Below are 57671 nucleotides of genomic sequence, written 5' to 3'. Positions count from 1 at the left end.
ATATCCTCTATGATTTTTACCGTAAGATTGCACGGGACGAACGCCTACAAAACGAAATACGACAGTTTGTAGTACAAGACCACAATCCTACGGACGAGGCTTTATTTTTAAAAGAAACACAAAACATCCTGAATCAAGCCATAGACAATCTATCTGAACAGCAACGACAGATTTATACCCTCTGTAAACTTGACGGAAAATCCTATAAAGAAGTATCCTTATTGTTGGGCATCTCAGTACACACCATCAGTACCCACATGACCAGAGCTTCCAAAAAGATTCAGGATTTTATGACCAAGCACCAGCACCTTATCCTCATCACAGGAATATGTTCAACGATTTTAAAATAATTTTTCACCCGATGTAGTGATTCTTCTTTTTCAAAACGTAATAGCATTATAGACCCTAAATTTTATAAAAGCTAACATTGGAAAAGAACCACCATATCCGAGCCCTATTCAATAGGTATATGCGCCGAAGGGCATCCGAAAAAGAGACGGATGAACTATTCGACTATTTTGGCAATGCCTCTGAAAACGACTTACGTCAGCTGATCGATGACACTCTAAGCGATTCGGGAGAAGATACTTCCGAAGCATCGACCATAGAGCAAGATATTTTAACCCGCATCGACACTCGTATCCACGGTCACCTGGCACCGGTTACCATCGAGGAAGATACTACGCCCCTATTCCGTAAGCGCCTATCAATTGTACGTTGGGCCGCAGCAGCGGCTGTGTTTATCGTCGCCAGTTGGGGCCTGTCCCAATATTGGCTATCAGCTCCCGAACGTGATAGAAATGTCAACGAAACTTCACTGCTTAAGGCTGATCAAGAACCAGGGCGCTCACGCGCAGTATTGACATTGGCCGATGGGCAGCTCATTGAACTGAAAGAAAGTGAGGAAGGGATCACCATCACTGGCAATGAGGTAAAATACAAGGACGGTCCCAGTGTAGCTGAGGTCACTTCCAACACCCGCCTAAATACCATCAGCATTCCTCGTGGCGGTCAATACCGCATCACATTGGCTGATGGCACCAAAGTATGGCTCAATGCCGCCTCTACGTTACGCTATCCAACTGCTTTCCCCAATAAAGAACGAATTGTAGAATTAGATGGTGAAGGATATTTTGAAGTGGCAAAAAATCCGGACAAACCCTTTAAGGTTATCAGCAAAGAGCAGGTAGTACAGGTATTGGGCACACATTTTAATATCAATACCTATGCAGACGAGTCCAATATCAAGACGACACTCCTCGAAGGATCAGTACAAGTCACATCGCTTCATAGTCAACAATCCGTCAAGCTTTCACCGGGTACACAGTCCGTGCTGACCCCCCAGGGCGTACAGATCCGTGAAATAGATACCGATGCTGTAATGGCCTGGAAAAACAATGACTTTATTTTTAGAGGGCAGAGCCTCAAGACCACGATGCGCCAACTGGCCCGCTGGTATGACGTAGAGATTGAATACGCCGACAATGCCCCTATACACCTAAAAATCGGAGGAAATATCTCTAGAAAAAACAACCTATCCAGCGTACTTAAAGCTATGGAATCGACCCATAGCGTCAAATTTGAGTTTGATGGAAAAACTATACTAGTCAAATAAACACCTAATGATGAAAAAACAGAGAAGCCCATAACCTAGACACGTTTTCCAAAAAAAACCGGAAGTGCTCGTAACACCTCCGGGGCTAAACAGGAATACAGAAAAAAATTGAAGACACAATTTACTAACTAATTATCCCATTCAAATGTATAAATTTTTTATCACAAAATACGGGGGAAGGGACTCCCATGCCTCTATTAGGAGAGCTATCCGAATTATGAAACTATCCACAATTCTCTTGCTTATAGGCACTTTCCAGCTCCATGCTGTCACACTCGCACAACGGGTGTCCTTGCGTGCCGACCGTATTTCGCTCGAGCGTACTTTTGGAGAGATCAAAAAGCAAACAGGTTATGATTTCGTCTATGACGAATCTTTGATCAAAAGTGTAGGCCCCTTAAATCTAAATATCCAGAACAAAAGCTTAGAAGAAACGCTCGATCATCTATTGAGCTCCCACCAACTGTCTTACAGCATTACGGACAAGATCGTCACCGTGCGAGGCAAAGAAAGCCGAAAAGCAACTTTAACCGATGGTCGTCAGCAAGGTATTGTCATCGGTACCGTCAGGGATGAAAAAGGCAATCCACTAGTGGGCGTGACCATCGTCATCGAGGGACAAAACAAAGGAACACAAACCGACAACAAAGGGGGATTTCGTATAGAAGCGGCTATTGGCGATCGGCTCAACTGCAGGCTATTAGGCTACTATCATGAAATCAAATCCATTGAAAAATATGGCCCTGGTATTATCGTCGTACTGAAAAACAGAATTGAGAGCCTTGATGCTGTGGCTGTCGTCAATACTGGTTATCAAAAAATATCCAAAGAACGCAGTGCAGGGTCGTATGCCAAGCCCGATATGAAAGTGTTAATGGAAAGATCCGGTACAATAGATATCATCCAGCGTCTAGACGGGCTCATTCCAGGCTTAGTTATCAATAACTCCTCTAGTCCTACTAACGGGCCTGTTGGTAGCAGCAGCAGCGGCAACTCGATTATGATACGTGGCCTCAACACCTTAAACTCGAGCCGCGAGCCACTAATCGTGCTAAACGGAGTACCCTCTAGCGATATAAGCGCCATCAATCCAAATGATGTAGAAGACATCACCGTCCTAAAAGATGCAACAGCAGCCTCAATCTGGGGCAGTAAAGCCGCCAATGGTGTCATCGTAATCACTACAAAAAAAGGAAAGAACAAGGAGGCCATCCAAGTAAATTACAACGGTTTTATCAATTTTCAGGGAAAACCCCAAATCGAAAAACTCAATACACTCGATAGCAGAGCATTTATACAAGCGGCCAAAGACGTGTTCGATCCAGTGCTCAACAATTACGCCTCTATATCCAGGCCTCAAAGCGGAGGATTGGCCCCTATCATGCCTCATGAAACAATCCTATACAACCTTGAGAATCTATCCCAGGAACAAGTAGATGCCAAACTCGAGGCACTTGCCAATCAGAACGGTATAGCACAAGCGAAAGACCTTTTTTACCGCAATGCAGTGTTGATGAATCACAATATTTCACTTTCTGGAGGTACAGAGCGTTACAACTATTATGGTTCAGGAGCCTACATTGATAATAAGAGTAGCAAAATTGGCGACAAGAATAAAAACTACAGTATCAATCTAAATCAGAGCTATACCTTTAATAAGTGGCTTCAATTGCACTTGATTACTGATATCAGCAACAAAGACATTGTACTGAGCAATGCAATACAGCCCACAGCTGCGTTTTTGCCCTATGTTTTATATAAAAATGCAGACGGTAGCAGTGCTGATCTTTCTTGGCTCTACCGAGATGAAAAAAACCGAAAAAACTACGAACAACTCAGCGGTACCAGTCTGGGATATGCGCCACTCGACGAAATAAATACAGGAAACACCTCCAACAACATCTGGACAGCTAAAATAAATAGTGGAGTAACCGTCAACCTACTGAAGGGGCTGAGATATGAAGGTGTATTCAGTCTGAGCAAAATGCAGTCAAAGACTATCAATGATCTAACCCAGGACAACTATGATGTACGCTCTGAATTAGTATCCTTTACGCCACTGGATGGTTCAGCCCCTTATATTTCTAATAAGGGAGGAAGACATACCAACTCTTTTGGAAGTCAAAAGAATTGGACCGTCAGAAACCAGTTTGTCTATGACAACACCTGGCTTGAAGGCAAGCACAGTCTTATCCTATTGGCCGGTCAAGAGGCTCAAGAACAGCTCTACAATACCAACCGTTCCGTAGTAAGGGGGTATAACAATCAATTGATGACCGTAGATTACTTAGACTACAAGTTGTTATCTACCGGTGTCAACAATGTAGTGATGCCCACAAGCTCCGATGGTACAAGCAGATTGACTCCCGATTTTTATACAGAGGGGGAAAGCCTCGTACGAATTACATCCTACTACGCCAATTCAGGCTATACTTTCGACAATAGGTATACCATTAACCTCGCGTCTAGAATTGACCAGTCTAATTTATTCGGGAAGGATAAATCAGCACAAAACAAACCATTATGGAGTGTCGGTCTAGGGTGGCAGATCGGAAAAGAGCGATTTATGGAACAGTTTAATTGGCTAAACCAGTTGGGACTGCGAACCAGCTTTGGATTAACTGGTAATTCTCCAAATCCAGGAGAAGCAGCATCACAAGACATCCTAGCAACACTTTATGCCGGCAACGCTGTAGTTTATCCAGAGGGAGTCGGATTGGAACTGGCAATGCCTGCCAATAAAAAACTCACCTGGGAGACGACTAAGACCTTCAACTTTGGAATTGATTTTTCTCTATTGAACAATCGGATAAGTGGAAGCGTGGATGTCTATGACAAACATACCCAAAATCTAATCGCCCCTATGTTTGTAAATCCACTGACCGGATTCTCTACTATTACAGGTAATGCGGGCAACCTGACCAACAAAGGTTTAGACATTAACCTCACAACAGTCAACATCTCCCATAAAGACTTCAGTTGGAGCACTTTGCTGAATTTAGGCTATAATAGCAACAAGCTTACCAAGATTAATCGGGAACGCCCGATCACAAGAGGAGATCAATTGATATCAAATCCTTATGTCGAAGGATATCCAGCATTTGCGGTATTTTCTTATCATTATGCAGGCCTAGATCAAGTTGGAGATCCACAGATCTATTTGCAGGACGGTTCCATCACCAAACAACGTAGCGTCACAACAGTAGATGACATGCGGTACATGGGTACATTCCAACCAGTATGGTCCGGGGGATTGACCAACCGTTTTACCTATCGCAATCTGTCCCTAGCGGCCAACATTGTTTACAACCTCGGTCATGTTATGAGACGAGATGTAAACACCCTTTTCGGCGGACGTGGCCTCGTTGCCAATCAAGGTTACTTTGCAATGTTCACTGGAAACGTCAATGCAGAATTTTCTGACAGATGGAAAAAACCAGGGGATGAATTGATAACGGATATCCCTGCATACACAACCTCTTCTACCTCATTGGCTCGTGGTAATATGAGTTACTACACCAATGCCGATCGAAATGTACTGAACGCATCCTATATCAAACTGCGTGACATCACTTTAGGATATAAACTACCGACACCAATCACAGACAAATTACGGACGCAAGCAGTTACTTTACGTTTGCAGGTATCCAACATTATGCTCTGGAAAGCAAACTCGGTAGGTATTGATCCCGAATTTTTAGATGCCTATGGAGGTTGGGATGGTTCTGCCACAATTTTAGGAATATACCAAGGTGGATACCGCAAAACCCCAATCAATCAAGGCACAGTAACTCTTGGAGCAAGTATTTCTTTTTAGCCTAATCTTTACGAAAATGAAAAATATCAATATAAAAGCATGTTTATTAGCAATCGTAGCCTCAGTTATTCTGCTAAATGTCGCCTGTAAAAAGAGCTTCTTGGAGGTCGATCCCAGAGGAAAACTCATTGCTAAAAATACAGACGATTACAATCTACTACTCAATAATGCGTCCTATTTCATCAATTTTGACTACCCTCAAATTGTATTAGGAGACGAAATCGTTTCTGTAGAACCCTATTATTCTAACATTTGGTCTCCAGAGGCTAAGTTACTCTTTCAATATGCTGACAACATATACCTATCCACGGCCAATCCCGCTGAATCGGCAGAGTTTCTTAAAATGCTATATTCTTACAATAAGATCATCAACGAAGTCATGGATTCCGAGGGAGGAACGGAGCAACAGAAACTCTCCCTTCATGCCGAAGCACTCACCAATCGGGCTTGGATATACCTTTATCTGATCAACTACTACGGTCAGCCTTATAATGCCAATACCGCAGATAAGGACTTGGGATATTTTATTATCACAGAGTCGGATGTTACAGTCGATCACTTTGAGCGTTCGTCCGTTCAAAAGGTATATGACTTCATCATTAATGATCTGACTACAGCCATTATGCATCTTCCCGAATCCAAGGGAAGCCGCATGCGTGTTTCAAAAAGTGCTGCGGAGGCCCTATTGGGAAAAACATACTGGTTTATGGGCAAATATGATCTAGCCCTGGTTCAGTTTGAAAATGCTTTCGAACATATGCCCAAGAATTATACATTAGCACTGTTCGATTACAAATCCATGTTAGCAGAAAATGGCGAATGGGGCTATGATTCACAGCTCAGTCCTATGCAAGATATAGTCGGTCCAGATAATGAGCCCCGCAATCAAGAAGTACTTTTTTACAAATCGATATTAAGCTCCTACAGCTACTTTGACAACAGCTTTGTTTTATCAAAAGAAACGCTGGATTTATTCAAAACCCCTAACAATTCAGATGAGCGGTTAAAGCTTTATAGCGATCTGATGTCTGGAGGAGATCCTATCGGAACACCTGGCGTAAAGCGAAAAATAGGTTTCCCCTACATTCATATCGGTATTACGCTTCCTGATCTTTTTCTGATGCGGGCAGAATGTCGCGCTCGAACTGGAGATGTAAATGGAGCAACAGAAGACTTGGAGACACTCCGCAAAAGCCGTATGAAAGAAGATGACGCTATGGTCCATATAACCGATCAAGTGGCGTTAACAAAGTATATCATAGAAGAGCGCATTCGAGAGTTTGCACTACAGGGATACAGATGGTTCGATATGCGTCGTCTTTCTGTAGATCCTCTATTCTCCGATCAAAAACACGTCCATCAGGTATTATCCGAGTCTGGAGATTTGGTTCACACCTTCCCACTTAGGCCAGAGAGGCTTACATTGCGCATCCCCGATATTGTCATGGATGCTAATCCCGGTACCGTCAATAATCCTTAAAAAATAGATACGATGAATAACACCTTAAAATACATAACCCTGTGCTTCGGATTGATATCCGCAGCACAGGCGCAGCAATTTAAGATTCAAGGCAAGTTAAGTCCTGCAACAGATCAAAAAATAATACTGCTCAGCTATACGCAAGATGGGCAGGACATTTTGGATTCGGCTGTTGTCAAAAAAGGACTTTTCTCCCTACAGGGCACCGTCACACAACCGGTCAAAGCAGGCCTTAGGCTAAAAGAAGTCGGAGAAAAGATCCAACCTTCTACCATGGACGAGATGGCAGCAATAGACAATCAGGAGTTCTATTTAGAAGGGGGAAAGGTCTCAGTTAAAGGAGTCGATAAGATGAAAACGGCCCAGATTACTGGTGGAGCTACCCAAAGCGATTATCTAGCGCTTCAACAGCAGCTCAAACCATTTCAGGAACAGATGGCTCCCCTCAGCGCCAAGATGCGCGAACTGTTCGAGACAAATGATGAAAAGGGACAAAATGAACTCTTCCCACAACTTCGGGCTATTCGCGTAGAGATGAATAAAGTCGATGATAAGTTTATCAAGTCGCACCCCGACTCTTATGTAAGCTTCGATATGGTCATGTCCCATTTGGGCATGATCAATCCTAAGACCTTTGAGCCCCTGTTCAACGGTTTGAGCGAAAGACTGCGCAATACCGATCAAGCTAAAGTGGCGGCCGAACAACTCAAGCTGGCCAAATTACTGGATATCGGACAACCAGCGATAGACTTTAGTCAGGAGACAGCTGATGGCCATAAAATAACGCTGTCTTCATTAAAAGGCAAATATGTTCTCGTTGATTTTTGGGCTTCCTGGTGCGGACCGTGCCGTGGCGAGAATCCCCATCTAGTCAAGGCCTATGACGAGTTTAAAAACAAAAACTTCGAGATACTGGGCGTCTCTTTAGATAGCAAAAAAGACGCGTGGCTCAAAGCCATCCATGATGATGGCCTTCCCTGGCTTCATGTCAGTGATCTGAAAGGATGGAAAAATGAAGTCGCTACAACCTATGGTGTACATGCCGTTCCACAGAATTATTTACTGGACGCTAACGGTATCATCATTGCAAAAAACCTTCGTGGAGAAGAATTAATAGAACGTTTATCCGAACTTTTAAACAAGTAATACTATGCGATACCTACTCACAATAATTACAATCTTAGGAGGATTTTTATCCGTCCAAGCACAGGATTCCTATACGGTAAAAGTCAAAATAGACAATCCTAAGAAATACACCATGTATTTGGCTTTTCCTTCCGGAGATGACTATACCATCGACACGAGCTATGTCATCGAAAATGGCTGGGCCGTATTCAAAGGAAAAGTAGAGGAGCCTGTACTGGCCAGCCTGGGCTACCGCGGTAATCCGGCTTCAATAATACAGTCCGATATGGGATTTATCCCTGGCCCTTCTCTCAGTTTTTTCCTTTCCAATACCACTATTGAGGTTACCGGAACGGTCGACCAGGTACATATGGCTAAGGTAAAAGGAGGAAAAGAGAACAAGGAATGGGCTTCCATCAAGGAACAACAGAATCTGATCGAGGATCAGAATTGGTCCGGTCTGAAGAAAGCCTATGAAACATTTGCGGTATCCAAGGACTCATCCGTTTTCAAAGAAGCAACGAGCATCAGCCAAGCGAATTCCGAGAAAAACCTAGCCCTTCAAAAAAACTTTATAAAAGCCCACCCGCACTCCCTGGTGAGCATGTACTTTTTATCGACCCTGATCAATGACCTTTCACTCGATGATCTGAAGACACAATTTAACGCATTAGACCAGCAACACAAAAACAGCAACTATGCACTGGCTATCCAGAGCAAGATAGCCAGTATGGAGGCCACAGCTATCGGCAGACAGGCCATAGCTCTACAGAAGGTAGATGTCAACGGCCAACCCGTCAATCTGGAGACGCTAAAAGGCAAATATGTGCTATTAGATTTTTGGGGAAGCTGGTGCGGACCATGCCGTGATTCACATCCCCATCTGCGTGAGTTATATAGCAAGTACCAGAGCCACGGACTAGAAATCGTAGGCATAGCACACGAACAACGTAGCAGTCTCGAAGACAACAAACGCATCTGGAAAAAAGCCATCGCCGACGATCAGATGACTTGGATACAGGTACTCAACAATGAAGGCATAGCACAGTTTGATGCTGTCAAAGCTTATGGCATTACGGCCTTCCCGACCAAGATCCTTTTAGATCAGGAAGGTAAGATCATCGCTCGTTATGTAGGTGAGTCTGCACAATTTGACGAAAAAATTAAAGAAATATTTGGCTTTTAAAAAAAATAGATGAAGAGATTAACATTAACCCTGACCATGGCCGTGATAGCATTCGCAGCGTGTGCACAGCAGGGTATACAATTTGTAGAAGGAACCTGGAACGAGATCTTGACCAAAGCAAAAACAGCGGACAAATTGATATTCATCGATGTATACACCAGCTGGTGCGGTCCCTGTAAACTGATGGCCGCCGAAACATTTCCCCTAGAAAGTGTCGGCAATCTGTTCAACACTTCCTTTGTCAACTACAAGATTGACGCCGAAAAGGGAGAAGGCATCGACATCGCCAAGCAATATGGTGTACGCTCCTATCCCACTTATTTATTTATAGATGGGGATGGAAAGCTGGTATACCGTACATCAGGCTATATGCCTGCCGTTCCCTTTCTGAAGGAAGCAAATATAGCACTGCAGGAAAAAAACGATCCCAAGCCATTGGTCGTATGGCAGGAAGAATATGAAAAAGGCAACAGAGATACCGAGTTTCTGATCGGCTATATGAAAAAGCGCGCCCTATCAAAACTAGCCTCGCCCGAGATTATTGAAGAACTCGTACCCAAGCTGTCTCCGACACAACTTATGGACAAGGAAATACTTGGGGCGATCTATTTCGCAGACCCTACCGTCCAGATTGTTCCAGGCGGACATGGGTTCAACTATCTCTATGACAACCGGGAGAAATTGGATTCTTTGGATCTTGTAAAATACGCTCTGGGTATATTGGAGACCGGAATCAACAACTACTTCCAGAAAAATATCATCGTACAGGAAAGAGAAGACCAGCTGCCCGTCATGATCACATCTTACCGTAAGCTACTAAAAGCATCGGATGTCAATGATGCCGAACAGACAGCTACTGCCAAAGGAGTCGTCATGAAATACTACAACGGCACAAATCAGGTGGAAAAGCTCGCTACAGCAGCGATTGACTACGTGGACAACGGATTGATGAAAACCGATGTCCCCAAAAAAATAGAGTCGGATAAAAAGGCTTTTGAGGAATTTATGAAGCCTTACGTGGAAGGAAAAGCAGATTCCCTGACCGACCCCAATTATACCATGATGAAAAGGCTAATGCGGAATCAAGAGATGGGAAATCTATCGTATAGTCTTCGTGATGCTGCCGAATATATCTACCATCAATCGGAGGATCCAAAAATGTTAAAACGGGCTACAGAATGGGCCAGGCAAGCCAACTCCTATTTCCCTCACTTTTCATCGGCCGCAGTATACGCGGGCTTGTTGTTGAAGAACGGGAACCAGACCGAAGCCGTTAAACAAATGGAAATAGCATGCCAGGACAGCTTTCTAGCCGGAGCAGAAGAGGTAAAAAATCGCCTCGAGGCATCCCTATCATCGATACGCAAAGGCGAAGCTCCCCGCAGTCTTTGGAAGTAAACTTATAAAGGACAACCCCACCGATAGTTATGGTCGGTGGGGTTTTATAAAGCCAAAAATCACCCATACGATAGCGAGCACAGCGGCCACTATAACAAATCCCCAATTCTCCTTAATCTTTCGTGACCAATAACTGCTATACCGCATATTTTCTTCTTGCTCCATCTCCCTTACGATGCTATCTCTTTCCATAGTCACACTCGATTGTTGCCTTTGAGCATGACTTCCCTGCAATATGCCACCCTGTGTCCATAATCCCCATTGTGGGTGATAATAAAGTAGAGAATCTGTCTGCAGCATCCAATAGGACTCACTGCTGTCCTGTTGCTGCCATACCAACCTATCAGACAACTGACGAACTTCTTCCTGTGTCTTGGCATGTACTGCCAGTTGTTCTTGCTTCTGCTTACTGATTCGACAAGAGAAGGTGACAAGGGTGATAAGGATCGTACTGAGGTAAATTCGAGATATCGTAATATTTCCTTCCATAATAGTAATGTTTTATTGTCTTCTATGCCAGACAGGCATGACTCTTTACTTGTTAACTCGATAACTTCATAACTCGTTAACCTGATCAACCCAACCCGCCAATGCATATACCGTCCGCAGATGTCTACGTCGAGATTCCACCCGGTTATTACTATTGCCCTCGATCGTGATCAGGTAATCGTTTGTACGTTCTTTGACCATCCCCACATGATTGATACGTTTCACTCCAGCTCCATATATACCGAACACATCCGCTTTTACCCTCTCACTATCTAATCTTTCAACCTTCTCACCACTTCTCCAATACACCCGAGCCTTTGGAAACAAGGCCGGAGACCATGGGTTACGTGGAACGTCAAATCCAGCTTGCCCATAAACCCAAGACACAAACGCCGCACACCACTCGTAGCCTTTACCAAGATTGGTGTAGCGAAGATATTCTTCGACACGAGGACCATCATTATTGCCCGTGGCTTCACGGACGCCAAGTTCTTTTGAAGCTATCGTTATTATTGATTGACGAATACTAGCAAAAAGAATCTTATCATCTTTAATCTTCATGTCTTCGTCGCCAGACGGGCTCCTTCTTTTTACCAAAAAGAAGCAAAAATCGTCGCTCGAACCTTTTGACCGTACTGTAGTGCCTCCCCCTACTAATGTCAAAAGCTTCACAGGCGACATTAATTTTGGTTGTAAGGGACTACTAGCACTACCTGAATAAAATGGCCTAGGTTGTGAGACTGTTTGAGTTCTTGATGTTTCGTCGTCCAACGACCTAGGGTGATGACTAATAGAAGCAAATCCCTTACATTTCCTCTGTCTATCGCCTACAAACCGAGCTTGCGAGCTCACCGAAGGCGTTTCGTCATCCAACGACCTAGGGTGATACAGCGTTAAGAATATTTTTTGCAGGTCGTTAAAAACATATCGATGAAGTGAAGCGAAGTGCAACGGCTCCGAGATGTTTAGACCTGTCAAGAAATATTTAGCGTCGTATTGCCCAAGTCTTGATTTTTTTTGCTTCGTTTTTTTTATCAAGGAAAAAAATGAAGTCCTCGTCATGGAAAATGACGGATCGGTGTTGGGTGGGACAAATAAAGTAGTATAACCGAACTTTAAAACACTACTACCATCACCATTATCACTGCATAAAGCAGTAAAAAGAAAACCGAAAAATAGATAATACATTGTTGCCATGATGATAGTTGATTAAAATGATGCCCAAACTGTTTACGAAAAGATTTAAACGGATGCCACAGCATCTCCTGCAGCCAGGTACTGATATAGATAGCGAGCCATCCTACGAGCAGCCCAAAGACCGCAACGGTCAGTGTACCAAAGTCCAGCACACCAATAGCCGGGTCGATAAGTTGCAGTACCACCGATAGGCCTACCCAAGCGATGATCAGTAGTAAGAAGCCGAGCTTTAATTTCTGTATAGTTTGTAGACCCCTCCACTGCGGTACCCGAACAATCGGGACACGGCGGGATGACGATATAGTGCCCTGGGTCAGCCATGAAGAGTTGTTTGTTAGTGTTTGCATATTATTAAGATTAAATGTAGAAAACTATGGCCTAGGAAATTGTAGCGTTAATAAAGACCATCATGATCCATAAAAAAAGAATTTAACAGCGAAGCGTCTCAAATACTTTTAGGATCATGATGATCTTTTAGCGTAACGGTTTCCAAGCCTTGATTTCTTTGCATACTTTCTTGATCAAGCAAGATAAGTATGAGCCTTCCCGGCTTGAGGGATTACCTATCTTGTCTTCAGCGAGACCACCTCAGACCAGTCACCTATCCCCTTTTTGTTACGCGCACGGATCCTTAGGTAATACATACAGTTGGGTTTTGCCACCGCATAGATATTTCCTTGGCTTGTACCCGTCTGAAAGTTTTCCTTCCAATCCGGCTGTCCGTCGGCGCCCAACGAATCTGCAATCTCATACTCATAGATCAGCGCCCCTTTTTGTGGTTTGAATTTGACCTGCAGTTGCCCTATCTGCTTACCGTCCGAGAGTTCGCCACCAGTCATCCTATCAGGCACCTCATTAGGTCTCTGATCAGCCTCTAGAATCAATCCCGAACTCAACAAGAGAGACCGCGAGCCCTTACTCAGCTTATTGACATAAAAGGCAATGTCTTTCAAGCTCAATGCGATCAGCTCTTTGGCGTCATTCTTTTCAGCAATCTCCAATAAGCTACCACCACGGCTGGCTTTCTGCCACTTGTTCCTAAAGTCCTTGACCTGGGCTTCTAGGTCAGCCAACTCTACCGGTGGATCGGTAAATGTCAGGTGTGCATTTAGACAGTCGAGCACCTTGCCCGCCAGTGTATTCAGCTCGTCATCTTTCAGACCTGAATAATCCAATACTACTTTTTTCTTTCTCATAGCGTTATTCTTGTGGGACTATTCCCATTATACAATTTGTTTACCGCACGGCACTCCGGATTGCCATGCTCGACAAACATATTGCAATACCCACCCCAAGTTCAATACTCGGACAAAGTCGGACTACTACGGACAGTATGCCCTGCAAACTCGGACAGACTCTCTATAAAACCCCCATAAAAAGTGATTGGTCTTTCGCTTTCAGTGACCACATTATCAGGATCACCGATCACTATAAATGAACAAGTACCCACCTGTCAGGGAAAAGGGGGCACTACATACCAGCCAGTGATCACTATCCAGCGAAAAGTGATCACATTTTATAAAAATGTAATCACCTGCTGTCAATCGATGACCACCCCTTGCCTACAACTGGCCACATTTTGCAAACAAGAAGCCCCTTGCTACTAAAAGGTGATTGCCCCACAGCATCCAGTGACCACTGGAGAACGAAAGGTGATCGCTTCAGCGCATACCGCAACCACTCGACAGCAAGAAGTGAACAGTCGGTTACACCTTGTGGTCAGTGGATCACACCTTGTGGACACTCCGCCCAAAAGAGCGACCACTGCTTCAGAAACAGCAAACACTAAATCGAGACAAGTGACCACGGCACCTCAACTAGCGATCACATCTTAGGAAAGGGCAGCCACGGATCGCCAGACAGGAATCACTCCGCAGCGAATAGGGATCACCCTATAGCAATAAGCAATCACCGGATGCCGACATGCAGTCACTCATCTCGAAGAAGCAATCACTTTTTCCGAGCTTTTTCTACCCGTTCCTTGTTCAGTTTGGAGTAGGTCCATTCCCCCTTTTCACGCCTTACCATCAGTGCCTGCACCTCGCTCTTGAGATAATACTGTCTGTTTCCGATCGTTTCTACAGGAAACAACAATTTTTTGAACACCTGTTTATAGAACGTACTCTTAACAAGATCCAGATAAGCAATGACCCATTGCGTACTTACATGTTCGGGAGGTGCCGATATTTCGGCTTTAGATTTCGATAGTACTGCTGGATCTATTCCAGGATAGACGCGGCACATCAGTTGCTCCATCAAGGAGCATTCTTCTTCATCCAACGATGAATGTTCAACAATCAGATTCAGCAGCAGACGGAGCTGTCTAGACAGACTACTCCCCGGTTGCAGATGGTACTGGATGAGGTCAACAGTAAGGCCAGCAGCATCAAGGATACTTTTCAATTGGTCGATAGTCAACATGCATACACATATTAGACAGGACACGGCGCAGCCCTATGGCCAATAGGCCATGTCATGCCCCGCAAGGTTTATAAATGCAGACAGTTTACAGACAGATCAAAATTATTCCTCTTCTCTCTCCTTCATTATCTTCTTGTACATAGTCGGAGATAGATACAACAAGCCATGTTTAGACTTTATAGCCTGCTGAATACTCTGGAGCTCCGGATATTTCTGTACCATTTTACGCAACACTTCCAACTTGTCCGCAGCTAAGTACACTTTGTTCTCTTGTGCATCCAGCTTTACGACATATTTGCGATGGAGATTGATACCCTTGGATATCTCGAAATAATAAACATCTAACATCGCTTTGATATCTTTTGCCTTTCTGGCATCCTTTACAAGCATGCCATTATTCTTAAGCCTTAGTCCCCTATCCCCTTGCCGTATCAGCATAAAAGTCGCCTCAACATCCTCCCACTGGTCAAGTCTCACGATCTCCATCTGCTGCAATTTATTCCGTTGAGAGGCTATAAGCAACTGCCGTTCTTTCCGCATATAGCTCCTAAAAGCATGATAGAAAACCAGAAATGTCACAGACGCAAACAGCCAACTGCAGACTACCCCCAATTCAATATCCACACACCCCGGTCTCCAATATTCGGCACTGTGTTCATGGGGCATCAGTGCGAAAAGTTGCACCAATAGGAACGGATAGACCAGTTGCAACATAATGAAAAAGAGAAGAGATTTGGAAAGAAACAACGCGACAGCAGAGATACCTGTACGCCTAAGGTAGAAAAAATAGCGCACCGCATATACACAACACAGCTGGCTGATCCACAGCAGAAAAAACCAAAAGACCAACCAGCCCACATAGAATTTATCCCACACAATAGTCACTTCATGCCCTGGTTTTCTATAGATCGTAAGAAAATGAGCACCAAGAAGTGCCGGCACTCCCCATAGGCCCCACTCGTACCGGAGCAAAAAACGTATTGTTTTAAACGGAAGTTCTAAGAATTTCAACGGAATATTTTTCATAAAAAGGAAATCTGGTATCACGCTATAAAACCGTTGAACAACTAGCACTAGACCGATTAAAACCACTTATTTCCTATCTCGCAAATCCAAATTACACCGCAACAACGACCTGTTTCATCGATAATACATTGTCCACCGGGCACACTGACCTACAAAAGGCATTAACTTTACTGTTAAAAGTAAAACCTGAAATTAGTAAAAATTAATAGTAAAGAAAAATAGTACCCATAAGATTAATTGAAACAAAAAATAATGCGTAATTCAACAGGCAGTAAAACACAGAAACCAACACCGGTTATATACCCAGCAGCCCGTTATATAACCCTATCTGATAAACTTTAAAAACACCACTCGATTATGATAATATCCGTTCACACTTTTTTTTTGAGCAGCAGCTCCAAAAGCCATTCGACTTTGCAGAAACATATTATAAAATCCTGAAACAGTAAAGGGGAGTTATGGAAAAATTCAGAAGCCAAGTCGTAAAGCTACTGCAATGCGAAGCATCCAGCAATGCATTACTTAGTATGACGAAAGTACAGCACTTTGATAAAAATAAAATCTATTGTCGCGACAGAGACCGCTGCCAGCAATGGTGCTACGTACTGGATGGATTAGTCGGTGCATTGTATTACTACGAGAACCATCCTCCTTATATGCACTGGATGACATTACCGGGGCAATCATTTACGGGAACCAAACACGAATACAGCGACAGCAGTCATGATCTTGACATATATATCTTAAAAGATACTCGACTGGCAGTGATACACCTTGCCGAGCTGCGCAGACTAATGGAAATTCATGCGCCCATCATGCGATTGATCAATATCCTACGACAGCGACGGTCTACCATAGGTGATCTCAAGCTACGGGTAATGAGCCATCCTCCTACCGAGCGTTACCGAGAGACACTGAAACATCTACCCGCCATCCCTGCAACCCTCAATAACAAGCAGCTGGCACAATACCTAAACATCGATCCAAAGACGCTGTACCGAAGCAGAAGACAAGAACTGGGGCGCTAGATATTATACTACCGTCCCGCCCGATTTATCCCCGATGCACCATCCTACCTTAGCTTCATCAAAACGCAAGTACAACTGACTGAGGATGCAAGGTAATCTGAAGAAAGGGCGCACCAGCCAAAAGGGTACACCGCACAGGCTGTGCCCAGGTGTATAAATAAAAGGCAGCAGCGACAATTATTTTTAATAATCTAAATAAATTGCGATGAGAGCAACAAAAAACAATTGGCTACATGCCATCTTATTTTCGATACTGGGTCTAACACTATCTTTCGGCGTCAAAGCTATTTCTAACAGTAATGACATTTTATCTGTTTCAAAAACAGCAAATACGGAGTTCCGCTATAAGGGTAGCGATACAAGTATTAATAGCATCACTAACCCCTCAAACTGGGAAACCAGTGATGGGACAGAAGAATGTGATTTTGGAGAACTCCCTTGTGTAGTGGCACCGAACATGCCTTCGATAACTAACGAGACACAGCTGACAAATTATCTAAACACACTTTCGCCAAGTGCAGCTGTAGCCTTTGTAGAAGACAATGCAACCAAGCACAGAGATTAAATCTGTGCTTGGCGCAACATTAACGGGGATTCTGTTTCATCCCCGTTAATGCTATAACATCATTTGGAATTGGCAATGCAAATCGTACATCATTCGGAGTTATCGAATATTCTTTGCCCTTGACAGTTCTTTTTAATGTTATATCAGCCCCCTTTTTATTCAGCCTTTTAATATCCATCCAACGAAGCCCGCGCATTAAAAGTTCTTTTCTACGTTCCAATAAAACAAGCTCTACAGTCTTTTCTTTTGTATCAGCAACGTATGGAACAAATAATTTTGCGTTATCCCATCTGTGTACCATTAAATGATTTAGATCTTTCATCGCCTCCGATATCTGACCGCTCCGTGCTGCACATTCGGCACGGATCAAGAACATCTCATCCGTCGCTATACCATCAAAAAGAGAACCAGCTCCTTCATACCCCCCTTTAAACCCATAAGTTCCATTGTTGTTACTTTTAAAAAAAATACTACTGCGAAGATCATGGGCGTGATAAGACTGAATTAACAAAGGATCTATTTTAGCTTTCGTATTTCCCATAGACGAAGGAGTTAACATTCTGGTCGAAAGTATTACCTCCTCATTGAATTGATTTACGGGATATGCTAGGGCTTTATTCAGTAAATTATAATCCAACAGCTTATCATATAGCTGTAAACAAGAGTCAGCATAAATTCCCGCCTCATCATACTTCCCCATAAACAGATACGTTCGGGCTAGTAATCCATATGCTGCCGCCTTATTGGTCCTAAGCACATGAAGCTGTGATACAGGCAACAAGGGGATAGATGCTTTCAAGTCAGAAATAATCTGCATGTAGGTTTCCCGCAATGTAGATCGAGTAGAAATCGTATTAAAATCTGAATTCAACCGGATGGGAATACCCAAATCTGTATCTGCTGTTTTCTCATCATAAGCCTGTGCCCACACACCTGCTACCTTTAGGAAGCTCCTTGCCCTTAAGGCTAGAGCTTGCCCCTTAAGATTATCGAATGCTTCTTGTTCTCCAGTAGACAGCTTAATCTTGTCTAGGTTATCAAGCACTGTATTTGCCCGAAATACATTATCATAACAATAAGACCACTCGCCTGTACCAGCCTCAAACAGATTATCTTTTTCCCATACGTACATCCTTCGATACACTTCTCTAGCTAAACCATCCCAGTCGGCATCCGTGAGATAATAGTTATCTGCGCTGACTTCGGCAGCACTGGGTTCGTATTGATTGACTCTAAGGTAAGAATCCAATATACCCTGAAGATCCTGAATAGTGGAAGGCACCACTAGTTTTTGATCAGGTTTAGTATCCAAAAAACGCTCACAGCTCACCAGCATACCGAACAATGCAAGTGATACTGATATAACAATACATCTATATGTTTTCATAAACTCTTTTTTTAAACAATTAAAAACCAATATTAACACCTAATGAAAAAGTTCTTGAAGGCTGTATGTCTGTTTCCGGATAATCCGGGTCAATCCCATCCGTGTTTTTTCGCCAAAGCAAGCCCAAATTTGATGCTGTGCAAAAAAAGCGAACAAGAGAACAGCCCATACGGGCAACGGTTTTTTCCGGTAATACATAGTCTAAACTAATGTATTGCAGACGTATGTTGTCTGCTCTTGCAGTCAGCACTTCTGCATACTTATAGAACATGTCTCTATTATTATTCAAGGGATAGATCCATGATGGAATATTAGTGTGTTCCTCATCTCCTTTTTTCTGCCATCGGAAACCGAAGTCCGAATGTCCTACTCCACTGGAAACCAAACCCGAATAATCGATAGACTGTTTGCGGAAATAGTGTCCAAAAGCGAAGCTAACCCGGGCTGTAAGTGACAATCCCTTCCAACGCACCGTGTTACCTACAGATCCGTACTCCAATGGGATCAAGGAGCCTTTGTACACTAAATCGGATAGCTGCGTACTATCGCCTGTGATTGCCATATAACTTTCACTTTGGTGGCCGTTTATAAACCCGATAGGATTTCCATTTTCAGGATTCAGACCGTGCCATTGATATGCAAAAAGTGAATACAGAGGCTTTCCCTCTACAGCAAACATCCCTCCTCCTACAAAGTTATTCCCCACATATGTAGGGGTATAATGTTTCATTACCTTATCACTGTACCATGAGAAATTAAGCTGTGTTTCCCATTTAACCGCCCCTTTTAGATTCTCACTACTCACTTCTACATCCACTCCATTTCCAGCCAACACAGCGACATTCTTGGTAATCGTTGCTGTCCGGAGACCAACTGTCATATCCAGTGAAACAGGGCCATATAAATCCGTGGCTTTCTTCTGAAAATATTCTAAACTTCCAGACACCCTGTTTCCTGCGAGCTTAAAATCAAGACCGATATTGGTCATCCGTACCTTTTCCCAACGGAGACTGGGGTTATAGAAACGCTCTACATCCGTAATCGGACTTAGAGTATAGGGTGAGGTTGAACTATATTTTATTGTCGTCATAGCAGTCCGCGAAGGATCTACATTACCGCTAAAACCGTAAGTACCTCTCAATTTTAAATAAGAAACAAAGCTAAGACTATAAAATCGCTCAGCAGCTATATCCCAGCCCAATCCTGCCGACCACAACGGTGTCCACTTATCATTGGTAGCAATACCGAAGGTATTCGAAGCATCCCGTCTAGCACTACCTGAAATCGTATATCTGGACTTATACGTGTATGAAAAATTACCGAACATAGAAAGATAGCGCGTGTTCGTACCTTCAAAGTTTGCAGTATTCGGTATAAAAGAATTAAAACCAGTCAGATACTGTGGGTAAGTATTTGCATAATCAACAGGAACAATTGTAAGGATATCTTTATTCAGTCCATATGTACGGTGGGTAGCGCTATTATCTTTTTTTTCACGCATCTCTGACCCTGCTAGAGCAAAAAAATTATGGTCACCGAAATGTTTGCTGTAATTTAACTGACCTCGGAAATTATAGGCCTGCATATCGACATCAGTCAGGTCCATGATATCTCCCAGGGGCACTTTGTAAACTACTGCACCAGTTGCTGTATTAATCTGCGTGAAATTATTAATCAAGTCACGTGTATAATAGCTTTGTTCACCTTGCCAAACCTCTCTTTTCAGATTTTGCCATTCGTGCTGATATTTTAGCTCCATGACGAGTCCTTGTCCTATTTTATATTGAAATCCAAAATTGGCAAGCAAGTTTCTAACATTTGCTGTAACTGTGCTGTACTGATAATCTTCTAGAGGATAATATTTCCAGTCCAACAGCTTCCCATCTCCGGCTGTGTCTACGTATTCCTGCCTTCGTTTATAAATCGGCAACTGTTCTCCGTTGTTCCCTACCATTCGGGTATAAGGTGGAAGAACTAGGGTTCCGTTTGTTATAGAATTGTAAGTAGGCCTACCCGACAAATTGGTCGTTTGTGTATAGAAAGCACCAATGGAAATATCCATACGTTCATTTATATAGTATGTATTATTGCTCCGTAACGTCATACGTTTATAACCTTCATCCGATAATCCAGCATTCTTATCGTGTCCTGCAGACAAAAGCCATGCGACACTGTTTGTTCCCCCATTGGCATTGATCGCATACTGTCTATTAAATCCGGTTCTGTATAGATACCGAAGATAATCGTCTCTTACATCCAGACCACGAAGGGCATCCATCTGCCTACTCGCATCTCCCTCGGAAATCATCTGTTTTTTTTCTTTGAATAGAATTTCATATAAAGGTGTAAACGATGGCCTCCCCATATTAGCCGTATCCGAAAACCGATGCTTATTATTAAATAGATCTTTCTCCATATCAATGTAATCAGCGGAGGATATCATTCTTATTTTGAAAAGGTCTGGCTTTTCCAATATCGATATATTTGAACTAAGCGTGATATTGGTCGGCATGCTACGCTTGCCCTTTTTGGTTGTAATTACGATTACCCCATTCCCAGCTCTTGTACCCCATATTGATGCCGCGGCCGCGTCTTTAAGAAATGTTATGTTTTCCACATCATTGGGATTGAAATTATCGATATCACCCTCATATGGAAAATTATCGACCACGATAAGTGGGTTTCTTGGCCCTGTAAGTGTACTGAATCCCCGAATTGATGTATATCCGTTAGGATTGGTTCTTGCAGAGGTCACTCCATATGAATTTGCAATCGCCGGCAACCTGTCCAGCACATGGCTACCTACTTGTTCGTTAAACCGAGCTTTGTCAATTTGAGAAAACGAGCCCGTCATACGTTCACGCGGTAAAGACTGATAGCCCGTATTAATCTTTACTTCTTCAAGTAAGTTGTTTTTTTCCTGAAGAACTACCTTCAGGAAAACTCCTGCGTCTTTAGGCATTTTGATTTCCCTGTTTTCATAGCCTATATGACTGAACAAGATAGAATGGCTATTCGCTGGCAAAGTAATTTCAAAATACCCTTTGTTATCACTACGGGTAGAACTTCCTGTTCCGGAACGAACCGCTACGCCCTGTAAAAGGTCACTATTTATACTATTTGACACGGTTCCTTTTATAGTAACCGTTTGTGCCATTGCAATACTGCAAGAGAGTATAGCATATGTAATTAGTAAGATATTTACTTTCATTTTTTTGTAGAAAAAAGGCTATTAGTCGATTGAAATGATGTTTTTCTTCGCTCCTTCATCGTTATAACAAAGACTGGGAGATCAATTATAGACTTCTCTAGATCGAAACCTTGAGCTGTCAATTCTGTTTTCAAAGCATCCGTATCAGTTATCTTCTCGCTGATCGCAATGTCGATTTTATCTAAACCTGTATCATCTACAATAATCTGTTTAATTTGCGGAAAGCCATCCAAATAAGCAGTGAAAGTTCGAGGTGATATCTGGTTAAAATACTTAATCCCGTTCTTGCACTCTTGGCTGAGCAAAGATCTTGAAGGCGTTTCATTGCTTTTTATTAGTTTTAGACAAGTCATGCTTCTCTGCACTATGCTACCTTGATACGATGAAAACCTATTGAGGTCTTCCAACATAAGACTATATAAATCATCTTTCCTATCGCTTTTTAAAAGTATCTCATAACTGTACAAATTATGGGCGTACCAGTCCATTTTGTTGACGTGGGTGTCTACATTATATACCAGACCCGAGCTGTCAATAACATCCAGTACGAATCTTTTATCATTAAATTCTGGGTATAACTTTCTATACGCTTTTTTATAGAGTTTAAGAAGAGATAGATTTGTAAAAGTCACACCCTCCAAACTTTCTGCTTGTCGCTGCTCTATAGCAGCAGGATACCCCTCCAATAAGCCTTCAAAGAACATTGAACTGTATTGGACACGATCATAAGGTGCATCTGATGTTAATAATAATGGACGACTGTTGTCTCTATCATTTTTTATACTAATTGACAATACCGCCCCTTTAAGTAACTGACTTATATTATCAACTGTAAGCTGGTCAGTCGAGGTTACAGCGACAACAATACCATTACCATTTATAATTACGTAATGCGGAAGAAAAAGATGTTTAAACCATTCACTTAAATATCGGTCATTAACCACCGTTAAGAAGTCGGAATCATGCTGATCATAAAATTTTAAAACTTTTTTATCTTCCTCTTTGGTAATTGGCACTATCTGTATTTCGTTTTTGAAGTCTTCTTGAAGTTTACCTAGTTTCGGTATGGAGGCGATACAGCTACCACACCAAGTTGCCCAAAAGTCAAGAATGATCAGCTTTTTGTCCCGATAATCATTCAGTTTAATATAATCTTTCCCTTCGGGATGATTGACGACTTTGAGTGGGAGATCCCATAACTCGTCTGGTATCTTATCACCTACTTTTAAAGGTTGAATTTCAACTAGGTCTTTGGCCCCCTGCGCCCAAGCAGGAGATACCAAAAGACCACTAAACAACACACAGAATATGATTATAAAAGCAGATAGCTTATGGTTATTGGCAAATAGCGACCGCCATTTCCCCATAGCGTCACCTCGACCGTAGCGGAGAGGTCTAAAATCATGCAGGACATATCTGCTTACTAAGCTTATGAACGAGATATTGAATGGCTGCCCATAGGACAGTCCTCTTCCACCCCAATTAAAATTTGTCATTTTTTTGGTAAATAGGTGTGACCTACTAGCTATGTGACCGTCACCCTGAGCGAAACGCAGTGGAGTCGAACGGGTCTACAATCATATAACCTTAAGGCAGACCACACGGTTCATAAAATAAAATTGATTGATTTGTTATCGGGCGAGCTCTCTTTTAAGTTTTTAATTGGTGTAATTTTCGGGTTTTATAATTGGAGCGCAAAACCGATTAGACTGGTCTCCCAGAGACCAAATCCTTCCCCAAGCTACTCGGGTGCGGAAATTAGATTTTTTTTGAATTGTTTTTCCATACTCATAAATTTCATTTATAACTTATGAGTCTCTAAATCGGATAGCGACTATAGCAGGCCCTATGTTACCGACGTGCAGGCTTCCGAGGGCCCTAGGACCGATAAACAATAGGGCCCATAACGCTATAGTATGCATCAAAAATACATAAAATATCATTACGGGCATTGAAAACCTACTGCCTCGTCCTTAGCAAAACTCGGAATTTGCACGAGAGACTTTTTGTTCAATGCCAATAACCAAAGTAAACCTTGATTATCAATACTCAAAATTAAAAAATAAAATTCAAAAAAAGAAATTATTTACCGCTTTTGAGTCCTATTTGAAATTGAAGTTTGCTTATGGAGCATCTTAATTTAAATATAATTAGCACTAATATATTCAAGCTACTGGATTATTCAGGTCTTAGTGACCTCACTTTTGCAAATCTATTAGGCTTTTCAGAGAAGCAACTTCGTCTAATAAAAAAGCATAAAGCTCAGTTCAACATAGATAATTTAAACAAAGCATGCGATTTTTTTAATGTAGCGCTTACTAGAATTAATAAAGCTGAGTTTGAGCCTGAAACAGACCTTAGAGAAAGACTTCTTATTAAACATAGAAAAAATACAGAGTACTATACTTTGTTAGAAAAAAGGCCAACAATACGGCACGCTATCAGGTTTATTTTACTTAACCATCTTATTTTTAAAACGGAAGGCCTTGGATCTGGTGATATAAGAGCAGTATTCCTTGAAAAGGATTGGGACTTTACAAGTCGATATATTTCAACAGCTATGTTGAGAAATTCCGATTTAGTTGAGATAGTTGGAGAGACAATTGTGAAAGGGAAAAAAGCTAATATATACGGTCCAAAAAAAGAAAAACCAACGGAATAAAACAGGCCAACCCCGAAAAAACCAATGCCAATAATCAAAGTTACTACACAACCAAAACGGGCAAATAGGTACTTCGCTTGAAATAGGAGGAAGACAGCGAAACAGCATAAATAACAGCCCTAGGAAGAAAATCATAGACAAGCTAACGGCAATTGTACGAATCAATTTAAAGATTTAAGTAACGTTAAGCAGGATTAAATTAAAAAACCTATTCTGTATTTATCAGATTTTTTCGAGCGTCATCGAGGATTATATTACGATAATTTAATGCGTGTCCGGACACACAGCGATATCAAACAGTGGTTGAAGTTTTTTTGGTTGGAATTATAGAAACAGCCAAAAATGGAGTCGCTACATTTGATGCGATATTAAAATTAAAAAAAGAAATAGAAGAGTTACTCCAGAAAAAGAGTATGAGAAGTCATCATATTCACCAATTTTGACGAAACACTTCCTTATATCCCGAAATTGATTATATCTCATAAACTTATTATCTTCAAGTAATATATTTCACCAATTGATTCGTACAAGAACATCAGATGGTGCTTTCTATTTTTAGACCCAATAGGTAAAAGGAAACTTAAGGCCCGACAAAATGCAAGAACTTATATAAACTAAAGTACCAATTGCAAATTATGTCAAAATCTATTCAAGAGGTCATAATCCCTGATGGGATGTTAGATACGAACTAAAAGACCAGAGCTAGACCTGACGAATGTATCGTTCATAAATACTCCGGAGAGAACGAAGAAAAACAGTTAAATTATTATCATAGACACTATATACAAAAACAGGCATGAAAAGACTACTATTAATACTCCTAACGACGACGATTGGCTTTACCGCTTTGGCGCAAGAACAGAAAGCAACTAGCTCTAAAACATCGACTACATATGCTTATGTGACTGTGAGCAATAAAACCCTATCAAAAAAGCTAAAGGTAAATGTTGACCTCGGCGATACGCCCGAGCAGCAGGAAGAGGGCAACCGTCTCTCTGACGAGCTATACAACAAAGAATCGCACGCAGCGATACTCAACTATATGGCAGAAAAGAACTTCGAACTGGTAGAGACCATAGCAAAACAACACCCGCACTCCACCAGTGCAGGCGCATTGGACGGTATTGTATTCATCATGCGAAAAAGCCAACAACATGTCCCACAGGAGGAGATTTGAAACGGTAGTAGTTTAAAAAAGAAATACCGAGTGCTACTTAGAGATCAATTAATCGCGCAGTACGGCTTCAAGAATTCTTCACGGCAAGATAGTCGGACAAAAAAAACTTGCCAAGGCTTAAACTCTGACTCTGACAGACCGGACGCGCTTTATGCCGGTTCCGTAGCGTTCGATATCCCCATATCCTTAAATATCTTGGCGATCTGTAAATTTACAGGAAACGAAATATAATCATCCGATAGATACAAAAATTGCCCCTACATCTGCTGTAGGGGCAATTAAACAATCCAAAAGATCAACAGTCCTGTTCTACTGTACAGCTGTCGCTTCTTTCATCAGCTTTTCTGCGGGTAGTGCACCAGCCACCTTGTGCAGGATAGTACCTTCTCCATTGATAAAAAGCATCGTTGGAAAAGAAGTCACCCCAAACTTCTTAAATAACGCTATGCCTTCTCCCTTCTCCATATCGATTTTTAAGTTAATAAAGTTAGCGTCAAAGTATTTGACAATGCCAGGATCTCTAAACGTATTTTCGTCCAACCATTTACAGGGTCCGCACCAATCGGTAAAGCAGTCGATAAAAACTAACTTACCTTCACTTTTAGCTTTGCTCAGAGCTTCTTGGTAACTAAGCTGCTGAAAATTGATTGATGGACCTTTTTCTTCCAGTTCAAACAGTATACGTCTCAACATGTCTACCGAATTGCCTTCAGACTCTGATATATAAGCTGTAATCAGTGCCTTCGCTCGGTCTGCCAGCACTCGATCATCTTTAAAAGCGCCCATCCGGAGCATCATCAGAAAGCGATCGCTCTTGGTAATCTTAGGAAATTCAGAGACATAGGCATCCATTATTACCGATGGCTGAGCTGTGACCTGAGCATCTGCTATCTTTAACAGCGCACCTATTCCTAGGCTATCGGGCAGTGCGACTTCGGCAAGCGTTTTCTTTAACGATAGATAGGTCGCCTCATCGTATTTATTCTCTTTCACGTAATACCCGTTGGCATAGGGAATAAGAGCCGAACGAACAAAACGATACACCAATGCATTGGCCTGCTCTGCTCCGATCCGCTTGGCAAACGCCTCTTTATGGGCTATCAAATACTTCGTTTTGACATCATTGATATCCAAAGCATAACGTTGGTATAAAAACAGATTGGCCGGATCCGTTTTTTCATCGGCACTCAATTTTCCGAAATAATCATTAACGATTTCGAAGCCCTTTTTCTCGTCACCGCTCCTCATAATTTCAAGCACATAATCATTGATCAGTGCAGGTGTGCGCTCTCCCTTTTCATAACGCTGCGCCAGCGCAGCAGGCTGACGGGTAGGATCCAAGTTCTTCGCTAAGGTTTCTAAAAATTCTTTTGCCGGCTGGGCACCGGAGAATCGGAATTTTTCAACTTCCTGCCCATCCAAGACGACAAAAGTCGGATAAGCTCTTACTTTGTACTGCTTTGCCAGCGCTATGCCCTCTCCTTTCTCGGCATCGATTTTGACTGTCAAAAAATTTTCATTCATATAAGTGCTGACCGCACCATCAGTAAATACCTCCTTGTCCATCGTCTTGCAGGGACCGCACCAGGTTGTATAAAAATCGATAAAGATCAATTTGTTGTTCTTCCTAGCCGCTGTCAGCGCTTCCTGATAAGAAGTAAGAACCTGAAGCGGTTGCTGCTGCGCAACCGTCAATAGGGGGCAACAGATAATATATATCCAAAATAGTAGTTTGTTCATTGTTTTTAGTTTATTGGGTTGAATTCCTCCAACTCATGCTTTTTACTTTAAGTAAGCCTGTCCAAAATACAGACTCGTCCTGTGTCATGACCAGATTGTTAAGGTCGTCTCCTGAAGAATACTTACGGATTGTTCCTTTATTCGCCGTAGAGTACGTACCCACGTACAGTTGGCTACCATTTGAAGTTTGGATATCACTATTCAGCATGGTAATTTCTTCTCCAAAATCCTTGATTAGGTAATTTTTCTCAAAACTGGGATTGTAATCATAGCCATACAATTTTGATCCGACCGCATAATAAAGAATCTTTCTCACGGAGGAGAAGGCATAAATGTTTGATTTTTCAAAGTCAACTGCTATAGGCTTAATTTTAAAATACGCAAGTTTTAACGGACCGAACGAGCCGTTTGCATAAAACTTATAGACGTGAAATTCGCCTGCAGCATCTTTCATAAGAGCAAAAGAATTACCTGCTGTACCACCATCTTCATAATTTCTTGTATTCTCAGCGTATACCAGTTTTCGTCCGGTATCGCCTTGATTCCACGGGAACGGCCCGCCAGTATCCCAAAATACAGTCAACATCGCTGACGGAACAGAATTACCTGTCGCATGCAAAAACCTATTGTTTATATCATCATAAACGATATACCTATTCCATGTGGCTGGCGAATGCATAATATATGGTGATAGCTTCAATAATTCTAAAGGATTGGAGGAAACTCTATTTATCGGATTTGAATAAAAATCACCTCCCATTAGAGATGCCGAAAACAAATCTCCAGTATTCGTAATGACGACCCTACCATAGGTACCTGGAGACATTCCTCCTATCGATGATACCAAAGGAGCAAATGCAACAGGATAGATGTCTAACGGTAGTTCGAATGTTGTGTATAGCATATTCTTGAATGTATTGCCCGGTTTGACTTCCATCGTAGCGGTATTCATAAAATACGCCCCTTCTTTGGTCATAAACCATTGCTTGACCTTACTGGAATCTGAGGTCGTCCCCGTATGAAATAATTTGATTGGCTCTTTATACCTCGGCATACCATTGTCACTCATTATTCTTTTTACAATAATGGTATCTTTATTCAACGGCATAGCAATCATATCTGCATCAGCATAGCCCTCTTCATCGTCTCCTGCGAGATGAAATCCTCGAGATACAGCAGTCGAAACAGTTAAGCTAGCTGTAGATGTCCAGGTCACCTCAGTAACTTTATCATATACATTAAAGTATAAAGTATAAGCCTTTGGAAGCAAATTGACTGGAAAATTCAGGTTTCTCTCAGTGCTGATTGTAGGGCGTGTGGCTCCTTCATTCTGGAACCCCACCCGCCACTCATATTGATACCTATCGGGATCATCTGTATCCAAAGTAAACTGAATATCAGGCTCTATCCTTAAAGTATCTACCTTATACAGCAAGTTATAAGGACCTCCGAGTCCACCAACTGTAATCTCATTTATATCCTGATAATTATAATTTCCGAGATCTTTAAAACAAGAAGAGAGTAAAAGAACAAGTCCTACAACTAGTCCCATCGAATAATATCTTTTCATTATCAATATTCTTTAGTCTACATTAAAAACCTTTCCATGGCACACCTACTCTTGATGTCCAGGTCACTCCCATAAACCACATCAACCTTCCGTCTTCTTCGAGAATCGGTGTCTTTTTATTATAAAGGTCCTGTAACAACCTCGCCATATGCTCACGAATCACCGTACGTTTTGCATCTGGCATAGCTGTGGTGCTCATAAAGTCACTATATACTAGCCCAAACTGTTCGCATATCAACCGATATTTCTTCTGCGTAAAATCGCCCCATAGACCTGCTTCCAAACCATCATTCGCCAATCCGATCCATCGAATAGGCTTGGATACAAAATCTGTGATAACCACTTTATGACAGTCCGCTGGAAAATCACCCTTTATGACTCCATCCCATTGATTGGGTAACTTTTTCCAAACTGGGATACCAATTTTGAAATCCTCACTAGGGATCAGTCTGATCAGCATACTTTTGGCTTCATCTTGAATGTTTTCCGTTCGATTTAAAACAACAGGGATATAGGTAAAATAATCGCCAGCTTTGACCGTGTATCTACTACTTAGCCTTTCATAATTCTCGCCTTCAATAGCTGTTGTAGAATCCATGACTATCTCTACCTGAAAATGACGATCATAATCTTTGGTGCGCCCAGTCGTCATTACCTTTAATTGTAATGTGTCTGTATTTCCTGCAATATTGATAAACTCAACGTTCGACAATTGTTGATTGGCCCATACACGTTCATTACCCCACTCCGGACCATATTGTACGTTAAAATAAATCCCTTCTTCACCGTCATATAATTCGATTTCCTTGGTACAGCCTGTAACCACTACAAGCGCTAGCATAGTATATAGAAACTTTAATATTTTCTTCATTTTCATATAGGTTATTGTCTTTGACTCGTTTCACTTTCTGGTAATGGAAAAGTATAGTTGGACAACTGCATGGGAATGGTTCCTCCTGCTACTTTGCTCCCTTCGGGCAATTCTGTATACGCCTTTCTTTTGAAGAAATAGAACATTTGTCCTTCTCCTAAAAATTCTTTCATAAATTCATTTTCCAAAACAAGATTAATCTGGTCCATACTTGTAAAGTCCATATGGGCCTGTCCACGATTCAGTCTGAGCTTATTAAGGTATGCGCCACATTCATTCAAATCGGATGAACATTCGGCGACAACTAAATACATCTCACTAATACGAATCAATGGAATCATAAAACGGAAGGCATCTGAACTTGAATTATTTTTGGAAATAAGTTCTTCGTACTTATTAAAGTAAAGCACTTCCTTTTCCTCAGAAATACTACGTGTCGCCCAAAAAGATCTCCGAAAATCATTTTGGTTGTCATACATTAAATTGATACGACCATCTGTCAATGTGCCGGACAATGTAAGCAAACTATTGGCGCTCAAAGTCGGACTAAACAGCACATTGTATGAACTTGTCCGACTCTGATTATAACAAGCAAAAAGAACTTCATTAGAAAATATTCGATCAGATACATTATCTGGATTGGAAGGTCTAATTTCTTCCAAGGTTACGAACGGAAAAAACGGAGCATCAGCTGTTTGCCCTTTATCAATAACTTCTTTGGCATAATGAACAGCTTTTTCTTTATTACCCGCCCATAAATGTACTCGCGCTAAAAGTGCCGTCACGGCAAAATAATTCAACCGGTACTGCCGATAATTAAAATGATTGTTCACATCTCCAGCAAAGTTTAGTGGCCCCTCTGCAAGAACAGGATCTGTTGTCTGTAAAAGTATTTGCGCTTCTTCTAAATCTCGTACCACTTTAGCAATTACTTCAACCGAACTGATAAGAGGTTGAACAGAACGATCTGATGACTCGATATAAGGGATACATGCTTTATCTTTCTCCTTATCATAAATAGGACCAAACATACGTAGAAGGTCAAAATGCATCATCGCTCGCAAAGCGAGTGTCTCTCCTTTAATTATACCGTAGTATTTTGTAGGTAGTACTGTATTGCCTTCTTTACATTGATCAAGAATAGCATTACTGTTTGCAATCAGATTATAAAGCTTGGTCCAAATAGTGTTTGATTTACTTTTAAAGGTGTCACTACCATAATCAAAACTAGTAAAGGCTAACAAACTATGTTCGCTATCGCCCATATTATAATATTGAGCCATCGCATCCAACATACCCATGGTCAGATCTCTTCCATATAAAGAGGTATTATTAAACTCTGCATATATGCCCGTTAAAGCTTTTAAATATCCTTCTTTGGTGGAAAAAAGAACAGTCTGTGTCAACCTATCCTTTGGAGGAAGATCGACCCATTTATTACAGGAGAATAATAATACGATCGCAACCAGGCTAAGCTTAAAACTAAAAAGTATCCTTGATTTCATAATGTTAATTTTAAATCCATATCTATTAATCTAGAACCGCGCTCCTACAGAAAAAGAAAATGAACGGGCAAAAGGATAATTAATACCGCGCTCTTCTTTCACCGTAGATATTCTGAAAATCTGATTCATATAACCGCGCAAAGTCAAACCAGAAATCCCATACTTCGATAATTTAGGGTTTCTGAAATCATATCCTGCCGAAATAGATTCTGCACTGAAGACATTTTCGTCTACTACAAAACGATCCGACATCTGCGTTCGGTCTGTTAGGGATAAACCTTTAAACTTTGTGACATCCCCCGGCTTCTGCCACCTATCGTACAACGCTCGCTTATCCTGATTTGATTTTATAGCATACATATCAATATTCTCGACCTTACTATATAATGCATTCTGGAAAACCTGTGACCCCAATTTATACCGGAAATTCATGGAGAAATTGAACCCCTTAAAATAGTAAGACATACCAATTACGCCTTCCCATTTTGGACTGGTATTACCAACGATTACTTCGTCGGCGTAATCATGGACAAAAGTCTGGGTACCGTCTTTCTTGATAAAAATCTCACGCCCAGTGCTGGGATCAATCCCTCCTGAACGCACAGCCCAAATATCTGAAGGACTACCTCCATCGTAATAACGTTGTAGCGATTTTGATCGGTTGTCTTTGTTATAACGATCTAAAGCATTCCCAAAATCATTATAAATCATATTCAGTTTCCTAGCATTGGCATTGATTGACCACATACTATTTTCTGTTTTCAACACTTGCCAATTGGCTGTTACAGTAACCCCCTTGGTCGTCTGTGAGCCAATATTATGAGGCACAGTAGATGTGCCGGTAGAGGTAGGCACATCTACAAAAACGAGTAGAGGGTCTGTCAGTTTATTAAAATAGTCTACGTTGAGACGTAGCTTTCTATTCAATATTTCGAAATCGATTCCTATATTCCTATCCAGTGTCTTCTGCCAGTCTAGATTCTGATTTCCCCAGGTCGTTATTAACGCACTAAGACCAAATGGGGTTTGATTTTCTATTCCGTAGGTGTAAATATTCATGGTCATACGAGCATCAAAATTCTGATTCCCTGGATTCCCTAACGAACCCCTAATCTTCAGATTGGTGATATAAGGAACACTCTTCATAAAGGATTCGTTGTGAACATTCCAAGCTACTCCTGCAGACCAAGTCGAGGTAAATTGGTTTTCTACACCAAATAAGGAAGAACCATCATAACGGAAATTGGCATCAAAAAGGAATCTATTGTTAAAAGAGTACCCTGTATTTGCAAAATAACTAGCCGACCGCCGTGAATTTTCATTATATGTAGGTTTAGCACCTGTAGCATAACCATTCGAAAACGCAGGATTAGGATAGCTCTCTTCCATAAATCCTCTAACGGAAAACCCGTTGTTGGTTTGAGTCGTGTGATCAATGCGCATACCTGCTACTACGTTGACCATGTGCTTTTTGGCAATCATCTTACCAAAAGTGGCTGTCACATCTCCATTATAACGGAAGCTTTCATTGGTAGATGAATTGAAAGATCCTTTCTCTAACGAGTTTGCTCCCTCAAATTGACTATGCAATGGACTCACGAAGCGTTCGCTCTTACTTGTGTTCTTATTGATTCCAACCCTTCCACGCAACCGGAAAGACGAAACTACGCGCCAATCAATATCGAAGTTGTTTCCAAAGCCAAAGCTAGGGCTACGATCGACATAATTTAACGAGGCATCATACATAGGATTATAAACATTTACGACCTTCCCTAGGTCTTCATCCGCTATTGACCCTGTAAAGCTCTCCAATACCCGCAATACAGCACCAAACTCGTCGTACTTCCTAAAATAAGGGTTTGCTGAGGAATAAGCCGAAAAGCTAACAGGCTCTCTAACTCCATCTGAATGATCGACTGACAGGTTATTTGAGAAAGAAAAATTGCCTGAACGATAAATTAATCTCAAGTTTCCATTAATAGTACTTCGGTTCGATTCCTTCATAACTCCAGGCGTATTTCCATAAGTTAATCCAAGTCCGTAACGCATCTTCTCATCTCCACCATCAGCGTATACGTTATGACTTTGTGTCATTGCAAAGCGTAAGGGCTCGTTCATCCAATAGGTATCCACCCCTCGTTTAGCTTCAGCAAGTCGCGAATTATATTTTTGTGTTTCGGTTGATTCTTTTAAAAAACGACCATTTGCATCTACTTCACCATAATACCCAGAAAGCCGCTCAAACTTTAGTTTCTCTTCCGAATTCATCAGATTATAATCAGAAAGGTCCGCAAAGTTAAACGAACTATTAAAATTATAACTGACTTTAAATTTTCCAGCTTCAGGCCTCTTCGTTTCTACCACAATGACTCCATTGGCTGACTTTGACCCATAAATAGCTGTAGCAGAAGCATCTTTAAGTATTGTTATGCTTTCCACCCGATCTATATTTAGGTCATTGATCACCTTTAAGGTGGTCTCATATCCATCTAGGATAAATAAGGGCTGATTAGGGTCGTTCTCAAACTCTTGACCTAACCCTATTACAGAAGTCTTTCCGCGAACCTCGACATCGGGTAAGGTGTTTGGATCCGACCCCATGAGATTATTGTCCTGAATTGCAAACGAAGGATCTAAAGTTCTTAGACTCTGTAAGATATTCTGGTTCCCGATCATCTTCAGCTCTTTGGCTGTGAAGGTTGCTGAAGACCCAGTAAAGCTTTCTTTATCTCTAGAATAAATGCCTGTAATTACTGTTTCCTCAATCTCATTTTCTTTACCTTTAAGATTTATCCGAATTTTTGTCTGCGTGCCCACAGTAAGTTTATAATCCTGGTATTCGAGATGCTTCACAAGCAACTCATTTGCCTCAGCCAGAATAGCCCCTGTAAAAACACCGGATGCATTGGTTTGTCCAATAGCTCGACCTGTAGCAACAGAAATAATAGACGCTCCTGAAATAGGCTCTCCTTTAGTGGACATTACCTTTATCTCTATAGGTCTTTGAACATTGCTTTTTTCAGCATCCTTTTTTGCAAGTACTATCGTCTTATTTCTTATGGTATAAGTGACATCCTTGCCTGCAAATAATTTTTCTAATGCTTCATCTAATGATGAATTCTTTAAATCTTCGTCAACAAGAGTCGATTTATCAAAGGTATTCTCCAAATGTACAATAGAATACCCTGTTTGCTTCTTTATTTCATTTAGACACTCCTGTAGTGTCGGTTGTTTTTTTTCAATATGAATTCGCTGTAATGACACCGCCCAACTTATATTGGTCAGCATCGCCAGACAAACTCCCAATAGGTACTTCATTATTTAATAATTATAGGTTAGTTATAAAAAATAAGTTTTTCTGAATTGGTATTAATCACGGACTACTTTACCATAATCCTCCTTCCTTTGATTTCAAATGTATTTCCTTTAGCTAGTGCTAATATTTCCAAAACTGTATGTATGTCTGAAAATTTCGATATACTACCCTGATATCGGATATCTAGATTTACATCGGCATAGCTTACTTCAACATTGTACCAGTCGGCTACTTCCTGCATGATCTCCTCAACATTCTTGTTATCCAAAGCGAAATATCCTTCTTTCCAAGCTCCCACACGCTCGCTGTCAAACTCGCGTACGGTATATTTTCCTTTGGCATCCACACGCAGTTCTTCTCCTGGCTCCAATCGAACCTCAAAGTCTTTATTCGATACCTGCACACTGCCTTCAAACAGCGCCGTCCTCAAGAACTCGCCTTCTTTAAAGTTGACGTTAAATTTAGTCCCCAGTACCTTGATGGTGCTGCTTCCCGCATTAACGATAAAAGGACGTTTGTACCGATCTTTCTCGACCTCAAAGAAAACTTCACCCGACGTACTAACCTCGCGCAACCTCCCGTCAAACGAAGAAGGAAAAGAGATACTGGAGTTAGCATTGAGGGTCAGTCTGGATCCATCTTCCAGCTGCACAATAAAATTGCCCCCCTTGGGTGCGTGTATATGTTGCATTTCGATTCCGCTGTCGGCTCCAGGCATTACTCTGATCTCATTATCTGCAATCCGCTCTACCGCAATTCTCCCGAATACATATAAACTATCTTTTCTCAGGGTATTCAACTGCACCTGCTCTTGATCTGCGTGGTACAGGATACCTTTATCCTCTCCTGGTTTGATCACATCGACGGTCACTACTGGTGCCACAGAATTTATCTCCGTATTACTCTTCTGATATATCCATAGTCCTGCCGTACCAACGATCAGTACCGATGCTGCTACCGCCATTTTCTTCCACAAAGGCACCAAGGTTTTCACTGGTTTTGTCTCCGACAGGATCATCGCTTTAATATTTTTCTTTTCTTCATTCGTCCATAGCCCTCCTCCTGATGAATGCTGAATTCCTTCAAACCAATCATCCAGTAGTCGTCTCTTCTCTTCCGAAAGTTGGTTGTTGCTATATTGTTCGATAAGCTTATCGAAATAATCTTTTTCCATTTTCAAATGTGGCTGTTATCAGTAACTTTGTCCTATAGTAACTTAACGAACCAAGAACACACACAGGCAAACGCATTTATTTTGTAGATGATTCAGTGGTGAACAATTGTGAAGAGATGAAGGAACAGGATTTGCTTTTGACGCTTCGCCGGGATACGGTCAAAGCATTTGAACAAGCGTATGATGCTTATTCAGAAAAACTGTTGTATTATATCTACTCCAAAACAGGTGACAAAAAAAGGAGCGAAGATATTCTGCAAGAGGTGTTTATTGATTTTTGGAGCAAACTAGACCGTATTGACACATCCATATATGGCTATCTTTTCAACAGTACTAAATACCAGATACTCAACTATTACCGATCCGAAAAAGTAAAAGAGAAGTACCTGATCCATCTGAGCAACTTCTTACAGGATATCAACTCGATCACTCCTCAGAAATACCTGGAAGCAAAAGAAATAATGGAACAGATTGAGGCTCTGGTAGCCCAATTGCCTCCCCAGTGCCGAAAGGTATTTACAATGAGCCGCTTCGAACACAAGAGCAATGATGAAATTGCCGAGGAGCTACAGATTTCCAAACGAACGGTCGAAAATTACATCACAAAGTCCCTCGCATTTATCCGTGAGCACAACATCAGCATCTACCTTGTGATTTCCTATCTGATTGATAGAGAACCTTAATCCTACTTTCCGAAATAAGCCCTTAGAGAATGGAAGCATGAAAAAAGAGATAAATAACATACTGCATTCTCATAGCTAATTATTAAATTAAAAAAAACACGATCATGAAGTCAAATTATTTCATACTATTCTTGCTACTAGCTGCTGGCACTATGCAAGCGGCTTAGAGCCAACTGCATATAGTAGTAGAAGTCGAAAGAGAAATATATCGATCCGGAAAGAATACTGTTTACGAAATCGACAGTCTAGAACAGACGAGAAACACCAAAACATACGTTCTGTAGACGCTTAACAATAATACCGTAGTCTCTCTGTAGTATTTTTTCTTTCCTTCTTAAATTCAGAAATTATACTTTTGCCACCAACGAACTCAAATAGTATGATATTCTTTTTCGGAACTCGCTCAACACAGATTGCAGCCCACGAGGCTAAGGCCAACTGCACACATTGCCAACAGGAGGCTGTATGGCTCTTTGTCTACCAACATTATTTCCATATATTCTGGATACCGGCATTCCCCCTATGGAGGTCTACGGTATCTGTCTGTGGACACTGTAAGCAGACGCTAACAAAAAGGGATTTTTTGCCGGAGCTACAGGAAGACTATACCATCGTCAAACAGCAGGCTAAAACCCCTTGGTGGACTTTCTTTTTACTGATTGCAGTAGTGCTCCTCATCGTGGGATCGACCATCTTATCCAGATTCTCTTAATGAGGTAGTCATTAAAGGCAATAGCCGCTTGGAACTGATGATCCAAACGGCTATTCGCTATAATCCTATATCGAGGGGTTATTATTTAATCAGATCGACCTTATAACTGATTTCATCTACGATTTCTTTTACAACAGATGAGCTGCCTGATGATTTGAACCTGACTTTACCATTCTTATCTATAATAATTTTGGTAGGAATGCCGGTAATACCGTATTGCTCAACCAATGCTCCAGCTCCTTCCATCTTATCAAAGACCACATGAAAACGGTAACCTTTTTCTTGGATAAAAGCGTTCACCTTTTCCTTGTAATCTTCACTGCGCTCCCAGGTATTGATAAATAGGAATACGACTTCCGGATTATCTTTATACTTGTCGACAGCGGCCTGCATACCGGGGAAAGAATTGACACATGGTCCGCACCAGGTCGCCCAAAAATCCAGGATTAGGATCTTACCCTTATAATCGGATGACCTCACGATTTTTCCGTCCATATCCATGAGCTCAAAGTCAAGAGACTCCTCATTGATCATCGAATTTTTCCAATGGGCTTCATTTTCTTTAGTTTTTTTCTGATCGATACGCGTCTTATAAGCTTCCCATTGTGCGACAGTACTGCCTAAATTTTCGAACAATACTGGCCCTTCGCGCTCTTGAACTGCTGTAAGGGCAGTTTTAGCATATCGGGTATCGAGCAACAGGAACGCATCAAAGTTACGACCAGTCTGCATGAGCCCCTGAAACTTGATGTCCTCCAGAGAAAGTTTATGCTCTTCGATAAGGCTTAAGGCCTCTGCCCATTTCTGTTGCTTGCTATATAACTGTGCCTGTAGCGTATATACTTGCTGGGCAAGGTATTTGTTCTCCTGAAGCACGTTAGGATACTTCGCAATAAGTCCATCAAGGAGCTGCCCACTTTGAGAGAAATCTCCTTGTTCAAATGTCAGCTGTGCCAGCTTAAACTCAAAATTTGCTTTCGGCCCGTCTTTAACGATCATAGCAGCATATCTTCTGGCACCACTCACAGCATCATTGTCTGCTAGTTTGCCGCTAATCTTGGCGTAGCTTGCATCTGCAAATGACTCCGTCTGTAAAGCTGCCTTATACTGCTTCTTCCAGGTATTGACATCTTTGTCTAAACTGGATTCGTCTGTATAATCTTGCAATATATCATCTAGACGGCTACCTGCAGCATAAGCACTCTTAGGAAACTTCTTTAATAGGTTCTGATGAGCAGCTCTACAGACTTGTTATCCCCCAAAAAACCAAAAACAGATTTACCGTGTTTGATATACTCTTCATTTTTGGATTCAATTAAATGGGATGCCTCCCATTTAATTAAATCTTGTGCCAATGGATCCTTACTGGTCAGCAAGCCATTGACGCGATCTTGAATATCTTTGAATGTCAGGTCTGACCGCTTCGCCAATTGTGCCTGGGCCGTACCGCCCAGGACTGCTGATAAAACGATAACCAGAATTGCTTTTTTATGTAACTGCATGGTAATTGGATTATTATTCATTTGGATTTCGGTAGGTGATACTCACAATTTTCCCAAAATCTTTAAACTCTTTGTCTGGTCTATCAGCTATTGTTCCATTTGCCTGTATTTGATATTGGTAGACCTTACCGTTTTCTCCGCTATTAGTCGCGATATATATTCGCTTATCAAAAGCTTCATCTATAGAATTTTGCCACATATTTGCCCTGTGCACGTGGATATCTGCAATCTGCTCGCCATCTCCAAATGTTTTGATCAACTGTGCTGCATTAACATCAACATTATACAGATATAACTTGTTGTCTAAAGCATAGTAAATTTGCCCCTTCTCGGAGCGAGCATCAAATATCTTTGCTTTATCTAAACCTGGACTATTCGCTAGATTGATAGGAAGTATTCTATTGGTTATACCATCATTATATTGTGTCATTGTGTATAAATCACGTCCGGTTCCACTTTCCATAATATAATACACTTCGCCTCCAAATCCCAACATCGCACCCACGGCAGTTTTACCTACATTATTAGGATCAAAACTATCAGTTGGTCTTTGAGCAACATTGTAAAGCTCCCTCTCATTATATTTCGCCTGTAAGAACTTCTTATTGAGGTTATCATAAAAGATAATATTGCCACCACCTTTTCCATTAAACAAAAAAGGGTATAACTGATAATCGCCGTGACTATAATAAAAAGGTTGAGAGTATTGACCCGCCATCTGACCAGCAAAGTCCGGTCCCATATCTGCGTAAATCTTTCCTTTATTGATATAAAAAACGTCAGAAGGAGCATCATAATAAGACATTTTATTTCCACCAAAATAGCTGTCCCCAAAACTATTGACTCCCTGAATGAATAAGGTGTTCTTTGATCCAAGAAGACTAAACTCATCTGCCCCAAGTTGATAATGATTTACTGTAGTAGTCAACGCTAGCATCCTCAACGACTTCACGACTAAAGAATTGACCTTCTGAACTGTTCCTACCGCTTTCTCGCCATTCATTGCCTGAAACAGATCATATCCAATTTGATCATCTTTACGAATAAACCCCAACTCTGCATGATCATCTTTGTCATAGGCAACCACTAGACCTTCGTAAAATCCAGAGTTCACTGTCAACTTGAGTTCTTTAAAGTTTCGAACGCCTGTATTATTATTGATGACCGTATACAGTAAAACATATTTGCCCGCCGGAGTAAAGATCTTTTCATTCAGATCTTTGGTATTTGCAATCACCTCGCCATACGGAACTCTATCTGTATAGTCGTTTTTTTCACGAGATTCAAAGATCTTCCATTCATAAGAATAGGTATCATTACGGTCTAGAGAATAACTTATCTCTGTCGTAATATTTAAGTCAGTCAACTGTTCGACCGCATACTCTTCGCTAGCAGTCTTGATAATAGCTTCATTTATAGGAGAAACTACGTAATTATTTTTATCCTTGTAACAGCCTGTTTGCAACAGACCTACCAAGGCTATGATTAGTAAGTACTTTTTCATGATGATCAGTTGTTATGGAAAGGTTACCACTTGTTTGTTCTCGTCCAAAAGTGGTCCTCCGTGCTCTTTTTCATATTCGGTTATAGCGGCTTTGAATGCAGCTCTATAGTTCATAATCTGCGGAAAAGACAGCGATTTTTGTGAAAAATCAGAAATCCCGACCACCTCTATCATAAATCTATATTTAGCATGACTATATATACCATAATAATAGTTTTCTGCACTAGCCCACCAAGAAGGTTTAATCACCTGGTCTACAACGTGAATAGTAATCCCAGGATACGTATCAAAAGATTTTGCTCCTACACCAAAATTTTCATTTTCTTTAATCGACAATTTAAACGATTGTCGTTTCGAGGCGAGATCCTCCGAACGCAACAACACGATAGGGTAATTCATTATTATTTCCCCTTTAGGGAATACGGTCTCAGTAAGCCTAAAGTGCTTACTCTCTAGGGCTGTACTTTCTTTGTCCAGCTCCAACTCAAACGACCGGTTGCTATCATTAGGCAATCCTGTTAAAGCAATGGGTATCCAAACCGTATCAAAGTCTCCCTGTACAGCCTTACTTATAAAAGAATAAACCAGAGAATCTGCCGTGGTAAGGTCTTCTCCCTTTTTAAAGATCAATGCATTCTTCTCGGTATATGTTATATATTCATTCTTGCTGCAAGCGCACAGAATAAACAAAAGAACAACCGACAAATATAATTTGTGTATCATATCAAATTTTCTAGTATTATTTATTATTATAACTAGGATTGTACTCCTGTTCGGTAATAGGTATCGGAAACACATAGTTTTCAGGAACCACTGTACCTGCATAAAATTTAATCGAGGTTGCGCCAATCTGCTTATACCAGAAAAAGGTCTGCCCTTCTGCATAAAATTCCTTCTGATACTCCTTGGTGATCTCATCCAACAATAATCCCTCATGCACAATATTGCTTGTCGTCAAGTCTTTGACGATCCCTCTGTTTTGTCTCACAATATTGAGATAACCTAAGGCTTTGTCTATAGATGTAGCATTCTTGGCCAGAATATAATACATCTCCGAGATACGTATCAGCGGAATAGTCTGATCTTTCCTGTCTCGACTTATCTCACCACTACCCGGCTCCCAGGTCTGCCAGTATTTTGAGGGATACACTTCGTTGGCCAAAATATCTTCTCTTTCAATCAAATGGGCATACCTGTAATCAACAGGATCAGTGTCAGGGTTGGCAGGGACTTCAAAAAGACTTCGATAATTAGCATCTGGCATAGTCAACGTATAGTTACTTGCTCCACTGATAGTGTAGTGAAAATAAACATCATTCTTTTTATCCACACTACCATCAGCCCATTTGCCGATATCCTTTGCTCGTAAAGAAAAAACTAGTTCTGAGCTAAATAATCGATCTTTTCTTTTAACATCTTTAGTTGTTATGGCCGACTTTTCGACGAATGGAAACAAATCACTAGCAATGACCTTATCAGCATACTCGGATGCTTGTACACCGTCATTTATGTAATTATATACCCTAGCTTTCAGACCCAATACGGCGTAATAGTTGATCCGATATCTCCTGTATAGATCCTTATTCACCACAATTGGATCGGTTGTTGCCAATAGTTCCTCTGCCTCATCCAGGTCTCTCAAAGTCATTTCTATAACCTCTTGGCTGGTCTGAGCCTCCTTGACATTCAAGTCGTAGACGGTTCTATAGGGGATAGCTTTGGCAGAGGGATTGGACTGATAGTTTTGTCCAAATAACCGCAACAGATCAAAATGTAGGTAAGCACGCAAGGCTAACGCTTCTCCTTTGATCAGGCTGTAATTATTTTCTTTGAACAACTCCTTACGATTCTCCATCTGATTAAGCACATTATTAAGTGTGGCTATCGCTGTATAGCTTTTGTTCCAAACACTCTCCACACTAGACGAGTTTTTATAATCAAAAGTATTTGTAAGGTAAAACCGATGCGATGATTGCGTCATTGTATAGTTTTTGGCTAGCGCGCTGAGGTAGCCCATACTCAAGTTGTCACCATACAGAGACCGACCACTCATTTCGTTATACACGCCATTGAGTGCTTGTTGAAAACCTGGTTCATCTTCAAAAAGCTTATCGTCGGATACTGTGGATCTGGGAGTAACCTCCAAAAATTTTGTACAACCTGACAAAGTCAAACTGCTTATGATTACACTATATATATAATATTTAATACTCATGTCGGTGCCGTTAAAAAGTTGCGTTAATAGATAAAGAATAGACTCTTGCAAATGGATTATCGGTTCCTCTTTCGATTCTCACTGAGCTGAAACGAGCAATGTCATTCGTGACAGCCCTAACTCTTAAAGAACTTATACCCGCTCTCTTCAGAAATGTTTGGTTACTCATCAAATATCCGAGCGATATAGAATTTATATTAATTGAATTTTCATCTTCTACAAATCGTGTCGTCGTATACGTGAGCTCATTATTCGTTATATGTATCTGTCTATAGCGAGACGCGTCGCCAGGGTACTTCCATCCCAGATCATAGGCTCTCCTGTCCACATTTTCTTTAGGATTAATGTTTTCTACACGATCTACCAAAGTCTGATTATATAGCTGTCCACCAAATCTATAATCCAGTGATATCCCCAGTTCAAATCCTTTATAATAGACATTTGTTCCAAAATTACCTTGTATTTTTGGCGAAGTATCACCATAGGCTATCTTGTCTGCTGCAGACCAGTCGTAGGTCTTGGCCCCATCCTTTTTACGATATACTTCTTTTCCCGTTGCAGGATCTATACCCAAAGATTGCACAGCATACAAAGCTGTCGTGGATTGCCCTTCTTCAAATAAGAAGTTTGGGATATATTTCGATTTATCATTCTGTTTATTATTTAGCGTCTTGAGCTGATCCGATATCTCTAACAATGTATTCTTATTATGCAAACCGTTAGCAAATACGGTCCATACTGTACCTTGCGATAGATTATTAATAATCTTATATTGGATAGCTAGTTCTACTCCTTTATTCTTAATCTTTCCATAATTTTCAAAATAAGAGGAGAAACCAATTGATGGCGCTAGACTAAGCTCTGTAATAGCCTGATTAGTTATAGAATTATAGTATTCGAATCGTAAATTTAACCGGTTATTTAAAACCTCTATATCTGCTCCAATATTTAACTCTCTCTTCTCCTGCCAGCCCAAGCTTGGGTTTCCGATACCTACATGCGAAACCCCTAACTCTCCGTCATATCCATTGGCAACATCGAATTTATATTGGGTCAAAGAACTGTAGGCAGGTACTGCCAATGTCCCTGTCGACCCATATGTACTCCGAAGTTTTAATCGATTAATATGCTCATTGCCTTTAAAAAAAGGTTCATTGTGAATGTTCCATCCGAGTCCCAACGACCAAAAATCACCAAATTTTTTATCTATACCATATGCCGAAGAACCATCCCTTCTTACCGATAGATCAGCAAGATATCGATTATCATAACTATAACTACCGTTAAGTAAAAACCCTACTCGATTGGTCTTTCCTTCGACACCTGCAGGCCGACCATTAGGCTCGTACTGTGTAGCGTATAGAAGATGATCAAGATTATCAGTCAAGAAACCTAAAGTCTTGAATTTATAGCCATCATTTGCAATACTTCCTAGTTCAGCTCCTGCTGTAGCTAAAATGAGCTGTTTGTTAAATGCTTTTTTGTAGTTAAAATAAGTAGAGAATTCGTAATTCAAGTTTTCACTCTGCCCCTTAATATAACTGCCCTTCAATGCAGGATCATTTTCCTTATTAAAGGAAGTATGAGAGCCTGGTAAAAACTCATCAGATGAGCTTATTTCTTTTGTAATACCCAGCTTAGACTCTATAAAAAAGGACGGGAAGACATCATATCGAATATTGAGATTGTTTTGAACACCCAATAATTTGTTCCTATCAACAGTATTGAGTGTACCATCATACAACGGATTAGTCTGTACCGTATTAAATATGTAAGGTCCATCAGCTGTAAAATCTTCGAGATGATAATTTACGTTCCCCTGTTCATCATAGGGAGCCCAATAAGGATTCATCTTCAGATAGGTAGAAAACGAACCGTAAGGAGAAGCGTTTGATTTGGTCTGATAAAATCTTGCCGAATTACTGAAGCGGAATTTGTTGATCATATACGTAAAATCAAACTGCCCACTATAGTTAATTCTATCCTGCCCTTTCATCACTCCATTCTGAAGATTGGCCCCCGCAATAATGCTGTAGCGAATAGCCTCATCCCCCCCCGTCAGCGAGACCGACGTCCGGTTATTGATCCCAGTCTGTACAGCTAGGCTGCGCCAATCTGTATTAATACCTCCTTCAACCGCCTTTAAACGTGTGTTATATAATTGGTCTAAAGCATATTGTTGGTTAGGATCCTTATTTTCATATATTCCAACTCTCTTTTCAAAATCTAACTTTTCTCTACCGTTGAGCAGCCTATATACAGACAGATCTGGAGTAGATATACTGATATCATTAAAAACGGAAAGTCGTAGTTTTCCTGGCTCAGGGGGTACAGTATTAATTACCATTACCCCATTGGCGCCTCTTGATCCATAAATAGTAGTAGCAGACGCATCTTTGAGTATAACTACAGACGCAATAATATTTACATCTAAATCTTTGATACGCTGTATATTCACCTCGAAACCATCCAATATAAACAACGGTAGATTAGGATTAGTTGCGACATCATCTTTTAATGTAGGGAACGAATTTTGTCCTCGTATCTGAATATCAGGCATCTGATTGATATCTCCTCCAAATACATTATTGGCAACAATATTAAATGCTGGATCTAGCGCAGACACACTTTTGAAAATATCAGTGACTCCCATCTTCCGCAATTCGTCTCCTTTGATCGTCAAGGCCGATCCTGTAAAATTACCTTCTGGTCGTTCAAATATCCCTGTCACGACAACTTGGTCTAACTCGTTGTCATCTGCGACCATCCGGATCACAAAATGCTTAAAATCTGCGATTGCAATCTCTTGTGTCTTATAACCGACATAACGTATTACCAAAGTGGTGGCTCCATCGGGGAGCTGTAAAGAGAACCGACCTTTATCATCAGTCTGAACCATCGTCTTGGTACCTTTGACCTGAATGGTGACTCCCACGAGAGCCTGATCATCAAATTTGTTGGTCACGACTCCTGTAATGGGTCTTTCAAGCGTTACCTTGTCGGGGCTCGCCATAATAATAATGGCATTGTTCTTAATCTCATAGGTTAGTTCTTGTCCTTGCAGACAGGCTTCTAAGGCTTTTGAAAGCGGTTCGTTCTTAACATTTACAGAAACGGGATTCGCGTTTTTTATCAGTTTTTTATTGTAAAAAAAGTCGTATCCGGTCTGTTCCCGAATGTCATTGATAACCCTTTCTAATGGTACATTGGTTTTATTAAGGGTAATTTTTTGTGCAAAGCCGTTGGCACTTACCTGTAATATCGCCGCCGTCAGAAAAAACATAACTAGTTTCATCTTCAGCAAAAATTTATTCAGGACGTGTTTTTGACTTTCACGCCTGAAGTCTGATTTATAATTCATAAATTTAAGTCGCTTGGGTTTTATCCAAAAGTGTTTATATCCATAATTTCTTTATCCCAAAATGGGAAGGGTGGATCCGGCATTTGTGACTAGGGGTGCTACCAACACTCCTAGTTTTTCATTCCGAACCAACCATGGTCAATAATGATTATTTCATAACAATTACGCTCCTTCCTTGTACTTCAAAATGTATTTCTTTGGTTAGTTCCATGATTTCAAAAATCTCTTCTATATTCTTGTCCCGCGATATCTTTCCTTCAAAAGTCATATTGGGATCGGGTTTGACTTTATAGATCACCTCAATATCATACCATCGGGCTACTTTATCCATGATACTCTCCAGGTTGCCACTGAATTTGAAATATCCGTTTTTCCAGGCGGTTACTTCTTCCAGATCAATGCTGCTTTTCATAAGCTTCATTTTTCCTTTGGAGACCTGAACCTGTTGTCCTGGTGTCAATTTCTGGATCGCAGCATCAGTAGATACCTCTACTGCTCCTTCTAAAAGGGTGGTGATGAGAGGAAATGCTTGGTAAGCTGAGACATTGAACTTGGTACCCAACACTTTGACCTCCTGCCCTTCACTCTCGACAATGAAAGGACGAGATGCATCCTTCTGTACCTCAAAGTAGGCCTCGCCACTGAGCACGACTCGACGTTCGGATCCGCTAAATTGCACCGGATAACGCAAAGAGGATATCGAATTGAGCCATACTTTGGTCCCATCGCTCAGTGTGACACGATACTGTCCTGCGGCAGGTACAACGATTGTTGCTGAGGCATATGTGCCGGTACTGATGGTGTTTCCATCTTCATAAGTGATCCCATTGGCTTCATTAATGATACCGGACTGCGACTCGCTGAGTTGGTACTCCGAGCCATCATCCAATACGATCGTAGCTCTATTGGTGCCTGGCGCAATGGTTGTGGGTGATGTTATATTGGCTTCGGTTTTAAGCTCTTCGTTAACCCGGGTTGAGTTGGAATGAGAATAGTAATATATTCCTGTTCCTACCATAGCAAAAACTAGAACCGCCGCCGCATATCGTGCCCATCGGACAAACGGTACAGTAGGCCTAGACCGATGAATCTCCAGATCAAGACGCTGTTTGATTTTTGCTTTGATATCTTGTTTTTCTGGTTCACTTATTTTCGAAAAATCGCCACCATCCTTATCGATAAGCATATCCCGCTGTTGGAGAAACTCAATCTCTGCAGCTGTCGCTGTACCCGCCAGATAACGGGCGATTATTTCCTTTAAATATTGACTGTTTGCTTGCTCCTTCATAACTTATACCGATCCGGTTTATAGATCGGTCTATAGTATATGTGCTGGAAAACTCAGAAAGTCCCAAAAGAATATGAAAAAAATAAAATTATTTTAAAAGTGTGGTTATAATGAGAAGCGTTGTAAGGTAATGTGCATATCTTTCCTGAAGTTCTGTCTTGGCTCGTTGTAGCTGATTCTGAACGGTTTTACGAGAAATACCCAAGTCGTCTGCAATGGTTTCTGTCGACAATCCGTCTAAATAGTGCATCAGGAATATTTTTCTTCTTTTCTCAGGAAGTACTTCTATCCAGGAAGCAAGCAGCTCTTGGTATTCCTTTTCTTTGACTGCGGTATCTGCATAGATATAAGAAACCAGATACTCTTCGAAATCGAGGTAATAACGATGATCTAGAGGTAGTTTTTTGAGTTCTTTATAGGTCAAGAACCGGACTGCAGTATGTAGATATGCGGACAGTTTGTCTATTTGTAACGTTTCTCTTCTCCGCCACATATCCATAAACACTTCTTGAACGACATCCTGAGATAATTCCTTTGACCGTAACCTATTGTATGCATAGCTATAGAGGGAAGACCAATACTGATCGTAGAGATGTCCAAAAGCGACTTCGTCCCCGCTTTGCAGTTGGAGCAATAGTTCTTTTTCATCGTATGGACACACTGTGGTCATTAGATCTCGGTCAGTTAATCGGGCTAAACTTAACAAATATTTTACAGATGGTTAAGATTTGTAATCAAAAAAACCGAGCAGGGGCCTCTATCATATAAGCAGAAACGCTTTGTGATGGAGGTTCAGATGATTGTCACACCGATCATCAAACTATTTCGGAATACAATACATATATCCCAAAAACACTTAGGGCGGTTTGATCAAACCGCCCTAAGTAACAACTAAAAAAACTAATTGGTCACGTTAAAAAACGTATACTCCAATTTCAGAAATACCCCGCCTTTTATCGGGCGATGTACGGAACCGTACAGCTCCTTTTGGTAGGCTACATCTATACGGGCCTGACTATTGATAATAAATTGTACAGCCGGTACGATGTCCATATAGGAACGACCGTTCTTTGTTATAGTCTGCCCTACTAGTTCTATCATGGCATTGATATTGGTCTGCTTGTAACTTTTATAGCGGTTGGGGTGCATTAACCTTCCTGCCGAAAAAGTATAATTGATGGCATCTCTTCCATATAACTCGGGAAAGTCGTTGCCGTCATTGTCCAAGGCACGTCCATAGCTGACATTGGAGCTGAGTGCCAGCTTCTTGATAAGCTGCGTGGCAACCAAACCGACTTCAAAACCGGAGTTCTTGCCCATGAGATCTATGGACTCCTGGTGGATAGCGCTCTTGTTCCAGCTGTATCTTCCGAAGGCCGCCATCCGGAAATGGCTCTGTAAATCATCTACAGAATAGAAACGATACTTGGCATAAGCGCTGGCACCAGCTAGGTTCATGCCATTTGTGGCATTGTCAAAATAGCTGGAAGCACGGACCATAAGGCTCTTATTGATCCCCCATGTTACTTCGGGAGATAGGCCGTAGATATAATTATCTTTTATGTCATTCTTGATTAATGATTGACCTACACGTACGCTAAGTGAACCGGCCGGCACATTGCTGGCCGGTTCTGTTACTACAAATAATTCCTGCGCGTATGCAGCTATAGTGCTGCATACGAAAAAAAACATGACGATATACCTCATACTACAATGCTACTATATGGTATACTTTATCGTTTTCTGAGGAATAGCTACCATGTTTTGCATAGGTCTTTGATAGCTTCTTATACTCTTTTTGTGTTACAAAGCCTTTGTCAACGACTCTATACTGGTTTGAGCTGGCTTTCTTGTCTTCGATAAATACTAAAGAGTCATCTCCAACAGCAACTTGTTGCGCAGCTGCAGCTTCAGGTGACAAGGTCAAAACCATGGAACCGACAAAGAAGCCTGCTTTTTCAACAGCATCCTTTAGCACTTTAGGACTTACCGTTTGGTTTTCATTGAAAGAAATCGTAAAAGTATTGGTATTCAAATCTGTAGCAACATCAGCTATCTGCGACAACGATTTTAACTGCTTATTGATGGCATTGGAGCACATCGAGCAGGTAAGCCCTGTAGCCATGATATCTACTTTTGAAATCTGTGCATAACCAGCAAAACTGGTAAATAATAAACCTAAACCTGCTATAAATGATTTTATTGTGAAAGTGTTCATCTCTATTTATTGTTTAATTTGTGAAATAATTTGTTCTTCTGTAGGGTTGATTGCTATGAGCATGCCTGAGCTGTCAAATAAATAGACTGCCGGCAATGCCTCGACTCCAAACATCTGGGCAGACGGTGCATCAAATCCTTTTGGATCGATCAATTGTACATGCTTCAATCCGTCTTTTTGAATAGCCTGAAGCCATTTCTCATTGTCGGTATCTATAGAAATCCCTACGATTTCAAAATTCTGTTTTTTGTACTTATCGTACATTTTTACAAGGTGCTTGTTGGCTTTTCGGCATGGTAAGCACCAAGAGGCCCAAAAATCAACCAAAACCGTCTTTCCTACAAAGGAAGAAAGTGCTGTCTCAGTATTTTTATCATTCGGCAATGTAATATCGGGAAGTGTGTCTCCTATTTTTAGCTGCGCATAAGAACTTGGGACAGCTAGAAACAGGATCACGACAACCCATAAAAATTTTATTGGCTTCATAATAATCCGACATTTATATCTTGTGTATAAGAATGCGGCATTAACGCTCAGGATTCTTTACATAAGATGCTTATAAAATGAATGAATATGACCTAAAAAGGTCTTAGAACAAGACAGACCATGGGCTGTCCAACAAAAAATCTAGCTTATTTTTGGGGGTAGCCAGATGCTGTCCGCATCGTTGGGATGAAATATTTCTACGTAAAAATATTTTTGCTTTTTCGCTGAAAACTCGAAAATGGCAACATCATCCGTGACACTTGGTATCAAAGGTGGTTTTACATCGACTACGTAAGATACACAGGAACAGTGTTTACAACCTCCTTTGCAATTGTGTGTTTTGGTCGCTTCCTTTTTTTTCTCCTTGCAGCACGATTTTTCGGAAGACATTTTCTTACAACATACCTTGATGGCCTCAACAGGTCGGGCCATAGCTGATTGAGGCCCCATAAAAAGGGCTATAACAGCGAATAACAGTATGTAAATCTTCTTTACCATCTTTGTAAAGGATAAAGGTAGCACTTTTTAAAGCTCTTTCTACCAAAAGCACTGTAATCATACTGATACATTTAATTCTTAAATTAAGGTAAAAAGCACGTATAGATAAAATTGTGGCTATCTTTGTAGTTATTCTAGTTTGCGAACCAAAAACATAACATTATCGTATGATTTTTAAAGCACTACGATCAAATATCGATGTCGAGGACAGTTTGTTCAACGATCTGTATCCTTCGCATATAAAGGATCTTGCAGATCGTCATTGGACCCCTGTGGCTGTCGCTAAGCTTGCCGCAGAGTACCTGGTACAGGATGGTAAGAAGAAGGTGCTGGATATCGGCGCTGGTGTCGGCAAATTCTGCCTTGTAGGCGCTTCGTGTACGGATGGTATGTTCTATGGAATCGAACAACGGGAGTCTTTAATAAAGCTTTCTACGGATATTGCTGAAAAGTATGATATACAGAATGTGGAATTTATGCATGGTAATATCAGTGAGGTAAACTTTGCAGACTACGATGCCTTTTATTTCTACAATTCTTTCTACGAAAATATAGACACCTCCTGTCCGATTGATGATCTAATTCCGACGGATACAAAACTGTTTAAGGTCTATACAAGGTATCTAAAAAATGAGCTGAATCAACTACCTATCGGTACCCGCCTGGCAACATACTGGGGTACCTGGGACGAGGTGCCCCGAAGCTTTGAACTGGATGGTTCAGCCTGCAATGGCATGTTGAACTTCTGGAAGAAAACAGTCTAACTTTACATTTGAATATAAAAGGTATTTTCACTAGATAGGTTTAACTGCTTATATCGTTGAAACAAAAGAGAACCTGACGTATTATTCCGCTCTGCTCTTACCCTAAATTCTTCGAAAATAGCGCCACTTTTATCAATATCATTTCCCCGTACCGCAACATCGACTTTTATTTCTTGCGAAGGACTTTCTTTGACACTAAGGTGCTCTTTTGGAATACGTAACTCCATAATAAACCGATCGTTTCCCTGCAAGTTCTCTAAAGATCGTACGACAGGTACAGCAGACTTGGTAGATATTGAATATTTACCATTAGCAATAATCCCTAAATCATTATAAATAGGGATAGTGTCACTTTTTATATGGGGCAATAGATCGACCACTAAATAATCGAAATCATAATCAATTCCATTATTGATGTTTCTTTTACATGCAGGATAAGTAACAGCCAGTTCTTTTCCAACAGTACTAAAATGAATCTGAACACCTCCCAATTGAATGGCTTTCTTGGCATTATAGGTTTTATCAATAGTCATATAGACAAAAGTTGAATCTTGTTTGAATGCCATCCGGAGTTCATTAACATCATCTTGTAAATACTGGGTGTCGGACCAGTCTATTAGATTCGTATCAATTGCGGTTGCTTCACCCCATGTACAGACATATGTATTCTTATTCTGTGCTGCAACTCCCAAATAACAAGTAAAAAACATTACAAATAAAACTATACGCATAACAAAAAATATAATTCGTTGACTAAAAAATGAACAATTTATTCCAACACATAATCGATCCAAGTTTCCGACCAGGTATCTACATGTAAAAAATAAGCTTTCATCTCTTGTGTACCATAAAATGTTGAATTTAATATTGGCGAAACCCGACCTGGGGGAATCGCTACTAGACGCTGTCCCATTAATAAGATGAGGATTGCGATATTAGTACCTTTTTCTAAACCAAAATGTAGCTTTGGCAAAGTAATCTTCCCTTCAAAAATAAAATTAGTTTTTTCGTCACTTTCTTTTCCTGCGACTGCTTTCATTATTCCACTAGCTCCTATTCCAAATTCATTAGATACGTCATATTCTCCAGTTGATATATCTTTAAAATCCTTAATTTCTAACCTCTCCCAATTCTCCGCTTTTTTGACAATTGGGTACCTTATTACCGGAATATCCAAAGTATCTTTACACCCTTTGAGATTAAAATAAATCTTAATCCCTCCTGGCATTTTGACTTTTACAGCATACTCATCTTTGAATAGGGATATATAGAGATTGTTCTCATCTTGGTCTAGCTTATAATACAGCATCGCTTCTTTGTCATAGGTCATTCCTTTTTTGGGGTTGGTCTGTGCAATGGAAGAAGATATAAAGAAAAGGGATAGTAATAAAACAACTGTTTTCATGATTTTACTTCAGCTCATAATCAATCCAGGTATGTGTCCAGGTGTCTACATCCAAAAAGAAAGCTTTGGATTCTGCAGTCGAGTTTACCCCCGTAGATACGGTGAAAGGGGAGACTACTCCCGAAGGACGGGCAAAAAGACGAATACCCCGCAATAGTACCATTATGTACAATTGTTTATTTCCTCCCATCCTGAACTGCTCAAGTGGAATGCTTATCCTGCCTTCGAAAATCGAGCGATCCCTAGCATACCGGTTCTTTTCGGGATTCTCCGTGATCCTGGTTTCCCCAGTAATGCCATACTCGTTGTACACGGATATCTCCCCATCGGGAATATCCCGAAAGCCGTAGGCAGCGATGATCTCATAGTCTCTCTTAGGATGCTTGTACACCGGATAGACGATACTTGGTACATGGAGAGTATCTTTCTTACCAGCCGTATTGAAAAACAACTTTATCCCACCCACATCAATCGCCTTTCCGGCATACTCATCTTTGTAAAAATGCAGATAGAGATATTGATCATCATGACTGATATGGTAATACATAGCATTTTCCTTGTCATAGGTCATCCCTTTTTTGGGGTTGGTCTGTGCAAAAGACTTAAAAACATAAAAGAAGCACAAGACTACAATAATTGAAACTATTCTCATTGTTATTATAAATATTTTAAAAAATAAGGGGTCAAATAAAAAATTAATAATCCTGCATCCGCATATACGGACAATTAACAGCAAAATTAGTCGCTGTGAATGGCCAACCACAAGTCCATGTTGAAGAATCATATATCAGCCCATCCAGACATTGATGCGCTTCAGTAACTCCATCGTAGCAAATATAAAACCATCTGCAATCTGAATAGTTTGTATAAAATCCGTTTGATAAACCGTACTTACTACAATGATCCAGATTAATATCAATGATCCAATCCGCCTTTGCCGTATTGACTATCAATAGGCTCGAAAGGCATACCATACTGTATAAAATTCTTTTTTTCATAATACAAAAATTTAAAATTGTTAAATATTTATTTATTCTTTACGACCCCTTCAATAGTAAAAACGGCTGGTTCGTCCAAAACATTGGAAAAAAACGTCACCTGTTGAATATAGTTTCCGATATTGCGAAGCTCATAAGTTAGCGCTACCGTACCTTGTCCTCCTGGCGGTATTGGTTTTTTATCCCAATTTGCACTTACACAATTACAAGAAGGCACCACTTCTGTCAATAGTAAATCTTTAACGCCTACATTTTTTACCTTGACAACCACCGTCTTTTTATCGGATGGCTGCCCTTCGCCAAATTGTAAGGTATATTTATCCAACTCCAGCTTCGGCCCCAACTATCTATGAACTGCAGTTCTTCAGTAGAAATTAAATTCTTCTTTAAACCCGTATAAAGAAATTGATCTACATTAGCATTATAAGTACGAAACAACTGGTCCAACAATTCCTTCTCCTTTGTAAACTGGTATAGTAAATACGTATTGAAGAAATAAGGATAGGCATTAACACTCTTCCTCAGACGATCTAACTCATCTGGATCCAAAGACTCTTTTTTCTCATAGTCAAGATAAGACTGGATCTGTGTGTTTAAAAAGTCAATCTTTACTGCAGAGGAAACCTCCTTTGCTTCGTATTGATTTAGAAAAAGACCTTTGCCATCGTCAAAAAATATTCTTTTATTGAACGTATTTTGAAAAGCTTCTTTCAAAACATTTAGTCTAGCCCCCTTAACAAAACCGACTAATTCGTTTTGGGGATTTGTAATCAATATAAGCGGATAGGAAAATTCCCGTAGCAGTTGTTCCAACCATTTGTTTTCGCTTTTTGTCAGATCCACCGACCTAAATAATACATTTGGAGGCAGACCGGAGAAACTGGCCATCTTTTCTTTTACAAAGCCACATAAATCACATTTCGAAATGCCCAATATGGTCACAATATAATTGCTTCTATCGGCATTGTCTTTCTCCAAAAATTCGGTGAACGTCCTATTCTCCTGAAAGTCGAATTTTGCAATTACTTTTTTCTCCTTAGCACAGCTTACCGATAAAAATAAGAAGAACACATAGGTAAATATCTTTATCATAACATTGAAGTATATAACTTTTTCTAAAAAAAGATCTGAATTCAGTCTCAGCATGAACATTGTCTATAATTTGATTTTTCTTAAACTTAAAAATTACAAGTTCGCCGATTGCGATGCCGGTTTAATTCCTGCGTTAGTTCGGTATAGATTCTTACCTATACAGCGAACAACCTAAGTTCAATTATTCTGTGAAATCGTATTTCGACCCTTATTGGGTTTTGGTAGCCAACCGATAGATGCCTTTTAATTCCGTAGCTCTGTATAAATCCACATCCTTGTTGTATTGACTCTCTATTTGTGCTCCGGAAAATTTCTGTACAATCCGACCATCAGATGTCATTACATTCCCCGTTCCTCTAGACACTCCAACAAAAGTTGCTGGAGGAATAATTCCGCGAAGTCTGAGTTTATAATCTACTGCCTTTGACTCCCCTTCAACTAATTTTATATCAAAGTATTCTAGCGGAATACCAAACTCTACTATATAGTAAAGTTCACCGTCTTCTTTATAAAGTTCTGTATATTCTACATTGGATGAGATGCCCACATGAATACCGTATTCGTTGATTATAGGTATTGTTTTGGTTAATACATTTTCTATACCGCCTATCTCTATTTCTTTAAGATCAATGAGATTCCAAGGTTTGTCTGGATGTGATACGATCTCAGGATTGGCACGCCTATCATAGGTAAAATCGTAAGGAAAGACTATAGATACTGGCTGCTTCTTTTGATTCATTACTTCTAATGTAATTCCCCCGTTGAAAATTTTACTAGTTCGATTTGAGTTCACCGCCAAATACAAATAGGTATCATCATTTGCCAGACTGTAGGCTATATGTGTATCGTCATTATACGCCTGTAAAGGCTGCTGCCATTCGTCCAATTTACCATCGGCCTCAAAGCCCTCCATCCAGATGCTGGTTTGTTGTACCTGAGGCTGTTTGTTCTTTTGCGCATAGCCCTGTGTCAGCATACCAGCAAACACAATGGTAAAGAAAGTAAGTTTATACTGCATAGTTGTTGTTTTTTAAGTAAGAGAATTAATCAGGCTTAGTCGCTAAGCGGTAAGTGCCTGTGAGTTTAGTAGGAGAAGCCGAATCCACCGCTTTCATATCCTTATCATTTCGTATTCGGGGTGTATCATTTGGATCATAACCTGCGGGCATAATTGGTTTCTGACCAATAGGCTGATTCACTTTGATTCCACGTAATGTAATTATATACTCTACCATCCCATCATCCGAAAAAGGTAAATACTGTATAGGTATAGCAATTTCTATATTATAAAAATCTGCGCCATTTCTATAAATTTCAGTCTCAATAGTTTCTTTTTCGATACCTGCTTCGACTCCATACTCATTAGTCAAATATATGATAGAGTCACGACCTTGGGTCAGCCCAACTGTTTCAATTTTATCAAAATCTGCTAGTACCCTCGGCTGTGTATTATCATTGAAGGCTTTCATAATAAGTTCATCAGAAGACATATCATACGTTGGGTTATAAGGATACGTTATCTCAATATTATTCTTTCCTTTTAATAATAAGGACACTCCTCCCCTAAAAACCTTTTGCGTACGATTGGTTTTCACTGCCAAGTACAGATACTGATCATCATTTGCCAAACTGTAGGCTATATGCGTGTCGTCATTATACGCCTGCAAAGGCTGCTGCCATTCGTCCAACTTACCATCGGCTTCAAAGCCCTCCATCCAGATGCTGTTTTGTTGTACCTGAGGCTGTTTGTTCTTTTGCGCATAGCCCTGTGTCAGCATACCAGCAAACACAATGGTAAAGAAAGTAAGTTTATACTGCATAGTTATTTCATTAAGTAACCTAATTAATCAGGCTTAGTCGCTAAGCGGTAAGTATCCCAAAAGTCAGTCCAGTCGTTAGAATCATTGATATCCCTAACCATCATCTCAATTTCTTCGCGACTTGTATTAGGAACATCTTTAAATTGCTCAAAGGTAAAATACATACCTGCTCTCCCTCTTTTTGCCGGAGAATCTTCTCGAAACCCTCGCAACAAAATATTAAAGCTTATCATCTCCTTGGCTTTGAGCTTCAACAGACTCAGCGGAATCGCCAACTCATAACAATAGGTATCTTCTTTCTCATCCTCTGCTTTAAATTTCGTCCAGCCCACTTGAATCCCATATTCGTTATAAATATTCAGTTTAGATTCCTTAATCCCTTCAAAATTATCTATTTCCAATACAGTCCACTCCTTTTCGGGGACTTTACGCGATCCATCCACTGCCCGCGGGAAAGTTATCCAAGGCTCATTTGCACGATTTTTTTTTCCTTTTCGATTCACAGTAAACATTAGGCCTCCCCAATTGAATATCTTTCCCGCATGTTTATTTTTCCGAACAGCGAGATATAGAAAATTTTCATCATTGGCCATAGTATACCATAGCCATGTTGATTCATCATATACGAATTCTTCTCCTTTCCATTCCGCCAACTCACCGTCGATAACTACAGATTCTTTCCAACATGATGAAATCTGAGCTTCACTTTTATTCAAAAGCATAATGAAAAGACATGTAATTGAAATTATCTTTTTCATATCCTATAAATAAGACTTTGTAATCAAAGTATAGGGATAGGTTACCGCAACATTTTTATCATCTTTGACCATTTCCAATGTGATGCCTCCTGTAAATATCTTGCTTGTTCTATCTGATTTCACTGCCAAGTACAGATACTGATCATCATTTGCCAAACTGTAGGCTATATGCGTGTCGTCATTATACGCCTGCAAAGGCTGCTGCCATTCGTCCAACTTACCATCGGCCTCAAAGCCCTCCATCCAGATGCTGGTTTGTTGTACCTGAGGCTGTTTGTTCTTTTGCGCATAGCTCTGTGTCAGCATACCAGCAAACACAATGGTAAAGAAAGTAAGTTTATACTGCATAGTTGTTGTTTTTTAAGTAAGAGAATTAATCAGGCTTAGTCGCTAAGCGGTAAGTGCCT

General features: G+C 40.7%; 51 protein-coding genes (1 of these 51 running past the window's edge). 15 read left to right on the top strand and 36 right to left on the bottom strand.

Going from position 1 to position 57671, the window contains the following annotated elements:
• The 7 genes from M472_RS40385 to M472_RS44700 all read left to right on the top strand — a co-directional run.
• Positions 1-350 carry the 3' portion of an RNA polymerase sigma factor gene (locus tag M472_RS40385; RefSeq protein WP_021071722.1) on the top strand. 247 nt of this gene lie to the left of the window's left edge, so only the last 350 of its 597 coding nucleotides appear in the window; its start codon lies beyond the left edge, outside the window; the stop codon is at positions 348-350.
• 77 nt (positions 351-427) lie between these two features.
• A complete protein-coding gene (locus M472_RS0123070) occupies positions 428-1615 on the top strand; it encodes a FecR family protein (protein WP_021071721.1) in 1188 nt (395 codons plus the stop codon).
• Positions 1616-1832: 217 nt separating this feature from the next.
• The gene (locus tag M472_RS40380) at positions 1833-5432 is read left to right on the top strand and encodes a SusC/RagA family TonB-linked outer membrane protein (RefSeq protein WP_158499937.1); all 3600 of its coding nucleotides are present in this window, start codon (positions 1833-1835) and stop codon (positions 5430-5432) included.
• Between the two features lie 16 nt (positions 5433-5448).
• A complete protein-coding gene (locus tag M472_RS40375; RefSeq protein ID WP_021071719.1) occupies positions 5449-6912 on the top strand; it encodes a RagB/SusD family nutrient uptake outer membrane protein in 1464 nt (487 codons plus the stop codon).
• A 12-nt stretch (positions 6913-6924) separates the two neighbouring features.
• A complete protein-coding gene (locus tag M472_RS40370; protein WP_021071718.1) occupies positions 6925-8058 on the top strand; it encodes a TlpA disulfide reductase family protein in 1134 nt (377 codons plus the stop codon).
• A 4-nt stretch (positions 8059-8062) separates the two neighbouring features.
• Complete coding sequence (locus M472_RS40365; RefSeq protein WP_021071717.1) at positions 8063-9223, top strand: TlpA disulfide reductase family protein; 1161 nt, start codon at positions 8063-8065, stop codon at positions 9221-9223.
• 9 nt (positions 9224-9232) lie between these two features.
• Complete coding sequence (locus M472_RS44700) at positions 9233-10621, top strand: thioredoxin family protein (RefSeq protein ID WP_021071716.1); 1389 nt, start codon at positions 9233-9235, stop codon at positions 10619-10621.
• 27 nt (positions 10622-10648) lie between these two features.
• Here M472_RS44700 and M472_RS40360 read toward each other — a convergent pair whose 3' ends face one another.
• The 4 genes from M472_RS40360 to M472_RS40350 all read right to left on the bottom strand — a co-directional run bounded on the left by M472_RS40360 (position 10649) and on the right by M472_RS40350 (position 13503).
• A complete protein-coding gene (locus M472_RS40360; protein WP_021071715.1) occupies positions 10649-11110 on the bottom strand; it encodes a hypothetical protein in 462 nt (153 codons plus the stop codon).
• A gap of 66 nt (positions 11111-11176) precedes the next feature.
• A complete protein-coding gene (locus M472_RS45820) occupies positions 11177-12307 on the bottom strand; it encodes a CHAP domain-containing protein (protein ID WP_235049528.1) in 1131 nt (376 codons plus the stop codon).
• Entirely contained in the window at positions 12226-12654 is a 429-nt protein-coding gene (locus tag M472_RS40355; RefSeq protein ID WP_021071713.1) for a hypothetical protein, read from the bottom strand. Before M472_RS40355 ends, M472_RS45820 begins: the two co-directional genes overlap by 82 nt.
• 216 nt (positions 12655-12870) lie before the next feature.
• Positions 12871-13503, bottom strand: a complete 633-nt coding sequence (locus tag M472_RS40350) for a fibronectin type III domain-containing protein (RefSeq protein WP_021071712.1) — start codon at positions 13501-13503, stop codon at positions 12871-12873.
• A gap of 414 nt (positions 13504-13917) precedes the next feature.
• Between M472_RS40350 and M472_RS45285 the strand changes: the two genes are divergently transcribed.
• Complete coding sequence (locus M472_RS45285) at positions 13918-14142, top strand: hypothetical protein (protein ID WP_144062776.1); 225 nt, start codon at positions 13918-13920, stop codon at positions 14140-14142.
• A gap of 115 nt (positions 14143-14257) precedes the next feature.
• Here M472_RS45285 and M472_RS40345 read toward each other — a convergent pair whose 3' ends face one another.
• Complete coding sequence (locus M472_RS40345) at positions 14258-14728, bottom strand: hypothetical protein (RefSeq protein ID WP_021071711.1); 471 nt, start codon at positions 14726-14728, stop codon at positions 14258-14260.
• A 102-nt stretch (positions 14729-14830) separates the two neighbouring features.
• Complete coding sequence (locus M472_RS40340; RefSeq protein WP_021071710.1) at positions 14831-15754, bottom strand: hypothetical protein; 924 nt, start codon at positions 15752-15754, stop codon at positions 14831-14833.
• 458 nt (positions 15755-16212) lie between these two features.
• Here M472_RS40340 and M472_RS40335 point away from each other — a divergent pair, with 458 nt between their 5' ends.
• Positions 16213-16782: a Crp/Fnr family transcriptional regulator gene (locus M472_RS40335; protein WP_021071709.1), complete on the top strand. Its 570-nt coding sequence runs from the start codon at positions 16213-16215 to the stop codon at positions 16780-16782.
• A gap of 205 nt (positions 16783-16987) precedes the next feature.
• Positions 16988-17347, top strand: a complete 360-nt coding sequence (locus M472_RS40330; RefSeq protein ID WP_021071708.1) for a hypothetical protein — start codon at positions 16988-16990, stop codon at positions 17345-17347.
• Positions 17348-17366: 19 nt separating this feature from the next.
• On the opposite strand, the gene M472_RS40325 is transcribed toward M472_RS40330, so the two are convergent.
• The 3 genes from M472_RS40325 to M472_RS40315 are packed head-to-tail and all read right to left on the bottom strand — an operon-like array spanning position 17367 to position 23441.
• A complete protein-coding gene (locus M472_RS40325) occupies positions 17367-18734 on the bottom strand; it encodes a RagB/SusD family nutrient uptake outer membrane protein (RefSeq protein WP_021071707.1) in 1368 nt (455 codons plus the stop codon).
• A gap of 19 nt (positions 18735-18753) precedes the next feature.
• A complete protein-coding gene (locus M472_RS40320; RefSeq protein WP_021071706.1) occupies positions 18754-21945 on the bottom strand; it encodes a SusC/RagA family TonB-linked outer membrane protein in 3192 nt (1063 codons plus the stop codon).
• Positions 21942-23441 carry a TlpA family protein disulfide reductase gene (locus M472_RS40315; protein ID WP_021071705.1) on the bottom strand — a complete coding sequence of 500 codons (1500 nt, stop codon included), beginning with the start codon at positions 23439-23441 and terminating at the stop codon, positions 21942-21944. Before M472_RS40315 ends, M472_RS40320 begins: the two co-directional genes overlap by 4 nt.
• A gap of 629 nt (positions 23442-24070) precedes the next feature.
• Between M472_RS40315 and M472_RS40310 the strand changes: the two genes are divergently transcribed.
• Both M472_RS40310 and M472_RS40305 read left to right on the top strand, forming a co-directional pair.
• The gene (locus tag M472_RS40310) at positions 24071-24607 is read left to right on the top strand and encodes a hypothetical protein (protein ID WP_021071703.1); all 537 of its coding nucleotides are present in this window, start codon (positions 24071-24073) and stop codon (positions 24605-24607) included.
• Positions 24608-25403: 796 nt separating this feature from the next.
• Positions 25404-25784, top strand: coding sequence for a hypothetical protein (locus tag M472_RS40305; protein ID WP_021071701.1), 381 nt, complete (start codon positions 25404-25406; stop codon positions 25782-25784).
• 309 nt (positions 25785-26093) lie between these two features.
• Here M472_RS40305 and M472_RS44690 read toward each other — a convergent pair whose 3' ends face one another.
• The 6 genes from M472_RS44690 to M472_RS40275 form a co-directional block, all read right to left on the bottom strand.
• A complete protein-coding gene (locus tag M472_RS44690; RefSeq protein ID WP_081643209.1) occupies positions 26094-27524 on the bottom strand; it encodes a thioredoxin fold domain-containing protein in 1431 nt (476 codons plus the stop codon).
• A gap of 10 nt (positions 27525-27534) precedes the next feature.
• Positions 27535-29094 (bottom strand): PKD-like family lipoprotein, encoded by a 1560-nt coding sequence (locus M472_RS40295; RefSeq protein ID WP_021071699.1) that lies wholly within the window; start codon positions 29092-29094, stop codon positions 27535-27537.
• Positions 29095-29116: 22 nt separating this feature from the next.
• Positions 29117-29965 (bottom strand): DUF4843 domain-containing protein, encoded by an 849-nt coding sequence (locus M472_RS44685; protein WP_158499936.1) that lies wholly within the window; start codon positions 29963-29965, stop codon positions 29117-29119.
• A gap of 11 nt (positions 29966-29976) precedes the next feature.
• Positions 29977-31470 carry a RagB/SusD family nutrient uptake outer membrane protein gene (locus M472_RS40285; RefSeq protein ID WP_021071697.1) on the bottom strand — a complete coding sequence of 498 codons (1494 nt, stop codon included), beginning with the start codon at positions 31468-31470 and terminating at the stop codon, positions 29977-29979.
• 30 nt (positions 31471-31500) lie between these two features.
• Entirely contained in the window at positions 31501-34788 is a 3288-nt protein-coding gene (locus M472_RS40280; protein ID WP_021071696.1) for a SusC/RagA family TonB-linked outer membrane protein, read from the bottom strand.
• A 62-nt stretch (positions 34789-34850) separates the two neighbouring features.
• On the bottom strand, positions 34851-35960 hold the full coding sequence (locus M472_RS40275; RefSeq protein WP_021071695.1) for a FecR family protein: 1110 nt from the start codon (positions 35958-35960) through the stop codon (positions 34851-34853).
• 116 nt (positions 35961-36076) lie between these two features.
• On the opposite strand from M472_RS40275, the gene M472_RS40270 reads away from it, so the two are divergent.
• The gene (locus tag M472_RS40270) at positions 36077-36643 is read left to right on the top strand and encodes an RNA polymerase sigma-70 factor (RefSeq protein ID WP_021071694.1); all 567 of its coding nucleotides are present in this window, start codon (positions 36077-36079) and stop codon (positions 36641-36643) included.
• Positions 36644-37022: 379 nt separating this feature from the next.
• On the top strand, positions 37023-37355 hold the full coding sequence (locus M472_RS40265; protein ID WP_021071693.1) for a hypothetical protein: 333 nt from the start codon (positions 37023-37025) through the stop codon (positions 37353-37355).
• Between the two features lie 81 nt (positions 37356-37436).
• Here the strand turns inward: M472_RS40265 and M472_RS40260 are convergent, their stop codons facing one another.
• From M472_RS40260 to M472_RS40215, 11 genes are all read right to left on the bottom strand, one after another.
• Positions 37437-38522: a TlpA disulfide reductase family protein gene (locus M472_RS40260; protein ID WP_021071692.1), complete on the bottom strand. Its 1086-nt coding sequence runs from the start codon at positions 38520-38522 to the stop codon at positions 37437-37439.
• Between the two features lie 50 nt (positions 38523-38572).
• Positions 38573-38857 (bottom strand): hypothetical protein, encoded by a 285-nt coding sequence (locus M472_RS40255; RefSeq protein WP_144062775.1) that lies wholly within the window; start codon positions 38855-38857, stop codon positions 38573-38575.
• A 13-nt stretch (positions 38858-38870) separates the two neighbouring features.
• Positions 38871-40361: a PKD-like family lipoprotein gene (locus M472_RS40250; protein ID WP_021071690.1), complete on the bottom strand. Its 1491-nt coding sequence runs from the start codon at positions 40359-40361 to the stop codon at positions 38871-38873.
• A gap of 12 nt (positions 40362-40373) precedes the next feature.
• Positions 40374-41084: a DUF4843 domain-containing protein gene (locus M472_RS40245; RefSeq protein WP_021071689.1), complete on the bottom strand. Its 711-nt coding sequence runs from the start codon at positions 41082-41084 to the stop codon at positions 40374-40376.
• A 16-nt stretch (positions 41085-41100) separates the two neighbouring features.
• Positions 41101-42576 carry a RagB/SusD family nutrient uptake outer membrane protein gene (locus tag M472_RS40240; RefSeq protein ID WP_021071688.1) on the bottom strand — a complete coding sequence of 492 codons (1476 nt, stop codon included), beginning with the start codon at positions 42574-42576 and terminating at the stop codon, positions 41101-41103.
• 10 nt (positions 42577-42586) lie between these two features.
• Entirely contained in the window at positions 42587-45871 is a 3285-nt protein-coding gene (locus tag M472_RS40235) for a SusC/RagA family TonB-linked outer membrane protein (protein WP_158499935.1), read from the bottom strand.
• A gap of 214 nt (positions 45872-46085) precedes the next feature.
• A complete protein-coding gene (locus M472_RS0123050; RefSeq protein ID WP_021071686.1) occupies positions 46086-47225 on the bottom strand; it encodes a FecR family protein in 1140 nt (379 codons plus the stop codon).
• Positions 47226-47313: 88 nt separating this feature from the next.
• Complete coding sequence (locus tag M472_RS40230) at positions 47314-47895, bottom strand: RNA polymerase sigma factor (protein ID WP_021071685.1); 582 nt, start codon at positions 47893-47895, stop codon at positions 47314-47316.
• Between the two features lie 230 nt (positions 47896-48125).
• Complete coding sequence (locus tag M472_RS40225; protein ID WP_022829433.1) at positions 48126-48932, bottom strand: hypothetical protein; 807 nt, start codon at positions 48930-48932, stop codon at positions 48126-48128.
• Position 48933: 1 nt separating this feature from the next.
• Positions 48934-49443, bottom strand: coding sequence for a heavy-metal-associated domain-containing protein (locus tag M472_RS40220; RefSeq protein WP_021071683.1), 510 nt, complete (start codon positions 49441-49443; stop codon positions 48934-48936).
• Between the two features lie 6 nt (positions 49444-49449).
• Positions 49450-49929: a TlpA family protein disulfide reductase gene (locus M472_RS40215; RefSeq protein ID WP_021071682.1), complete on the bottom strand. Its 480-nt coding sequence runs from the start codon at positions 49927-49929 to the stop codon at positions 49450-49452.
• Positions 49930-50594: 665 nt separating this feature from the next.
• Between M472_RS40215 and M472_RS40205 the strand changes: the two genes are divergently transcribed.
• Positions 50595-51191, top strand: coding sequence for a methyltransferase domain-containing protein (locus tag M472_RS40205; RefSeq protein ID WP_021071680.1), 597 nt, complete (start codon positions 50595-50597; stop codon positions 51189-51191).
• Between the two features lie 2 nt (positions 51192-51193).
• Here the strand turns inward: M472_RS40205 and M472_RS40200 are convergent, their stop codons facing one another.
• The 10 genes from M472_RS40200 to M472_RS40160 all read right to left on the bottom strand — a co-directional run bounded on the left by M472_RS40200 (position 51194) and on the right by M472_RS40160 (position 57612).
• Positions 51194-51922 (bottom strand): hypothetical protein, encoded by a 729-nt coding sequence (locus tag M472_RS40200; protein ID WP_158499934.1) that lies wholly within the window; start codon positions 51920-51922, stop codon positions 51194-51196.
• A gap of 38 nt (positions 51923-51960) precedes the next feature.
• Positions 51961-52596, bottom strand: coding sequence for a hypothetical protein (locus tag M472_RS40195; protein WP_021071678.1), 636 nt, complete (start codon positions 52594-52596; stop codon positions 51961-51963).
• A gap of 4 nt (positions 52597-52600) precedes the next feature.
• Positions 52601-53248 carry a hypothetical protein gene (locus M472_RS40190; protein ID WP_021071677.1) on the bottom strand — a complete coding sequence of 216 codons (648 nt, stop codon included), beginning with the start codon at positions 53246-53248 and terminating at the stop codon, positions 52601-52603.
• A 43-nt stretch (positions 53249-53291) separates the two neighbouring features.
• A complete protein-coding gene (locus M472_RS46015; protein ID WP_394330234.1) occupies positions 53292-53570 on the bottom strand; it encodes a chitin binding peritrophin-A domain-containing protein in 279 nt (92 codons plus the stop codon).
• A 52-nt stretch (positions 53571-53622) separates the two neighbouring features.
• Complete coding sequence (locus M472_RS40185) at positions 53623-53919, bottom strand: DUF1573 domain-containing protein (RefSeq protein ID WP_158499933.1); 297 nt, start codon at positions 53917-53919, stop codon at positions 53623-53625.
• Positions 53850-54686, bottom strand: coding sequence for a hypothetical protein (locus M472_RS40180; RefSeq protein ID WP_144062774.1), 837 nt, complete (start codon positions 54684-54686; stop codon positions 53850-53852). Before M472_RS40180 ends, M472_RS40185 begins: the two co-directional genes overlap by 70 nt.
• A 208-nt stretch (positions 54687-54894) precedes the next feature.
• Positions 54895-55704: a hypothetical protein gene (locus M472_RS40175; RefSeq protein ID WP_021071674.1), complete on the bottom strand. Its 810-nt coding sequence runs from the start codon at positions 55702-55704 to the stop codon at positions 54895-54897.
• 25 nt (positions 55705-55729) lie between these two features.
• Positions 55730-56506 carry a hypothetical protein gene (locus M472_RS40170; RefSeq protein WP_021071673.1) on the bottom strand — a complete coding sequence of 259 codons (777 nt, stop codon included), beginning with the start codon at positions 56504-56506 and terminating at the stop codon, positions 55730-55732.
• A gap of 23 nt (positions 56507-56529) precedes the next feature.
• Complete coding sequence (locus M472_RS40165) at positions 56530-57228, bottom strand: hypothetical protein (RefSeq protein ID WP_021071672.1); 699 nt, start codon at positions 57226-57228, stop codon at positions 56530-56532.
• A 39-nt stretch (positions 57229-57267) separates the two neighbouring features.
• Positions 57268-57612: a hypothetical protein gene (locus M472_RS40160; RefSeq protein ID WP_021071671.1), complete on the bottom strand. Its 345-nt coding sequence runs from the start codon at positions 57610-57612 to the stop codon at positions 57268-57270.
• Positions 57613-57671 lie beyond the last annotated feature (59 nt).

It is taken from the genome of Sphingobacterium paucimobilis HER1398, assembly GCF_000416985.1.
GTDB classification, from domain to species: domain Bacteria; phylum Bacteroidota; class Bacteroidia; order Sphingobacteriales; family Sphingobacteriaceae; genus Sphingobacterium; species Sphingobacterium paucimobilis.
The sequence above is the reverse complement of the archived record's forward strand: the minus strand, read 5'-3'. Positions and strand labels throughout refer to the sequence as shown.

Excerpts from the sequence above, each read along its gene's own strand:
- M472_RS40285 (WP_021071697.1), bottom strand. The coding sequence starts at position 31,470 with ATGAAATCAAGGATACTTTTTAGTTTTAAGCTTAGCCTGGTTGCGATC.
- M472_RS40215 (WP_021071682.1), bottom strand. The coding sequence starts at position 49,929 with ATGAAGCCAATAAAATTTTTATGGGTTGTCGTGATCCTGTTTCTAGCT.
- M472_RS40180 (WP_144062774.1), bottom strand. The coding sequence starts at position 54,686 with ATGATAAAGATATTTACCTATGTGTTCTTCTTATTTTTATCGGTAAGC.
- M472_RS40195 (WP_021071678.1), bottom strand. The coding sequence starts at position 52,596 with ATGAAAACAGTTGTTTTATTACTATCCCTTTTCTTTATATCTTCTTCC.
- M472_RS40355 (WP_021071713.1), bottom strand. The coding sequence starts at position 12,654 with ATGCAAACACTAACAAACAACTCTTCATGGCTGACCCAGGGCACTATA.
- M472_RS40370 (WP_021071718.1), top strand. The coding sequence starts at position 6,925 with ATGAATAACACCTTAAAATACATAACCCTGTGCTTCGGATTGATATCC.
- M472_RS40305 (WP_021071701.1), top strand. The coding sequence starts at position 25,404 with ATGAAAAGACTACTATTAATACTCCTAACGACGACGATTGGCTTTACC.
- M472_RS40310 (WP_021071703.1), top strand. The coding sequence starts at position 24,071 with ATGGAGCATCTTAATTTAAATATAATTAGCACTAATATATTCAAGCTA.
- M472_RS40380 (WP_158499937.1), top strand. The coding sequence starts at position 1,833 with ATGAAACTATCCACAATTCTCTTGCTTATAGGCACTTTCCAGCTCCAT.
- M472_RS0123050 (WP_021071686.1), bottom strand. The coding sequence starts at position 47,225 with ATGAAGGAGCAAGCAAACAGTCAATATTTAAAGGAAATAATCGCCCGT.
- M472_RS40340 (WP_021071710.1), bottom strand. The coding sequence starts at position 15,754 with ATGAAAAATATTCCGTTGAAATTCTTAGAACTTCCGTTTAAAACAATA.
- M472_RS40160 (WP_021071671.1), bottom strand. The coding sequence starts at position 57,612 with ATGCAGTATAAACTTACTTTCTTTACCATTGTGTTTGCTGGTATGCTG.
- M472_RS40265 (WP_021071693.1), top strand. The coding sequence starts at position 37,023 with ATGATATTCTTTTTCGGAACTCGCTCAACACAGATTGCAGCCCACGAG.
- M472_RS40365 (WP_021071717.1), top strand. The coding sequence starts at position 8,063 with ATGCGATACCTACTCACAATAATTACAATCTTAGGAGGATTTTTATCC.
- M472_RS40170 (WP_021071673.1), bottom strand. The coding sequence starts at position 56,506 with ATGCAGTATAAACTTACTTTCTTTACCATTGTGTTTGCTGGTATGCTG.
- M472_RS40205 (WP_021071680.1), top strand. The coding sequence starts at position 50,595 with ATGATTTTTAAAGCACTACGATCAAATATCGATGTCGAGGACAGTTTG.
- M472_RS46015 (WP_394330234.1), bottom strand. The coding sequence starts at position 53,570 with ATGGTATGCCTTTCGAGCCTATTGATAGTCAATACGGCAAAGGCGGAT.
- M472_RS40335 (WP_021071709.1), top strand. The coding sequence starts at position 16,213 with ATGGAAAAATTCAGAAGCCAAGTCGTAAAGCTACTGCAATGCGAAGCA.
- M472_RS40330 (WP_021071708.1), top strand. The coding sequence starts at position 16,988 with ATGAGAGCAACAAAAAACAATTGGCTACATGCCATCTTATTTTCGATA.
- M472_RS40175 (WP_021071674.1), bottom strand. The coding sequence starts at position 55,704 with ATGCAGTATAAACTTACTTTCTTTACCATTGTGTTTGCTGGTATGCTG.
- M472_RS40220 (WP_021071683.1), bottom strand. The coding sequence starts at position 49,443 with ATGAACACTTTCACAATAAAATCATTTATAGCAGGTTTAGGTTTATTA.
- M472_RS40165 (WP_021071672.1), bottom strand. The coding sequence starts at position 57,228 with ATGCTTTTGAATAAAAGTGAAGCTCAGATTTCATCATGTTGGAAAGAA.
- M472_RS40350 (WP_021071712.1), bottom strand. The coding sequence starts at position 13,503 with ATGAGAAAGAAAAAAGTAGTATTGGATTATTCAGGTCTGAAAGATGAC.
- M472_RS40315 (WP_021071705.1), bottom strand. The coding sequence starts at position 23,441 with ATGACAAATTTTAATTGGGGTGGAAGAGGACTGTCCTATGGGCAGCCA.
- M472_RS44685 (WP_158499936.1), bottom strand. The coding sequence starts at position 29,965 with ATGAAGAAAATATTAAAGTTTCTATATACTATGCTAGCGCTTGTAGTG.
- M472_RS40270 (WP_021071694.1), top strand. The coding sequence starts at position 36,077 with ATGAAGGAACAGGATTTGCTTTTGACGCTTCGCCGGGATACGGTCAAA.
- M472_RS45820 (WP_235049528.1), bottom strand. The coding sequence starts at position 12,307 with ATGGCAACAATGTATTATCTATTTTTCGGTTTTCTTTTTACTGCTTTA.
- M472_RS40230 (WP_021071685.1), bottom strand. The coding sequence starts at position 47,895 with ATGACCACAGTGTGTCCATACGATGAAAAAGAACTATTGCTCCAACTG.
- M472_RS40320 (WP_021071706.1), bottom strand. The coding sequence starts at position 21,945 with ATGAAAGTAAATATCTTACTAATTACATATGCTATACTCTCTTGCAGT.
- M472_RS40240 (WP_021071688.1), bottom strand. The coding sequence starts at position 42,576 with ATGAGTATTAAATATTATATATATAGTGTAATCATAAGCAGTTTGACT.
- M472_RS40360 (WP_021071715.1), bottom strand. The coding sequence starts at position 11,110 with ATGGAAGGAAATATTACGATATCTCGAATTTACCTCAGTACGATCCTT.
- M472_RS40280 (WP_021071696.1), bottom strand. The coding sequence starts at position 34,788 with ATGAAGTACCTATTGGGAGTTTGTCTGGCGATGCTGACCAATATAAGT.
- M472_RS40250 (WP_021071690.1), bottom strand. The coding sequence starts at position 40,361 with ATGAAAAAGTACTTACTAATCATAGCCTTGGTAGGTCTGTTGCAAACA.
- M472_RS40375 (WP_021071719.1), top strand. The coding sequence starts at position 5,449 with ATGAAAAATATCAATATAAAAGCATGTTTATTAGCAATCGTAGCCTCA.
- M472_RS40245 (WP_021071689.1), bottom strand. The coding sequence starts at position 41,084 with ATGATACACAAATTATATTTGTCGGTTGTTCTTTTGTTTATTCTGTGC.
- M472_RS40190 (WP_021071677.1), bottom strand. The coding sequence starts at position 53,248 with ATGAGAATAGTTTCAATTATTGTAGTCTTGTGCTTCTTTTATGTTTTT.
- M472_RS40225 (WP_022829433.1), bottom strand. The coding sequence starts at position 48,932 with ATGAGGTATATCGTCATGTTTTTTTTCGTATGCAGCACTATAGCTGCA.
- M472_RS40235 (WP_158499935.1), bottom strand. The coding sequence starts at position 45,871 with ATGAAACTAGTTATGTTTTTTCTGACGGCGGCGATATTACAGGTAAGT.
- M472_RS44690 (WP_081643209.1), bottom strand. The coding sequence starts at position 27,524 with ATGAACAAACTACTATTTTGGATATATATTATCTGTTGCCCCCTATTG.
- M472_RS40255 (WP_144062775.1), bottom strand. The coding sequence starts at position 38,857 with ATGCAGTTACATAAAAAAGCAATTCTGGTTATCGTTTTATCAGCAGTC.
- M472_RS40345 (WP_021071711.1), bottom strand. The coding sequence starts at position 14,728 with ATGTTGACTATCGACCAATTGAAAAGTATCCTTGATGCTGCTGGCCTT.
- M472_RS44700 (WP_021071716.1), top strand. The coding sequence starts at position 9,233 with ATGAAGAGATTAACATTAACCCTGACCATGGCCGTGATAGCATTCGCA.
- M472_RS40295 (WP_021071699.1), bottom strand. The coding sequence starts at position 29,094 with ATGAAAAGATATTATTCGATGGGACTAGTTGTAGGACTTGTTCTTTTA.
- M472_RS40200 (WP_158499934.1), bottom strand. The coding sequence starts at position 51,922 with ATGCGTATAGTTTTATTTGTAATGTTTTTTACTTGTTATTTGGGAGTT.
- M472_RS40325 (WP_021071707.1), bottom strand. The coding sequence starts at position 18,734 with ATGAAAACATATAGATGTATTGTTATATCAGTATCACTTGCATTGTTC.
- M472_RS40275 (WP_021071695.1), bottom strand. The coding sequence starts at position 35,960 with ATGGAAAAAGATTATTTCGATAAGCTTATCGAACAATATAGCAACAAC.